The 48616-nt window shown below is 59.7% G+C and carries 44 protein-coding genes, 1 tRNA gene and 2 pseudogenes; 25 read left to right on the top strand and 22 right to left on the bottom strand.

Annotation, left to right across the window (positions count from 1 at the left end; translation table 11 throughout):
• Window positions 1-97 precede the first annotated feature (97 nt).
• Window positions 98-1396, bottom strand: a complete 1299-nt coding sequence (locus P0D73_RS31080) for a c-type cytochrome (RefSeq protein ID WP_132373192.1) — start codon at window positions 1394-1396, stop codon at window positions 98-100.
• Between the two features lie 21 nt (window positions 1397-1417).
• Window positions 1418-2149, bottom strand: coding sequence for a c-type cytochrome (locus P0D73_RS31075; RefSeq protein WP_408287730.1), 732 nt, complete (start codon window positions 2147-2149; stop codon window positions 1418-1420).
• Window positions 2150-2518: 369 nt separating this feature from the next.
• On the opposite strand from P0D73_RS31075, the gene copC reads away from it, so the two are divergent.
• Window positions 2519-2896: a copper homeostasis periplasmic binding protein CopC gene (gene copC / locus P0D73_RS31070; protein WP_408287829.1), complete on the top strand. Its 378-nt coding sequence runs from the start codon at window positions 2519-2521 to the stop codon at window positions 2894-2896.
• Window positions 2893-3822, top strand: a complete 930-nt coding sequence (locus P0D73_RS31065; RefSeq protein ID WP_408434379.1) for a CopD family protein — start codon at window positions 2893-2895, stop codon at window positions 3820-3822. Before copC ends, P0D73_RS31065 begins: the two co-directional genes overlap by 4 nt.
• A gap of 197 nt (window positions 3823-4019) precedes the next feature.
• Here P0D73_RS31065 and P0D73_RS31060 read toward each other — a convergent pair whose 3' ends face one another.
• The 4 genes from P0D73_RS31060 to dgoD form a co-directional block, all read right to left on the bottom strand.
• Window positions 4020-4250, bottom strand: a complete 231-nt coding sequence (locus P0D73_RS31060) for a YodC family protein (protein ID WP_408434376.1) — start codon at window positions 4248-4250, stop codon at window positions 4020-4022.
• 12 nt (window positions 4251-4262) lie between these two features.
• Window positions 4263-4565: a hypothetical protein gene (locus tag P0D73_RS31055; protein ID WP_408181813.1), complete on the bottom strand. Its 303-nt coding sequence runs from the start codon at window positions 4563-4565 to the stop codon at window positions 4263-4265.
• A 249-nt stretch (window positions 4566-4814) separates the two neighbouring features.
• Window positions 4815-6164 carry an MFS transporter gene (locus P0D73_RS31050; RefSeq protein ID WP_408434385.1) on the bottom strand — a complete coding sequence of 450 codons (1350 nt, stop codon included), beginning with the start codon at window positions 6162-6164 and terminating at the stop codon, window positions 4815-4817.
• Window positions 6165-6218: 54 nt separating this feature from the next.
• Window positions 6219-7367 (bottom strand): galactonate dehydratase, encoded by a 1149-nt coding sequence (gene dgoD / locus P0D73_RS31045; protein ID WP_116139217.1) that lies wholly within the window; start codon window positions 7365-7367, stop codon window positions 6219-6221.
• A gap of 284 nt (window positions 7368-7651) precedes the next feature.
• Here dgoD and P0D73_RS31040 point away from each other — a divergent pair, with 284 nt between their 5' ends.
• Window positions 7652-8329, top strand: a complete 678-nt coding sequence (locus P0D73_RS31040; protein ID WP_408434382.1) for a FadR/GntR family transcriptional regulator — start codon at window positions 7652-7654, stop codon at window positions 8327-8329.
• A 62-nt stretch (window positions 8330-8391) separates the two neighbouring features.
• Here the strand turns inward: P0D73_RS31040 and P0D73_RS31035 are convergent, their stop codons facing one another.
• Window positions 8392-9930, bottom strand: coding sequence for a DHA2 family efflux MFS transporter permease subunit (locus P0D73_RS31035; RefSeq protein WP_408317926.1), 1539 nt, complete (start codon window positions 9928-9930; stop codon window positions 8392-8394).
• 136 nt (window positions 9931-10066) lie between these two features.
• Between P0D73_RS31035 and P0D73_RS31030 the strand changes: the two genes are divergently transcribed.
• Window positions 10067-10510 carry a MarR family winged helix-turn-helix transcriptional regulator gene (locus P0D73_RS31030; protein ID WP_408434372.1) on the top strand — a complete coding sequence of 148 codons (444 nt, stop codon included), beginning with the start codon at window positions 10067-10069 and terminating at the stop codon, window positions 10508-10510.
• Between the two features lie 63 nt (window positions 10511-10573).
• Here the strand turns inward: P0D73_RS31030 and P0D73_RS31025 are convergent, their stop codons facing one another.
• The 5 genes from P0D73_RS31025 to P0D73_RS31005 form a co-directional block, all read right to left on the bottom strand.
• Window positions 10574-10924, bottom strand: a complete 351-nt coding sequence (locus P0D73_RS31025; RefSeq protein WP_132373208.1) for a hypothetical protein — start codon at window positions 10922-10924, stop codon at window positions 10574-10576.
• A 94-nt stretch (window positions 10925-11018) separates the two neighbouring features.
• Window positions 11019-11095 (bottom strand) — tRNA-Met (locus P0D73_RS31020).
• A gap of 89 nt (window positions 11096-11184) precedes the next feature.
• Entirely contained in the window at window positions 11185-12843 is a 1659-nt protein-coding gene (locus tag P0D73_RS31015) for an MFS transporter (protein WP_132373210.1), read from the bottom strand.
• Between the two features lie 217 nt (window positions 12844-13060).
• A complete protein-coding gene (locus P0D73_RS31010; protein ID WP_408181818.1) occupies window positions 13061-14608 on the bottom strand; it encodes a sensor histidine kinase in 1548 nt (515 codons plus the stop codon).
• 9 nt (window positions 14609-14617) lie between these two features.
• The gene (locus tag P0D73_RS31005) at window positions 14618-15394 is read right to left on the bottom strand and encodes a response regulator (protein ID WP_408181820.1); all 777 of its coding nucleotides are present in this window, start codon (window positions 15392-15394) and stop codon (window positions 14618-14620) included.
• Between the two features lie 245 nt (window positions 15395-15639).
• Between P0D73_RS31005 and recA the strand changes: the two genes are divergently transcribed.
• From recA to P0D73_RS30965, 8 genes are all read left to right on the top strand, one after another.
• The gene (recA, locus tag P0D73_RS31000; protein ID WP_132373216.1) at window positions 15640-16716 is read left to right on the top strand and encodes a recombinase RecA; all 1077 of its coding nucleotides are present in this window, start codon (window positions 15640-15642) and stop codon (window positions 16714-16716) included.
• A 7-nt stretch (window positions 16717-16723) separates the two neighbouring features.
• On the top strand, window positions 16724-17431 hold the full coding sequence (recX, locus tag P0D73_RS30995) for a recombination regulator RecX (protein ID WP_408181821.1): 708 nt from the start codon (window positions 16724-16726) through the stop codon (window positions 17429-17431).
• Between the two features lie 148 nt (window positions 17432-17579).
• A complete protein-coding gene (locus P0D73_RS30990; RefSeq protein ID WP_132373220.1) occupies window positions 17580-18320 on the top strand; it encodes a DUF2889 domain-containing protein in 741 nt (246 codons plus the stop codon).
• Window positions 18317-19486, top strand: coding sequence for an ADP-forming succinate--CoA ligase subunit beta (sucC, locus tag P0D73_RS30985; protein ID WP_020069250.1), 1170 nt, complete (start codon window positions 18317-18319; stop codon window positions 19484-19486). Before P0D73_RS30990 ends, sucC begins: the two co-directional genes overlap by 4 nt.
• A 126-nt stretch (window positions 19487-19612) precedes the next feature.
• Window positions 19613-20494, top strand: a complete 882-nt coding sequence (sucD, locus tag P0D73_RS30980; protein WP_085487621.1) for a succinate--CoA ligase subunit alpha — start codon at window positions 19613-19615, stop codon at window positions 20492-20494.
• A gap of 145 nt (window positions 20495-20639) precedes the next feature.
• Window positions 20640-21344 carry a TerC family protein gene (locus tag P0D73_RS30975; protein ID WP_132373222.1) on the top strand — a complete coding sequence of 235 codons (705 nt, stop codon included), beginning with the start codon at window positions 20640-20642 and terminating at the stop codon, window positions 21342-21344.
• 144 nt (window positions 21345-21488) lie between these two features.
• Window positions 21489-22112 (top strand): pilin, encoded by a 624-nt coding sequence (locus tag P0D73_RS30970; RefSeq protein ID WP_408181823.1) that lies wholly within the window; start codon window positions 21489-21491, stop codon window positions 22110-22112.
• Between the two features lie 159 nt (window positions 22113-22271).
• Window positions 22272-24056 carry a PglL family O-oligosaccharyltransferase gene (locus P0D73_RS30965; protein ID WP_408181824.1) on the top strand — a complete coding sequence of 595 codons (1785 nt, stop codon included), beginning with the start codon at window positions 22272-22274 and terminating at the stop codon, window positions 24054-24056.
• Window positions 24057-24114: 58 nt separating this feature from the next.
• Here the strand turns inward: P0D73_RS30965 and moaC (P0D73_RS30960) are convergent.
• A pseudogene (gene moaC, locus P0D73_RS30960) lies at window positions 24115-24213 on the bottom strand (cyclic pyranopterin monophosphate synthase MoaC); the annotation flags it as partial.
• Window positions 24214-24534: 321 nt separating this feature from the next.
• On the opposite strand from moaC (P0D73_RS30960), the gene P0D73_RS30955 reads away from it, so the two are divergent.
• Entirely contained in the window at window positions 24535-25446 is a 912-nt protein-coding gene (locus P0D73_RS30955) for an AbiTii domain-containing protein (RefSeq protein WP_408434366.1), read from the top strand.
• Between the two features lie 37 nt (window positions 25447-25483).
• Window positions 25484-27073: a caspase family protein gene (locus tag P0D73_RS30950; protein WP_408434363.1), complete on the top strand. Its 1590-nt coding sequence runs from the start codon at window positions 25484-25486 to the stop codon at window positions 27071-27073.
• A gap of 1965 nt (window positions 27074-29038) precedes the next feature.
• On the opposite strand, the gene P0D73_RS30945 is transcribed toward P0D73_RS30950, so the two are convergent.
• Window positions 29039-31912, bottom strand: coding sequence for a BT4734/BF3469 family protein (locus tag P0D73_RS30945; protein WP_408434360.1), 2874 nt, complete (start codon window positions 31910-31912; stop codon window positions 29039-29041).
• A 413-nt stretch (window positions 31913-32325) separates the two neighbouring features.
• Window positions 32326-33315: an HNH endonuclease gene (locus tag P0D73_RS30940; protein ID WP_408434357.1), complete on the bottom strand. Its 990-nt coding sequence runs from the start codon at window positions 33313-33315 to the stop codon at window positions 32326-32328.
• A gap of 130 nt (window positions 33316-33445) precedes the next feature.
• On the opposite strand from P0D73_RS30940, the gene P0D73_RS30935 reads away from it, so the two are divergent.
• The 4 genes from P0D73_RS30935 to P0D73_RS30920 all read left to right on the top strand — a co-directional run bounded on the left by P0D73_RS30935 (window position 33446) and on the right by P0D73_RS30920 (window position 36257).
• Window positions 33446-34081: a hypothetical protein gene (locus P0D73_RS30935; RefSeq protein WP_408434353.1), complete on the top strand. Its 636-nt coding sequence runs from the start codon at window positions 33446-33448 to the stop codon at window positions 34079-34081.
• A gap of 148 nt (window positions 34082-34229) precedes the next feature.
• Window positions 34230-34898, top strand: a complete 669-nt coding sequence (locus tag P0D73_RS30930; protein WP_408434350.1) for a recombinase family protein — start codon at window positions 34230-34232, stop codon at window positions 34896-34898.
• Window positions 34899-35048: 150 nt separating this feature from the next.
• Entirely contained in the window at window positions 35049-35657 is a 609-nt protein-coding gene (locus P0D73_RS30925; RefSeq protein WP_408434347.1) for a PH domain-containing protein, read from the top strand.
• Window positions 35658-35867: 210 nt separating this feature from the next.
• Window positions 35868-36257 carry an ADP-ribosylglycohydrolase family protein gene (locus P0D73_RS30920; protein WP_408434344.1) on the top strand — a complete coding sequence of 130 codons (390 nt, stop codon included), beginning with the start codon at window positions 35868-35870 and terminating at the stop codon, window positions 36255-36257.
• Here P0D73_RS30920 and P0D73_RS30915 read toward each other — a convergent pair.
• Window positions 36201-36458 (bottom strand): annotated as a pseudogene (locus P0D73_RS30915) (helix-turn-helix domain-containing protein); the annotation flags it as partial. The gene P0D73_RS30920 and the pseudogene P0D73_RS30915 sit on opposite strands and share 57 nt — an antisense overlap.
• Window positions 36459-36559: 101 nt before the next feature.
• Between P0D73_RS30915 and P0D73_RS30910 the strand changes: the two are divergent.
• The 6 genes from P0D73_RS30910 to P0D73_RS30885 all read left to right on the top strand — a co-directional run bounded on the left by P0D73_RS30910 (window position 36560) and on the right by P0D73_RS30885 (window position 41506).
• Complete coding sequence (locus P0D73_RS30910) at window positions 36560-37084, top strand: ADP-ribosylglycohydrolase family protein (protein ID WP_494478262.1); 525 nt, start codon at window positions 36560-36562, stop codon at window positions 37082-37084.
• A 203-nt stretch (window positions 37085-37287) separates the two neighbouring features.
• Window positions 37288-37605 (top strand): hypothetical protein, encoded by a 318-nt coding sequence (locus P0D73_RS30905; protein WP_408434338.1) that lies wholly within the window; start codon window positions 37288-37290, stop codon window positions 37603-37605.
• Between the two features lie 123 nt (window positions 37606-37728).
• Window positions 37729-38724 (top strand): restriction endonuclease, encoded by a 996-nt coding sequence (locus tag P0D73_RS30900; RefSeq protein ID WP_408434335.1) that lies wholly within the window; start codon window positions 37729-37731, stop codon window positions 38722-38724.
• Between the two features lie 72 nt (window positions 38725-38796).
• A complete protein-coding gene (locus P0D73_RS30895; protein WP_408434332.1) occupies window positions 38797-39963 on the top strand; it encodes an FRG domain-containing protein in 1167 nt (388 codons plus the stop codon).
• Between the two features lie 145 nt (window positions 39964-40108).
• Window positions 40109-40375: a hypothetical protein gene (locus P0D73_RS30890; protein WP_408434329.1), complete on the top strand. Its 267-nt coding sequence runs from the start codon at window positions 40109-40111 to the stop codon at window positions 40373-40375.
• 117 nt (window positions 40376-40492) lie between these two features.
• Window positions 40493-41506 carry a GIY-YIG nuclease family protein gene (locus tag P0D73_RS30885; protein WP_408434326.1) on the top strand — a complete coding sequence of 338 codons (1014 nt, stop codon included), beginning with the start codon at window positions 40493-40495 and terminating at the stop codon, window positions 41504-41506.
• A 19-nt stretch (window positions 41507-41525) separates the two neighbouring features.
• Here P0D73_RS30885 and P0D73_RS30880 read toward each other — a convergent pair whose 3' ends face one another.
• Both P0D73_RS30880 and moaC (P0D73_RS30875) read right to left on the bottom strand, forming a co-directional pair.
• On the bottom strand, window positions 41526-42509 hold the full coding sequence (locus tag P0D73_RS30880) for a tyrosine-type recombinase/integrase (RefSeq protein ID WP_408434323.1): 984 nt from the start codon (window positions 42507-42509) through the stop codon (window positions 41526-41528).
• A gap of 139 nt (window positions 42510-42648) precedes the next feature.
• Window positions 42649-43128 carry a cyclic pyranopterin monophosphate synthase MoaC gene (moaC, locus tag P0D73_RS30875; protein ID WP_408434320.1) on the bottom strand — a complete coding sequence of 160 codons (480 nt, stop codon included), beginning with the start codon at window positions 43126-43128 and terminating at the stop codon, window positions 42649-42651.
• A 258-nt stretch (window positions 43129-43386) separates the two neighbouring features.
• Between moaC (P0D73_RS30875) and P0D73_RS30870 the strand changes: the two genes are divergently transcribed.
• Complete coding sequence (locus P0D73_RS30870) at window positions 43387-45096, top strand: M48 family metalloprotease (RefSeq protein ID WP_408434317.1); 1710 nt, start codon at window positions 43387-43389, stop codon at window positions 45094-45096.
• A gap of 20 nt (window positions 45097-45116) precedes the next feature.
• Here P0D73_RS30870 and P0D73_RS30865 read toward each other — a convergent pair whose 3' ends face one another.
• The 4 genes from P0D73_RS30865 to waaF all read right to left on the bottom strand — a co-directional run bounded on the left by P0D73_RS30865 (window position 45117) and on the right by waaF (window position 48496).
• Window positions 45117-45698 (bottom strand): DUF2946 family protein, encoded by a 582-nt coding sequence (locus tag P0D73_RS30865; protein WP_408434314.1) that lies wholly within the window; start codon window positions 45696-45698, stop codon window positions 45117-45119.
• On the bottom strand, window positions 45691-46815 hold the full coding sequence (locus P0D73_RS30860; RefSeq protein WP_408287693.1) for a YheT family hydrolase: 1125 nt from the start codon (window positions 46813-46815) through the stop codon (window positions 45691-45693). Before P0D73_RS30860 ends, P0D73_RS30865 begins: the two co-directional genes overlap by 8 nt.
• 39 nt (window positions 46816-46854) lie before the next feature.
• The gene (locus P0D73_RS30855) at window positions 46855-47301 is read right to left on the bottom strand and encodes a nuclear transport factor 2 family protein (RefSeq protein ID WP_408181847.1); all 447 of its coding nucleotides are present in this window, start codon (window positions 47299-47301) and stop codon (window positions 46855-46857) included.
• Window positions 47302-47470: 169 nt separating this feature from the next.
• Window positions 47471-48496, bottom strand: coding sequence for a lipopolysaccharide heptosyltransferase II (gene waaF / locus P0D73_RS30850; protein WP_012434242.1), 1026 nt, complete (start codon window positions 48494-48496; stop codon window positions 47471-47473).
• Between the last annotated feature and the right edge of the window lie 120 nt (window positions 48497-48616).

The following is a 48616-nucleotide window of genomic DNA, read 5'->3' as shown; positions in this document are numbered from 1 at the left end:
GGTATTTTTGTATAAGAGACAGTTAAACCGGTCCTTAAAACGCCACGGGCGCGGCCGCTAATTTCGCTGGCCGCGCCCCGGATGCTACGAACGCTGCTTAGTCGAGCGGCGCCGAACGCAGATCGGACACTTGCTGCGGTGACACGGCCGTACCGTGGTTGCCCCACGACATACGGATGTACGTCACAACCGCCGCGACTTCCTGATTCGACAGCGCTTGCGCGAACGGCGGCATGCCGTACGGATGCGGGTTGCCATCCGTGCTCGGCGGGTAGCCGCCGTTCAGCACCATACGGATCGGGTTGACCGCCGACGGCATCTGAATCGACTGGTTGTTCGCGAGCGGTGGGAAGGACGGCGGCATGCCGAGGCCATTTTCCGCGTGACACTTCGCACAGTTGTCAGCGTAGATCTTCTGACCTTGCTTCAACAGTTCGCCGCCGAACTTTTCCGACGTTTCGAGCTGCAGCGGTTCAGGCGCTTCGCTCTTCTGCGGAATCGTCTTCAGGTACGTGGCCATCGCGTTGATGTCCGCGTCCGACATGTACTGCAGGCTGTTGTGGACCACTTCAGCCATCGGACCGAACACCGCGCCGCGGTTCGACACGCCGGTCTTCAGCAGATCGGCGATGTCTTTGGTTTCCCAGTCGCCGAGGCCGGCTTCCTTGTTCGACGTGAGCGACGGTGCGTACCAGTTCTGCAGCGGGATCAGGCCGCCGGCAAACGCCGCCGAGCTCACCGGGCCGCCCATGGCGTTGATCGACGTGTGGCACATGCCGCAGTGGCCGAGGCCTTCGATCAGGTACGCGCCACGGTTCCATTCGACCGACTTGGTCGGATCCGGCTTGTACTCGCCTTCACGGAAGAACAGCGTGCGCCAGCCGATCAGCATGTTGCGCTGATTGAACGGGAATTTCAGTTCATGCGGACGGCTCGCCACGTTGACCGGCGTGACCGAACGCAGGTACGCGTAGATCGCGTCCGAGTCGGCGCGCGTGACCTTCGTGTAGCTGGTGAACGGGAAGCCCGGATACAGCAGGCTGCCGTCTTTCGAGCGGCCGGTGTGCATGGCGCGGTAGAAGTCGTCCTGCGTCCACTTGCCGATACCGTACTGGTCGTCAGGCGTGATGTTCGGCGTGAACATCGTGCCGAACGGTGTGGCCATGGGCAGACCGCCGGCGAACTGCTTGCCGCCGCGCACCGTGTGGCAGGCGATACAGTCGCCGGCGCGGGCGAGATACTCGCCCTTCTTGATCAGCGCGGCCTGGTCGGCGGGCGTTGCCGCCATGGCCGTGCCGTTATGCAGATGGTCGCCGCCCGACCACAGGACGGGAACGAGTGCGGCGGCCGCAACGACGACGACTGCCGAGAGGGCGAACAAAGACTTGCGTTTCATTTGAGTGTCTCTCCCGGTGCCTTATTGCGGTTCGCTGCCGCAGGCAAGCGGAGTCTTCATCGAGCGGGCCGGAGCCGGCACGGGGTTTTGCGGAGCCTGTTGCGTGGAAAGCCATGAAGCGACGGCGTTCACGTCATCGTCGGTCAGGCGCGTGGCGATGGTGTGCATGCAATCAGGCGCGATGGCATGACGCGAGCCCGAGCGCCATGCGCCGAGCTGGGCGCTGATGTAGTCGGAGTGCAGACCGACCAGACCCGGGATAGCGGGTTCCATACCGGTCAAACTCTTGCCGTGGCAAGCCGCGCAAGCCGGAATCTGCTTCGAGGCGTCGCCGTTCAGCACGATCTGCTGGCCGCGCGCGAGCGTGCTCGACGACACCGTCGGCTTGGCCGGCGGCGGATACGGAGGACGCTGTTGCGAGAAGTACGTGGCGATCTGATGAAGGTAGTCGTCGGAGAGGTACGTGACGAGGTAGTTCATGGGCGGATATTTGCGGCGCCCTTCGCGGAAATTCTGCAGCTGGTTGTAGAGATAGTCGGCCGGCTTGCCCGCCAGGCGCGGGAAGTAGTCGTTGTCGGTACCTTGGCCATGCGAGCCGTGGCAGGCCGTGCAGCCTTGCACGCGCGCTTCCATCGTATCGGGGGCCTTCGGTTGAGTCTGCGCTTTCGCAGCGCTATAAACGCCCGCGGAGCCGATCAGCAGAAGGGCGAGCAACGGGCGGAAAATGCGTCTTGAAGACACGCGTAACTCCATCAAAATCGGGGACCTGACCGAACTTCGAGCGGCTCGGTGTGAAGGGCAGCCGGCGCTGCGGCGACGCAGCATTCTATCATCGAAGGGTGATGGTGACTATTTGGCACATTAGAGAAGGTTCCGGCTGTCACAGCCATGCGACAGTTTGACGCGGACAACAGCTTCGAGCGACTCGCCTGTTATCCCGAATTTGTCTGCGCGATCAACGGCGCAAGCCTCGGGCCCGGCCGATCTATCCATAAACCAGGTTGAACCGACGCCCGCGCGAACCATCGAAGCGTACACTTCCGGGCGCGCCGGGCTTTGTCCGGTCTCGTTGTGCCCGGTCCGACGCCCACCGTTTTCCTGATCATCCGCTATCGGCCCTACATGAAGCTACTTAATTTTTCCCGTCCGGCGTTGCGAGCCTCGATGCTCGGCGCCGCGGCGCTGCTTGCGACGTCCACGGTTTTCGCCCATGCGCATCTGACCTCGAGCGAGCCGGCGGCCAACGCCGAAGTCAGCGCGCCCACCGAAGTGACGATCCACTTCACCGAGCCGCTCGAGCCGGCTTTCAGCAGGATCGCGCTTGCCGACACGAGCGGCAAGGCGGCCGCGCCGGCCGAGTCGCAGGTCGATAAGGATGACGCCAAGGTCATGCATCTGCCGCTGCCGTCGTTGAATGCCGGCCGCTATGCGGTGCACTGGATCGCAGTAGCCACGGACGGCCACCGTACCCAAGGCGACTTTGCGTTTATCGTCAAATGAGCATCGACGGACTCTGGATCGGGCAGGTCGCCATGGCCGCGCTCATGAACGTCGCGTTTGCGTTTGCCGTCGGTTCGGCGTTGCTCGGCGCGTGGCTCGCGAAGGACGCCCAGCAGAAGATCTCGCCCGCGCGCCCCGCGTGGTTGCGCGCGCAACGCTCGATGCTGACGGCCACCGTCGTGCTGGTACTCGCGGATCTCGGCTGGCTGCTGTATCAGGCGGCGTCGATGAGCGGTGTCGCGTTGCCGGCCGCCATCGGCGTAGTGCCGACCGTGCTGACGCAAACCCATGTCGGTTACGGCTGGAGCCTTGCGTTTGCCGGCGCGCTGGTGCTGCTCGGCACGGCGATGGCCAGTCATACGGGCATGCTGCGCAACGCGCTGCTGTGGCTCGCGGTGATCGCGATCGCCGCGGGCAAGGCGTCGCTGGGTCACGCCGCCGATGCCGGGCCGGCCTCCGCCGCGATCGCCATGCAAACGCTGCATGTGCTCGTCACCAGCGTGTGGGGCGGGCTGGCAATGGCGGCGGGGCTCGCGGTCCTGCCGGCGCTCGGCACTTCGACCGCGCGCGGCATGTTGATCCGCACGGCGACTCAGGTCTCGAACGTGTCGGTGGTGGCGGTTGCGCTCGTGCTGCTCTCCGGCATCTTCAACGCGGTGCGGGGTTCGGGCGGCTCGTTCGAGGCGATCGAACTCAGCACGTGGGGTCATGTGCTGACGCTCAAGCTTGCGCTGGTCGCGCTCGCGCTCGTGCTCGGCGGACTCAACCGCTTTCTGGCGCTGCCGCGCCTGCGCCGCACGGCCTCGACGATGGATGCTCACACCTTCGTCAACGTGCTGTATCTCGAAGCGCTGGCGATGATCGGCGTGTTCGTCGCGGCGGCCGCGTTGTCGCATAGCGTACCGGCGTTCGCGGCGCTCGGTTGATGCCGTGGCGCGAGGTCATGCGCAAGGCGAGCAGCGCGATCGACGGCGACTGAACCGCAACCGCGTCCGCATGAGTTCAGCTCTGCAACGTGCCGCAACCGCCACGTCAACCACATAAAAAAGCGCCGCACAGCAAAAGCGTGCGGCGCAATACACACGGTCGCCTGGCGGTGGCCAGCAATCCGTTACTACTCTTTTCAGGCGGCGAGTGCGTGGCTCGCCCGCTCTAATGTCTCCTCCGGAAACATCTCCTGCTGCAACTCGCCGGCTTCGCTGAACCACTGGCAGATCAGCCAGTTGCCCGGCGCGAATAGCACCGGCCCGCTCCAGGTGACGGTCATCGGGCGGCCGCCTGACTTGAGTTTCAGGACGTCGCCCGCGCGAAACGCGGGTTGCGCCCGCCTCATGAGCCGCTCGGCCAGCCGCATGTGAGCCTCCGCTTATTCGAGGCCGAGCCGGTGTCCGAGGATCGGCGCACAAAAGAGCGCGATGGCGCAGCCGGCAGCTTTGCCTTCGAGTTCGGCGCCCGCGGCGCGCGCGCCGTACATATGCGTGAGGAGATCGAACAGTTGCGGCAGGCAGTACACCACCGCGGCGCCGATGAGGCATTTCTCGACGACCGAGATGCGCCAGCCGCGTTCGAATGCGAGCGCCGCGCCGAGGATGCGCAGCACGCCGAACACCACCAACGCACCAACGGCGGCTTGTTCGCGGAGCAGATAGTCTGGAAGGAATTCGCCCATATTTTCCCCGATGCATTTGTCGTTTGAATGCATTTCAGCAAGGAGCGGGCCATGAGTCTGTCTGATGCCGAACAAACGGCTTGAAAGCCTTTCTGGAGGAGGCTTTGCGAGGAATGCCACGAAGCAGGGAAAAGCCCGGAAAACGCCTGGTTCAGTCCTTTGGTCCGGGATGTTGCGTTACTGCGACGGCCCGCGCGCCACGTCACCGTGACGCGCGGGCCGCACCGCGAAGCGCGGGATAACGCCGCTTTAACGAATCCGTTCGATCTTGCCCACGAGGAACAGATACGACAGTGCGCCGACCACGCCGACGCAGCTCATGAACACCAGCGCGGGCCGGAAATCGTTGTTCCTGACGATCAAGCCGATCACCACCGGTACGCAGATCGACGACAGATTGCCCATCAGGTTGAACATGCCGCCGGTGAGGCCGAGCAGTTCCTTCTTCGCCATCGACGACACCAGCACCCATGTGATCGACGAAAAACCGCTGCCGAAGAACGCGATCGCCATGAAGAGGATCACCATCGCGGGCGACTCGACATAGTTTGCGCCGACGATCGCCGTGGACAGCAGCAGGCCCGTCACGATCGGCACCTTGCGCGCGAGCGTGGCCGACACGCCGCGCCGGATCATCCAGTCCGACAACAGGCCCGAACCCAGAATGCCCACAAAGGCAGCGAGAAACGGCACGGCCGTCATGAAGCCGGCTTTCAGAAAGTCCATGTGCCGGTACTTGACAAGGTAGGTGGGAAACCAGGTGAGGAAGAACCACAGCGTCGAGGTCACCGCGATCTGCCCGATATAGACGCCCCACAGCTTGCGATTGCCGAGCACCGCGCGCCAGTCGGCGGCGCTGTAGCGCGCGCGGGGACGACGTGTGTCGCCGAGTTCGACGAGTCCGCCGCCTGCACGGATCGTTTCGAGTTCGGCTTCGTTGACGTCCTTAGCCTCGGACGGTTCACGGTACAGCGCGTACCAAACCAGCGCCCACGCCACGCCGATCGCTCCGGTCAGAAAGAACACGCCTTGCCAACCGAAATGCTGTTGCGTGAGAACCAGCGCCGGCGTCAGAAACGCGAGCCCGACATACTGGCCGGACATATAGCTGGCAATCGCGCGAGCCCGTTCGCTATCCGGAAACCAGGTCGTGACGATACGGTTCAGCGTGGGATAGGCGGGCGCCTCCAGCGCCCCGAGCAGCACGCGCAGCGAAAGCAGCATCACGAACGCGCTGGCGAATCCTTGCAGAATGGTCGCCAGCGACCACAGTCCGATGATCAGCGCCAGCAGAAGCCGCGGCCGCGTGCGATCGACCAGCATGCCGCCGGGAATTTGCAGCAGTGCGTATGACCAGCCGAACGCGGAAAACACCAGTCCCATTTGGGTCGAATCGAGTTGCAGGTCCTGCGCGATCGCGGTGGCGGCGATCGACAGATTGCTGCGGTCCAGATACGTGATGACGACGGTGATGAACAGCATCGCAAGGAGGCGGTGGCGCTTGGCCGTCGCTTGCGTCTGGATGTGGGTTGTCTCCACTGAGGTTGTCCTCTTGCTGGTTTTTCTGCCGGCGCCACGGGCCGCGGAACACGCAAACATGAACGTCGACGCAAAAACAAAAACGCCGCCCATGGGCGGCGTTCCTTCACGCAATTACCATTCTGCGACGCTGCCGTCCTCGTGGCGCCACACCGGATTGCGCCAGCGATGGCCGACCTTCGCCATCTCCCGCACCTTCTCTTCATTGACCTCGATGCCGAGGCCCGGACCCTGCGGAATCGACACGAAGCCGTCTTCGTATTTGAAGACTTCCGGATTCCTGATGTAGTCGAGCAGGTCGTTGCCCTGGTTGTAGTGGATGCCGAGGCTCTGTTCCTGGATGAACGCGTTGTAGCTCACCGCGTCGATCTGCAGGCAGGTAGCCAGCGCGATCGGGCCGAGCGGGCAATGCAGCGCGAGCGCGACGTCGTAGGCTTCCGCCATCGACGCGATCTTGCGGCACTCGGTAATGCCGCCCGCGTGCGACGCGTCCGGCTGAATGATGTCGACGTAACCACCCGACAGAATGTGCTTGAAGTCCCAGCGCGAATACAGACGCTCGCCCAGCGCGATCGGCGTGTTGGTCTGGTTGACGATGTCGCGCAGCGCTTCGGCGTTCTCCGACAGCACTGGCTCTTCGATGAAGAGCAGCTTGTACGGGTCGAGTTCTTTCGCCAGCACCTTGGCCATCGGCTTGTGCACGCGGCCGTGGAAGTCCACGCCAATGCCGATGTTCGGTCCGACCGCCTCGCGCACGGCCGCGACGTTGTTGATAACGCCTTGCACTTTGTCGAAGGTGTCGATGATCTGCAGTTCTTCCGAGCCGTTCATCTTCACGGCCTTGAAGCCGCGCTCGACCACGGCGCGCGCGTTGTTGGCCACGTCACTCGGACGGTCGCCGCCGATCCACGAATACACCTTGATCTTGTCGCGCACCTGGCCGCCGAGCAGCGCATGAACCGGCACGCCATGATGCTTGCCCTTGATGTCCCACAGCGCCTGGTCAACACCGGCGATCGCGCTCATGGTGATCGGGCCGCCGCGATAGAAGCCCGACCGATACATGACTTGCCAATGGTCTTCGATCAGAAGCGGGTCTTTGCCGATCAGATAGTCGGACAGCTCCTCCACCGCGGCCGCCACCGTGTGCGCACGGCCTTCGACCACCGGCTCGCCCCAGCCGACGATGCCTTCGTCGGTTTCGATTTTCAGGAAGCACCAGCGCGGCGGAACGATGAAGGTTTCGAGCTTCGTGATTTTCATGGTGTACGTCTCCTTTGTCGGCCGGAGTTAGCGCTTTAGCGCTTACTCCGGCCCCATGCAAAGCATCGGCCTTGGGCGTCTGCGAAATATTCCGGGGATTCACATGCTACAACAAAGCGCGTTTAAGTACTATTAATAGTACTATTGGCCATATAGTGGCAAGACCGGCGTCTCGGCATGGCGTTGTCGAAGCAGTGATCTCAAGGTTGAGATACCGGATAATCGCGCTCGTTCCGGCCTCGGTTCCAATATCGATAGCGCCGCAAGGCCGCTAGGAGAAAGCTATTCAGCACGATCTGCATGGGCGTGTCGCCCATCTGCTGGCGACCGCGATTCTGCGCGGCGACTATGCGCCCGATTCCATCCTGCCGCGCGAAGCGGAGTTGATGGAGACGTTCGGCGTGAGCCGCACGGTGTTGCGCGAGGCTTTGCGTACGCTGACTTCGAAAGGCTTGATCGAATCGCGTCCGCGCGTGGGCACGCGCGTGCGTCCGAAACGCGCGTGGAATCTGCTCGATGTCGACGTGCTCGACTGGTACTCGCGGGTCGCCGAGCCAATGACGTTCGCGCTCAAGCTGCAGGAAATGCGCGAGATGATCGAGCCGTACGCCGCGAGTCTGGCGGCTGCCTCGCACACGGACGAGACCTTCTACGCACTCGCCGCGGCCCATGCGGCGATGGTGGCGGCGCGCAATGTCGACGAATGGGTGCGTGCCGATCTGCAGTTTCATTTGAGCGTGCTGACCGCGTGCAGCAATGAATTGCTGATTCCGCTCGGCACGCTGATCGAGCGCACGCTCGAAGCGCAACTGCGTTTGAACGCGAAACGCGCGGACGTGTTCAATGCGTCGCTGGCCGAGCATACGGCGGTGTTCGAAGCGATTCGCGATCGCGACGCGGCTGCGGCGCGTGCGGCGATGGCGGGGCTGTTGGGTGTGACGCGCGGGCGGATCGAGGCTTAGGCGTGGGCGTCGCGGCGGCGCTCGGCGACGATCCGGTTCAGCGCCGCGTCGGCCGCCGCGCTTCAATCCATCGCGGCGTGCGCCACCGATGTATCCGCCGCCTTGTGTGCAGGGCGGATCAACAGCAGTAGCGGAATAACCAGCAGCGTCGCCATGAACATCAGCTTGAAGTCGTTCAGATAGGCGATCATCGACGCCTGCTGAGTGATCGACACATTCAATGCGGCCATGTCGTAGTTCGATCCGCTATTGAGCATCGGCTGGATAGCGGGATTGAAGGGCGTGATATTCGCCGCGAGGTCCGCATGCGAGACTTGCGTGTTGCGCGTCATCAGCGTCTGCACGATCGAAATCCCGATACTGCTGCCGATATTGCGCATCAGGCTGTATGTCGCGGTGCCGTCCGCGCGCAGTTCCGGCGTGAGCGTCGAGAAGGTCAGCGCGCTCAGCGGCACGAACACGAGACCGAGTCCGAAGCCCTGAATCACCCCAGGCCAGACGATGTCCGATGCCGACAGCACGATCGTGTAATGCATCATCTGCCACAGCGCGAACGCCGAGATCAGGAAGCCCGCGAGCAGCAGGAGCCGCGCGTCGATCCGCCTCAGCAGGCGCCCGGCGATCAGCATCGCGACCATCGTGCCCGCGCCGCTCGGCGCGGTGACGAGGCCGGTGGTCGCGACCGGATAATTCATCAGGTTTTGCAGCATGGGCGGAAGCAACGCGCGCGTCGCATACATCACCGCGCCGATCACGAAGATGAAAAACGTCCCCGTGGCGAAGTTCGGGTCCTTCAGCAACTCGTATTTGAAGAACGATTTCTTGCCGACGGTGGCCGTGTGCACGAGGAAAAACGCGAAGCTGATGGCCGCAAGCAGCGCCTCGATGACGATTTCGTTCGAGCCGAACCAGTCGAGTTGCTCGCCGCGATCGAGCATGGCCTGCAATGCGCCGATGGCGAGACCAAGCGTGGCGAAGCCGAACGCGTCGAACTTCGCGTCATGTTTCGGCTCGCGCGAAGGCAGGAAGGTCGCCACGCCGAACAGCGCGAACGCGCCGATCGGCACGTTGATGAAAAACACCCAGCGCCAGTTGTAGCTGTCGGTGAGCCAGCCGCCGAGCGTCGGCCCGAGAATCGGCCCGACCATCACGCCCATGCCCCATACCGCCATGGCCTGGCCCTGCTTCTCGCGCGGGTTGATGTCGAGCAGGATGGATTGCGACAGCGGCACCAGCGACGCGCCGAAAATCCCTTGCAGCAAACGCGACGCGACGATTTGCGTGAGCGTCTCCGACAAACCGCACAGCGCCGACGACACCGTGAAGCCACCGATCGCGAAGATCAGCAGGCGCTTGACGCTCAGCCGGTCGGACAGCCAGCCGGTGAGCGGCGTGGCGATCGCGGCGGCGACGATGTACGAGGTCAGCACCCACGTGATCTCATCCTGCGACGCGGACAGCGTGCCCTGCATATGCGGCAGGGCCACGTTGGCGATCGTGCTGTCGAGCGTCTGGATCAACGTCGCCAGCATGATCGAGATGGTGATCATCGGGCGGTTGAGCGGCGCGGCGGCGCTGGCCGCCGGGTTGTCGGAAGACATGAATGAGCGGGGTCGTCGATATAGTAAGCATGCTTAGTATATCGGTTGCGCGCGTGTCTGCCATCGGGAATTATGCGGAGCGTGAATTGCGCCCGTTTCAACCCTGAAAAACGAAAGCCTTTCGTATAATCCGCGCATGAAAACCCAACTCGATGAGCGCTTCGGCTTTCTGATTTCCGACGTCGGCCGCCTGACGGGCAAGCGTTTCGACGACCTCGCGAAGTCTTCAGTCGATCTGACGCGCGCGCAGTGCCGCGTGCTGGCCTACCTCGCGCATTACGGCGACACCAATCAGGCGCGGCTCGCGGACCTGCTCGAAGTCGCGCCGATTTCGGCGGGTCGTCTGCTCGACCGGATGGAAGAGGGCGGCTGGATCGAGCGGACTGCCAATCCGCAGGACCGCCGCGAACGCCAGGTGCACATGACGCCGAAGGCCGAGCGCACGCTCGGCAAGGCGCGCAAAGTCGGCGACGAAGTCGCGCTCGAAGCGCTGAACGGCTTTACTGAAGAGGAAGAGAAGCAGTTGATCGCGTTGTTGCAACGCGTACGGGGCAATCTGAGCCGGCTGGTGGATCGGTGATAGCCGGCGCGCGATTGGGTTAAGTGGGGCGTTGACGGCGCGCTTCCGCACGCCGCGTGGCGACTACTTCGACTCGGGCGTCCCCGACGCTCCCGACGGCGGCACCAACTCGAAACATGCAGGCGGCGCGACGGATGTTCTCGTTTTCGCGTCGGGCTGCTGCGGGTCGATACATTTGAAGGCGCTCTGATCGCGCTGGACGAAAATCGTGTCGGCCGGGCCCGCGCTGCCATGGGCGCCATTCACGACGGCGACGATTTTGTAGCCGTCCTGCAAGAGCGTGGACAGCGTGGTCGCGCTCGCGCGCCACTGGCTGTCGGGCGGTGTCTGGGCCTGAGCGGCGAGTGCGGCGGTGCCGCTGAGAAACGCGATGGAAGCGGTGGCCACGGCAAGCGTGGCGGTGCGGAACGTCATCAAGAAACCTCCTTGAAGTTGCTGTAGTTGCAGTTCGGAAAGCCAAAACAAAAAAGCCGCTGAACCTTGCGGATCAGCGGCTTTTTCTTGCAACTGGTGGCGAATCAGGGACTCGAACCCCGGACCTGCGGATTATGATTCCGTCGCTCTAACCAACTGAGCTAATTCGCCGAAAGAAGCGAGATTATGCGGATGGCGCCGGAGGCTGTCAACCCCCGGCGCACAACTTTTTCAAGAAGCTGTTCCGGTCATCAGACGTTTCAGTCCTTCGCGTAGATGTCCGAGTCCTTGGTTTCCCGGACGAACAGCATGCCGATCACGAAGGTAATGAGCGCGATCACGATCGGATACCACAGTCCCGAAAAGATATTGCCCTTCGCCGCCACGATCGCGAACGCGGTGGCCGGCAGGAACCCGCCGAACCAGCCATTGCCGATGTGATACGGCAGCGACATCGAGGTGTAGCGGATGCGCGTCGGGAACATCTCCACCAGCATCGCCGCGATCGGTCCGTAGACCATCGTCACGTAGATCATCATGATCGTCAGGATCACCACGGTCATTGGCCAGTTGATCTGCGAGGGATCGGCCTTCGGCGAATAGCCCGCGGTCTTCAGCGTCGTCGCGAGGGTCTTGTCGAACGCTTTGCCTTGATCCTTGGCGTCGGCGGCCTTGCCGTCATACGTGTTGATCACCGTATCGCCGACCTTGATCTCCGCCAGCGTGCCCGCCGGCGCGGCGACGTTCTCGTAGTTCAAGCCGGCCTTCGAGAGCGCGCTCTTGGCGATGTCGCAGGAACTCGTGAACTTCGAGGTGCCGACCGGGTTGAACTGGAACGAGCACTCGTCCGGGTTCGCGATCACGACGATCGGTGCCTTCGCGGTCGCGGTTTCCAGCGCCGGGTTGGTGTAGTGCGCCAGCGCCTTGAACAGCGGGAAGTACGTGCACGCGGCGATCAGCAGGCCGGCCATGATGATCGGCTTGCGGCCGATACGATCCGACAGCGAGCCGAAGAACAGGAAGAACGGCGTGCCGATCAGGAGCGCGATCGCGATCATGATATTGGCGCTGCTGCCGTCCACCTTCAGCGTCTGCGTCAGGAAGAACAGCGTGTAGAACTGGCCCGTGTACCAGACCACGGCCTGGCCGGCGGTGAGGCCGATCAGCGCGAGAATCACGATCTTCAGGTTCTTCCACTGGCCGAAGGCTTCGGTCAGCGGCGCCTTGGAGGTCTTGCCTTCGGCCTTGATGCGCTCGAACACCGGCGATTCATGCAGTTGCAGACGAATCCACACCGACACGCCCAGCAGGATGATCGAGGCGATGAACGGAATGCGCCAGCCCCAGGCGCCGAACGCGTCTTCACCCATTGCCGTACGCACGCCGAGAATCACCAGCAGCGACAGGAACAGGCCGAGCGTGGCGGTCGTCTGAATCCAGGCCGTGTAGAAGCCGCGGCGTCCGGGCGGCGCATGTTCGGCCACGTAGGTGGCGGCGCCGCCGTACTCGCCGCCGAGCGCGAGGCCTTGCAGCATGCGCATCGCGATGAAGATCACCGGCGAAGCAAAGCCGATCGCCGCGTAGCCCGGCAGAAAACCGACGAGGAACGTCGACAGGCCCATGATCACGATCGTCACGAGGAACGTGTACTTGCGCCCGACCATATCGCCGAGGCGCCCGAACACGATCGCGCCGAACGGCCGGACCGCGAAGCCGGCTGCGAAGCTGAGCAGCGTGAAGATGAACGCGGCTGTCGGATTGACGCCGGAGAAGAAGCTCTTACTAATGAAGGCCGCCAGCGAGCCGGCCAGATAGAAGTCGTACCACTCGAAAACCGTACCCAGCGACGATGCGAAGATCACCCGCTTCTCTTCGCGCGTCATCGGCACGTGCGAGATTTGCCCGCCAACGGTAGCCATATGTCGTCTCCAATATTGATATGCACGCGGTTCGCCGGTAACGGCGTTCCCGTGGAACCGATTATTGGAGTGGAAACTTACGGCGTACTGACGTGGCGGGGTGAAATTGCAGCCTGGCGTGTGTTGTGGGTTTTTGTCCAACACGCGGCGATCTGGCGTCAAGCCCGGCTAATTTGCTCTCAAGTTATCTCAATATCGAAATGGCAAATTTGCGTGTTCAAGTTGCGTTAGGGTAAGTCCCGGCCCGTTCGTGCACATGCAAGCTGACGCGTACGAGCGTGCCGGCAAGCCGCGGCGAGGTTTGGTAGACGTTGTCGTCGATCGTCAGCTCGCCGCCGTGCATGGTCGCGATCTCGCGGACGATCGCGAGTCCGAGGCCGCTGCCGTCGCCTTCACGGCCGAGAATCCGGTAGAAGCGCTCGATCACCCGCGAACGCTCGGCGACTGGAATGCCGAGCCCGGTATCCTCGACTTCCAGATAAACGAGCCGCGCCGGCGCGTCATGCCTGACCCTGACGGTGATGCGCCCGCCCGGCGGCGTATAGCGGATGGCGTTGTCGATCAGATTCGACAGCATTTCGCGCAACATGACCGGATTGCCGTCCACTTCGACGGGTTCTTCGGGCGCTTCGTAGCCCAGATCCATCTGCTTGGCGAGCGCGGCCTGAACCCAGTCGCGTACGGCGTGGCGCGCGACTTCCGTCACCTCGACCGGCGTGAAAATCTGCCCCGACATGCGATTCTCAGCGCGCGCCAGCGCCAGCAGTTGCGTGACGAGCCGCGCGGCCTGCTCCGAGCTGGTGGCGATCTGCTCCAGCGAGCGATGCACTTCCGCGGAGGCGTCCTGGCGCAGCGCCAGTTCGGCCTGGGTGCGCAGGCCGGCCAGCGGCGTTTTCATCTGATGCGCGGCATCGGCGATAAAACGCTTTTGCAGCTCCATGTTCTGTTCGAGGCGCGTCAGCAGATCGTTGAACGAGGTGACGAGCGGCTCGATTTCCGGCGGCGCGCGGCGTGCCTCGAGCGGCGACAGGTCGTCCGGGCGGCGCGCGCGGATATGCGCCTGCAGCGCGTGCAGTGGCGCGAGGCCGCGCGAGAGCCCGAACCACACCAGCAGGATCGCGAGCGGCAGGATCACGAACTGCGGCAGGATCACGCCTTTGATGATGTCGTTGGCGAGCTGGCTGCGCTTGTCGAGCGTTTCGGCGACCTGCACCAGCACAGGCTGCGCGCCGGGCGTCTGCGGAAACTCGACGGTCGTATAGGCGACGCGGATATCGTTGCCGCGCAGCACGTCGTCACGAAATTCGACGAGCCCCGGCTGCGGCCGGTCTTCCTCATGCGGCAGCGGCATGTCGCGCTCGCCGCCCACCAGTTCGCCGCGCGTGCCGAGCACCTGATAGAACACGCTGTCCACATTGTCCGCGCGCAGAAAGTCGCGCGTGGAGTCGGGCAGCGTCAGTTCCGCCACGCCATTGACCGGATGAATCTGGCGCGCGAGCACGTACGCGTCGGTTTCCAGCGCGCGGTCGAACGGGCCGTTTGCAATCGACTTGGCGACCAGATACGTGACAGCGAGGCTCATCGGCCAAAGCAGCAGCAGCGGCGCCAGCATCCAGTCGAGGATCTCGCCGAATAGCGAGCGCGGGCGCGCCTCGGCGGCAGCTTCGGTTTCGTCGGGCGGGGCGAACGGATTGGCGTAGCGCTCGTCGCGCGCCTCGTCGAGGTCCGCCGCGTGCGCCGTAGCGCGGTCTGCGCGCGCGGACATGGGCGTCCTCTATTTGTAGTGATGGCTCGCCGGCATCGCGCCGGACGGCGGCGAGGAGGGCGGCTCGGGCTCGGCGGGCGGGGGCGTCGTCATGGCGTTCGCGCTCGTGCTCGCCGGCGACGCCGCTTTCTCGAGGCAGTAGCCAAGACCGCGCACGGTGATGATGCGCACGCCGCTCGGTTCGATTTTCTTGCGCAGGCGGTGCACGTAGACCTCGATTGCGTTGTTGCTGACTTCTTCACCCCATTCGCACAGGTGGTCGACGAGTTGTTCCTTGGAGACAAGGCGGCCGATCCGTTGCAGCAGCACTTCGAGCAAACCCAGTTCGCGCGCCGACAGATCGATCACCTGCTCGTTGACATAGGCGATCCGGCCGACCTGGTCGAACGACAGCGAACCATGCCGTACGACCGTCGGGCCGCCGCCCGCGCCGCGCCGCGTCAGGGCGCGCACGCGTGCTTCGAGTTCGTTCAGCGCGAAGGGCTTGGCCATGTAATCGTCGGCGCCGAGATCGAGACCCTTGACACGTTCGTCGACGCTGTCTGCGGCGGTCAGGATCAGCACCGGCAGGTTGGAATTGCGCGCGCGCAGGCGGCGCAGCACCTCGAGGCCGGACATGCGCGGCAGGCCCAGATCGAGAATCAGCAGGTCGAAAGTTTGCATCGACAGCGCGGTGTCAGCCTCGACGCCGGTCTTCACATGATCGACGGCATAGGCCGATTGGCGGAGTGATCGAACCAGACCGTCCGCGAGTATGCTGTCGTCTTCGGCAATCAGAATTCGCATGGTGCGCAAGCCTGGCCTTGCCGGCGCCGCGGGGTGTCCCCCGGCGCACAGCGGTCTCCGAAAATTATTGTGGGTAGTTGGGCAGCGCGACAGTAAAAATGCGCGTTCGCATGAGAATCGTGCTTGCCAAAACTACTGTTTTTTTATACAGTGTCTGGGTTTCGTGTGCTGTCCTTCACGAGTAGGTTGAAACTCGGGGCTGCACATCCGCCTCAGACGCCGTTCATCATAGCAAAGGACGATTCATGGAAGAAAGCAAGAAAGGCTCGGCTGGACTGACTGCTGAAAAGAGCAAGGCACTCGCTGCCGCACTCGCGCAGATCGAAAAGCAGTTCGGCAAAGGGTCGGTCATGCGGCTCGGCGCAGGTGAGGCGGTCGAAGATATCCAGGTGGTCTCAACCGGATCGCTCGGCCTCGACATCGCGTTGGGCGTCGGCGGTTTGCCGCGTGGCCGGGTGGTCGAAATTTATGGCCCGGAGTCGTCCGGTAAAACCACGCTGACGTTGCAGGTCGTCGCCGAAATGCAGAAGCTCGGTGGCACGGCGGCGTTTATCGACGCGGAACACGCGCTGGACATCCAGTACGCGGGCAAGCTCGGCGTGAACGTGAACGACCTGCTGGTTTCGCAGCCGGACACCGGCGAACAGGCGCTCGAAATCGCCGACGCGCTGGTGCGTTCGGGCTCGATCGACATGATCGTGATCGACTCGGTCGCGGCACTCGTGCCGAAGGCTGAAATCGAAGGCGAAATGGGCGACTCGCTGCCGGGTCTGCAAGCGCGTCTTATGTCGCAGGCGCTGCGCAAGCTCACCGGCACGATCAAGCGCACGAACTGCCTCGTGATCTTCATCAACCAGATCCGTATGAAGATCGGCGTGATGTTCGGCAACCCGGAAACCACCACGGGCGGTAACGCGCTGAAGTTCTACGCGTCGGTGCGTCTGGACATTCGCCGTATCGGTTCGATCAAGAAGAACGACGAAGTGATCGGCAACGAAACGCGCGTGAAGGTGGTGAAGAACAAGGTTGCTCCACCATTCCGCGAGGCGATTTTCGACATCCTGTACGGCGAAGGTATTTCGCGTCAGGGCGAAGTCATTGACCTGGGCGTGCAGGCCAAGATCGTCGACAAGGCCGGCGCGTGGTACAGCTACAGCGGCGAACGTATCGGTCAGGGCAAGGACAACGCGCGTGAATTCCTGCGCGAAAATCCGGATATCGCTCGCGAGATCGAAAACCGTATCCGTGAGTCGCTGGGCGTGAATGCCATGGCGGAAGCCGTGACCGGCGCAGGCGCTGAAGTCGCGGACGAAGAAGAGTAACCATCACGTGATACGCAAGGGCCGGCCGTTGTCCGATTCCGGACGCCACGCGGACGGCCCGCGTGATGAAGACGACGAGTCGTTCGATCCATTCGAATCGTTCGACGCACATGACCGCGCTGCGGGCCGCAATCCGCAGCGCGCGCAGTTTGAATCCTCCCCGCCCGTAGGCTCGGATCCCTCCGAAACCACCTACACTCGCTCGCGTCGCGTCCCAGGCGAAGCGAAACCCGGGCAAGACGAAGCCAAAAAATCCCAACGTCCGGCACGGTCGTTAAAAGGCCGCGCGCTCGGCTATCTGTCCCGCCGTGAATACAGCCGTACCGAACTGGCGCGCAAGCTGAAGCCGTTCGTCGAGGAAACCGACTCGCTCGACACCTTGCTCGACGCACTCGAAGCCGAAAACTGGCTGTCCGATTCGCGTTTCGCCGAAAGTCTGATTCATCGGCGCTCGTCGCGATTGGGCGCGAGCCGGATCGTCGGCGAATTGAAGCAGCATTCGGTCGACCAGACGCTCGTCGAAGAAGCCAGCGCGCAATTGCGCGAAACGGAACTGGCTCGTGCGCTCGCCGTCTGGCAAAAGAAATTCGGCCGGCTTCCCGAAACGCCCGCCGAACGGGCGAAGCAGACGCGCTTTCTGGCCTCGCGCGGATTTTCGGGGGCCACGATCGGCAAAATCCTTAAGGGAATCGACGAAGACTGGGCCGGCGAGTAAGCGCGGCGGCTTTATTGGCGCGCAAGCCCTTTAAGACAGCGACTTCCGCGCTCAGCCGCCTGCGGCGCGGCCGTGCGCAATCGGACCTGTCCCAAATACCCAGTATGCTAAAATTCGTGGGTTTTCCAATCCGGCCTTTCCTTCCCGCATGCCGCTCTCCCCGCCAGTGTCCCGTCAGTTGCGCCATCGTCGCGCAATCAGAGCGGAAGCCTATGAGCGAGCCGATGGCCTGTGGGATGTGGAAGCGTGCTTGACCGACGAAAAACCGCGCGATGTGGTGCTTGCGTCGGGCGTCCGGCCCAATGGTCAGCCGATCCATGAACTCTGGCTTCGCATCACCATCGATCGCAAGCTCAATGTCGTCGACGCCGAGGCGTCGTCCGACTGGGTGCCCTATCCTGGTTTGTGCCAAGTCAGCAATCCCGCCTACCGTGCCCTCATCGGGCTCAATCTCCGCCAAAACTTCCGTCGCGAGTCTGCCCGTTTGCTGGGCGGCACGGCGGGTTGCACGCATCTCACCGAGCTGTGCGCGATCCTGCCGACCGCCGCGATTCAGGCATTCGCCGGCGAAGTGTGGAACACCGGTGACGGCGCGTCGGGCGCGAACGCAGGTTCAGGAGACGGATCGTCTAACAGCACAGGTGAGCATTCCAACGATAAACCGCCATTCCAGCTGGGACGCTGCCACGCGCTGCGTTTCGACGGCGAGGCGGTGCAGCAGTTTTATCCGCGCTGGTATGGCCGCGCTCCGTATACAGCGGATCGCGCGGCATCGTCAGGCGACGGGGCAGTCCGCCAGACAGGCGAGGGCGGCAACGCGTCCGGCATGAACGACGGCAGCGGAAACGAAGTTCAATCCAACTCTCAGACTGAAGGGAATCACGCATGAAGATTCACGAGTACCAGGGTAAGGAAATCCTGCGGAAATTCGGCGTCGCGGTACCGCGCGGCAAGCCGGTCTTCTCGGTGGATGATGCGGTCAAGGCCGCGGAAGAGCTCGGCGGCCCGGTATGGGTCGTGAAGGCTCAGATCCACGCGGGTGGCCGTGGCAAGGGCGGCGGCGTGAAGGTTGCCAAGTCGCTGGAACAGGTTCGTGAGTACTCGAACCAGATCCTCGGCATGCAGCTCGTCACGCACCAGACCGGCCCGGAAGGCCAGAAGGTGAATCGTCTGCTGATCGAAGAAGGCGCTGACATCAAGAAGGAACTGTATGTCGGCCTCGTGATCGATCGCGTGTCGCAGAAGATCGTCGTGATGGCATCGAGCGAAGGCGGCATGGACGTCGAAGAAGTCGCGGAAAAGACGCCCGAGCTGATCCACAAGGTTGCAGTCGACCCGTCGACCGGCCTGAAGGACGCCGAAGCTGACGACCTCGCGAAGAAAATCGGCGTGCCCGACGCATCGATCCCGCAAGCGCGCGCGATCCTGCAAGGCCTGTACAAGGCATTCTGGGAAACCGACGCATCGCTGGCCGAAATCAACCCGCTGATCCTGACCGGCGACGGCAAGGTCATCGCGCTGGACGCCAAGTTCAACTTCGATTCGAACGCACTGTTCCGTCACCCGGAAATCGTCGCGTATCGCGATCTGGACGAAGAAGATCCGGCTGAAGTCGAAGCCTCGAAGTTCGACCTCGCGTACATCTCGCTCGACGGCAACATCGGCTGCCTCGTGAACGGCGCTGGCCTCGCAATGGCAACGATGGACACCATCAAGCTGTTCGGCGGCGAACCGGCGAACTTCCTGGACGTGGGCGGTGGCGCCACGACCGAGAAGGTCACGGAAGCGTTCAAGATCATGCTGAAGAACCCGAACTTGACCGCGATTCTGGTCAACATTTTCGGTGGCATCATGCGCTGCGACGTGATCGCGGAAGGCGTGATCGCGGCGTCGAAGGCCGTCTCGCTGAAGGTGCCGCTCGTGGTCCGCATGAAGGGCACGAACGAAGACCTCGGCAAGAAGATGCTCGCTGAATCCGGCCTGCCGATCATCGCGGCGGACAGCATGGAAGAAGCGGCTCAGAAGGTCGTCGCGGCTGCTTCGGGCAAGGCGTAAGCCGAGTCCGCGGGGCTTTTGCCAGAATTAACCAGGATTACGAATGGCGGCGCGTGAGCGACGCGGGCGGAGAACATCCCGCCGCGCGGCGCAACAGCGCGACGCCAAACGAACAGAGGTCAATACATGTCGATTCTGATTAACAAAGACACCAAGGTCATCACGCAGGGCATCACCGGCAAGACCGGTCAGTTCCACACGCGTGCTTGCCGTGAATATGCAAACGGCCGTGAAGCGTACGTTGCAGGCGTGAACCCGAAGCGGGCCGGCGAAGATTTCGAAGGCATTCCTATCTACGCTAGCGTCGCTGAAGCCAAGGCTGAAACGGGCGCGACCGTGTCGGTGATTTACGTTCCGCCGGCAGGCGCTGCTGCTGCGATCTGGGAAGCGGTCGAAGCCGATCTGGACCTGGCGATCTGTATCACGGAAGGCATTCCTGTCCGTGACATGATCGAGCTCAAGGCTCGTATGCGTGCCGAAAACCGCAAGACGCTGCTGCTCGGACCGAACTGCCCGGGCACGATCACGCCGGACGAACTGAAGATCGGCATCATGCCGGGTCACATCCACCGCAAGGGCCGCATCGGCGTCGTGTCGCGTTCGGGCACGCTGACGTACGAAGCAGTCGGCCAATTGACGGCGATCGGCCTCGGCCAGTCGTCGGCAGTCGGTATCGGCGGCGACCCGATCAACGGTCTGAAGCACATCGACGTGATGAAGATGTTCAACGACGATCCGGAAACGGACGCCGTCATCATGATCGGCGAGATCGGTGGTCCGGACGAAGCGAACGCTGCTGAGTGGATCAAGGGCAACATGAAGAAGCCGGTGGTCGGCTTCATCGCTGGCGTCACGGCGCCTCCGGGCAAGCGCATGGGCCACGCCGGCGCGCTGATCTCGGGCGGTGCTGACACCGCTGAAGCGAAGCTGGAAATCATGGACGCTTGCGGCATCAAGGTCACGAAGAACCCGTCGGAAATGGCGCGTCTTCTGAAGGCAATGCTGTAAATCGAAATTCGCGCGCTGTCACGGCGCGTTTTTTGATACGCTTACGAAGCCCTTTCGTGAGCGTGCGGTTCTAAAAGCGGGGGAGTGTAGACTCCTCCGCTTTTTTTATTGGCCGCGCGTCGGATTTCTTCTTATTCTTTCAATCATGCTCGAGTTCTTCGCCACGCTCCATTGGGGCGCCGTCATTCAGATTATTGTCATCGACATTCTGCTGGGTGGCGACAATGCCGTCGTGATCGCGCTGGCCTGCCGCAATTTGCCGCCGTCCCAACGCACGAAGGGCGTGCTGTGGGGGACGGTGGGCGCCATCGTGCTGCGCGTGGCGTTGATTGCGTTCGCGGTCGCGCTGCTCGATGTGCCGTTGCTGAAATTCGCAGGCGGCCTGCTGCTGCTGTGGATCGGCGTGCGTCTGATGGCGCCGGCGCACGACCCGCATGAGAACATCAAGCCGGCCGACAAGCTGATGTCGGCGATCAAGACCATCATCGTCGCGGACGCGGTGATGAGCCTCGACAACGTGATCGCGATCGCGGGCGCGGCTGAGGCCGCCGATCCCGAGCACCGGCTCGCGCTGGTGATTTTCGGCCTCTTGGTGAGCATTCCGCTGATCGTGTGGGGCAGCCAGTTGGTTCTCAAGTTGCTCGACCGCTTTCCGATCGTCATTACGCTCGGCGCCGCGCTGCTGGGCTGGATCGCGGGCGGCCTGATCATCAACGACCCGGCCGGCGACCGTTGGCCGATCCTCGATTCGCCGTGGGCCGAATACGGCATGAGCATCGCGGGCGCGTTGTTCGTGGTGGTACTCGGTTACCTGCTCAAGCGCCGCAACGCCCATCGCGCGGCGGCTTGAGACAGGAGCCGCCGCCGGCTTGAATCGAACCGCGCTGCAGCGTTAGCCGTTCGGCTGACTGTCTGACGCGAACGCCGCTGGCTACGATTGAAACGCCTGTTCCCGATCCGTGGGGCAGGCGTTTTTCGTTTCAGGAGCCTGCCGATGATCGTCACTTTGCCTTATTCCCCTTACTCCCAATCCTCACTGTCCACGCGCTCAAGAGTGTGCCGAGCGGGCTGGTCCGCGCGGTTCGCGCGCGCCTGCCGACGCCTTGGCTTCGGTTTCACGCTGATTGAACTGATGATCGTGCTGGCGATCGTCGGCGTGATCGCCGCGTATGCGATTCCCGCGTATCAGGACTATCTGGCTCGCAGCCGCGTCGGCGAAGGGCTGTCGCTGGCGGCGTCCGCGCGGCTGGCCGTGTCCGAAAACGCCGCGAGCGGAAACGCGTTCAGCGGCGGTTATGCGTCGCCGCCCGCCACCCGCAACGTCGAGTCCATTCGGGTCGACGACGACACCGGCCAGATCACCGTCGCCTTCTCGACGCGCGTCGCGCCCGCGGGTTCGAACACGCTCACGCTCGTGCCATCGGTGCCTGACAACGTGGATGCGCCGACTGCGCGCATCGCGTTGAGCAAGGGCGGGGTGCAGGCGGGCGCGCTTACGTGGGAATGTTTCGCGGGCGGCAAGGCGGCGTCCTCGCTGCCGGCGCCAGGCGCCGGGCCGGCACCCGCCGATGCGCCCACGTTGCCGTCGAATCTCGCCCCACCGGAGTGCCGTTCATGAACGACTGCGACATGAGCGCGCGATGAGCGCGAGAGTGGGGTGGCGTCGCAGCCATCCGCACGTAAAAGGCTGATTTTCGGGATATTTCAGCCCGGCCGGCGCACAGCGGGAGAATTTTTTTGTATAGTGCGCCGGTTGCTGACGCCCACCGGTTCCTCGATGCCCACCCCTTTCGCGCGCTATCTGTCTTTCATTCTGTTGGCCCTCGCGTTGGTGCTGCCTTATGCAGTTGTCAACCATACGTATCCGATTCCGACCTTTTACGCTGAATTCACCGCGCTCGCGCTGTATCTGCTGACCGGCGCGGGCGTCGTGCTGCTGGTGGCGAGCGCCAAGCCGCGTGTGACGTTCGCGTCGCCGGTGGTCGCGCTGGTGCCGTTGCTGTTCGGGCTGCTGCTGGTGGCGCAGTCGGTGGTGTTGCCGGTGTCGCAGCCGTCGATGAACTGGCTCGGCGGCGGCTATCTGCTGGCGGCCTTCATGGCGACGCACGCCGGTTACGGCTTCACGCGCGCCAAACTCAACGAGACCGCGTTGCGCTGGGCGGCCGGGGCGTTGATCGTCGGCGGGCTGTTCGCGGTGTTCTGCCAGATCATCCAGTTGTTTCACCTCGAAGTGCGCGTGTCGCCGCTCGTGGTTGCCTATAACGTGACCGTCGAGCGCCGGCCGTTTGGCAATATGGCGCAGGCCAATCACCTCGCCACCTATATCGCGTTTGCGATGGCGGGGGCGTTGTTCCTCGTGCAGACGCGGCGGATTGCCGTCAGCATCTGGTTCCTCGTGTCGACGATTTTCGCGGTCGGCCTCGCGCTGACCGTGTCGCGTGGTCCGTGGCTGCAGATGGGCGTGATCGTCGTGGCGGGCTTCTGGATGGCGTTCGCGCAGACCCGCAATCAGTTGCAGCTACGCCGCAGCAATCGCGAATGGATCATTCCGATCGCGCTCGCCGTGCTGTTTTTCGTGATCAATGCGCTGATCCGCTGGGCCAACGTTCACTATCACCTGGAGCTCGGACAGTCCGCCGCGGAACGCTTTCAGGATGCAGGCCAGATCGCGCCGCGCCTCGCGCTGTGGAAGTACGGCTGGACGATGTTCAAGACGCATCCGTTGCTGGGCGTCGGTTGGGGCGAATTTCCGAGCTATCAGTACGAGTTCGCGAAGACGCTCGGCGGCGTCGAGATCGCCAACAATTCGCACGACATCTTTATCGACCTGCTGGCGAAGACCGGCTTGATCGGCCTCGCGATCGTGCTGTTCGGGCTGATTACGTGGCTCATACGCGTGGTGCGCGCGCCGCAAAGCTCGGCGCGCGTGTTCGGCATTGCGTTGATCGGCGTGCTGGTCATGCACGCGCTCGTCGAATATCCGCAGCAGTACATGTTCTTCCTGTTGCCGGCGATGTTCGTGTTCGGCCTGCTGGAAACGCGGCCGCTGCGCCTCGTGCCGGCACGCCTGTCGTTCGGCGCGTTTGCCGTGGTGGTGTTCGGCGGTCTGGCCGCGCTGTATCCGGTCTATCGCGACTACGCGCGCGCCGAGGTGCTGTACTACGGCCAGCGTCCTGCCGAACAGTATCGTGCGGACCCGTCGTTCCTGTTCCAGGCGTGGGGCGAGTACGGTCTCGCGACGCTCTTGCCGATGAATTCGATGGATCTGCAACACAAGCTCGCCATGCACAAACAGGCGATGGCGCTGCTGCCGGGCGAAACCGTGTTGCGTCGGTATGCGGTGCTGCAGGCGTTGAGCGGCGATCAGGCAGCGGCACTCGATACTGTCGAACGCCTGAAAATCTTCGCCACGGAACTGAAGGACTGGCCGTCGCAACTGAGCTATCTGTACGAGCTTTGCGACGAGCAGAAAACACTGACCGGTTTCAAGGCGGAACTGGTCAAGCGCTACGGCATGCCGTCGGATGACGTCAATGAGGACGACGACAGCGACGAGGAGTGAGCCGCCGCGTTTGCTTCAAAGCGTTAAAGATGGAGCGGGGCGATGACGCAAACGGTCATCAATCCGCCACCCAGTCCCCCGACTTCCCGCCGTGCTTCTCCAGCACCTTCACATCGGTGATCGTCATGCCGCGATCCACCGCCTTGCACATTCTGGATGCCGTTCGGCGTCCTGTGTGTCGGTCTTATAAATCAATGACTTATCCTGCGACATCCATTCGATCTTGACCAATCCAATTGGTTAAGTGGAGCGGCGTCGGAGCACAATTGGAACAGTCCAATGTGCGGTCCTAACGCCCGCCAAAAGTTTACGCGATTCAGCCACGCGTGAACATGCCTCGAGTGACATCCTGCACCAAGATTGCTCCGATCTCACTACCGGTGTGTCACGGAACCACCGGCACGAATTCAGGCGGCAATACTCTCTTTCCTCGTATCTTTCCGGTAATATTTCCTATCTCGTCACGGCAGCACGGTAAATGCGATTACTCGAAGAGATCGTCAACCTTCTGAGCGACAAAGATGGTTCATTGACGGATGCGCTTCTTAAAACGAAAGTGCTGATGCATCGGATCGGCCACAAGGAGCTGGCTGGTTGGGTGAATGACGAACTCAATGGCTACCCGAAGGATCTGTCGGTGCCGGACTATCGAGTCATCCCAATACGCCTTCATGGTGACGTTTCTAACATTGCTTGGCGGCACCCAGCGACACAGTTGCCGACGGCACATCTTGATAAAGAAATGCGGGAGAAATTCCGTATCGAGAAATTACGTCAATCAGTTCAGGTGTTGGAGCAACTGTCCAAAGGAGCAGACTCCTTGATGAGACCCGTCCAGCCGGAGTTCTATGCACTTCTCGCAAAGGGCGGAATTGACCCAAGTTTTCATATCGACAGGGCGTGGGTACAGTTTGAACCTACGCAAATCGTAAATGTTCTCATCGAAGTTCGGTCACGGTTGCTGGACTTCGCGCTCAATCTGCAAGGGGAGCTTGGCGACGTGACAGACGACAAGATGAAGGAAGCCGCGAAGGGTATCGATGCGCCGGGGATGCTTGCATCTGCCGTTTTCGGTGATAACGCAACGTTCGTTTTCGGGAACAACAATGCGACCACGATCACGAACACCGTGAACAAGGGCGACTTCGCTTCGTTGGAGAAAGCCTTCAGGGATAGGGGTGTCAGTGAAGCAGACGTGGCAGAACTGAAAGCTGCTGTAGATGAAGACGATCCGATTGTCGTTGCCGAGACGAGACAATTCGGCCCGAAGATCAAAGCGTGGATGACCACGATGACCGCGAAGGCAATTAACGGCGTTTGGGGCGTCGGAATCGGTGCTGCTGGCAACTTGCTGGCCGATACCATAGGCAGGTATTACGGCATAAAGTGAGCGCTGCCGTGTGAGACGAAGTGCTGGAACATGGCAAGTGATAGCACATCAGGTTTATGAGGCAATTGCAACGCGGATCGTGCCTTTGACATGGCAACCGACGGTCTACAAACCGATATTAAGAAAAATGGCGAAGAATCTTGCAATACTCGTTGGTGTGACAGATTATGTTGACGGCGAAAGTGCATTGCCAGCATGCGTAAATGACGTAGCTGCTATGCATGAGCTTTTGAACGGTGCGGGTAAATTCGATGAAATCTTTGTTGTGCCATCCGGCGAAGACGGTCAACATACGAAATCCCGCATTGCAGACTACATCATCCGACACAGCGCGGATGATGTAGATGAACTCTTCTTCTATTTCACGGGACATGGTGATTTTGTCGAAGACGAGTTTCGTTTTTTGCTTCGAGACTACTCGCCAGCTAGGCCTGCGCAGACCTCACTCACGAATAACGAATTAGATAACCTGCTACGGAAATTGGGGCCGAAAGTCGTTGTGAAGGTGATTGATGCTTGTTATTCTGGAATGCCATATATCAAAGACGGCGCTGGTTTTTCAGAATATATGAAATCCTCGACGCAAAATATTTTTGAAACTTGCTATTTTCTGTGTAGTTCTCAAAGCGATCAGCGGTCGTGGGCGACAAGTAATTTGAGTTACTTCACCCGATCTTTCGTTGAGGCTATCGCTTCTTCTTCGCTGGATTCCGTTCGGTATAAGGACGTAATTGATTATATTTCAGATGCTTTTCAAAGAGATTCGAAGCAAAAGCCGCTATTTGTAACTCAGGGTAGTTTCACAGAGGTTTTCGGTGAATTTTCGCCCGAAGTTCGGGAACGATTGGCGCGACGCGTTGCAAAGAAAGACGACGATGAGAAATCCATTCCCATTGCGGAGCGGCGCAGCTTCGTTGATACGGTTAGTGCTTTAGCCAGAGATTATGTAACGGTAAATCAAGCAATCCAGCACGTATCGGATTTCAAGAAAAACGTTGAAAGTCGTAATATTCTCGGTGAACTCACGCCACTATTCGAAGTGGTGAAAGAGTTTCGTGATAATTATTCTGTGCCAAACGCGGCAGTTCTCGGGAAATGGGCGAACGAGGATGCTCGTGGATTTTTTGTGGCCCCCACCTACAACAGAGAAGCATACGAGGCACCAGCAGACAATCCGTTTGGGTCAATAGCGCGGATGATGAATAGTGGAATGCCTGAGAAAACTGTGACGAAATACCGTGATGTGATCGACGGTGTGACGACGCAGGTTAAGGGTATGCCATTTTCTTCGGCTTTTATCGAATTTAATCCTTGGCAGCCGAATCTGAAGAAGTACGCTGCATGGATAGCTTGTTTTCTTTCAAAAACTGAAATTCAGATTTCGTTCTGTTTTACGGAATACAAAGAGGTGGCATGGGGTGAACATAAATCATCTACGGTAACCGATTGGACGTCCTATTCTACGAAATTTTCTGAATTTGACGGCGGGGCCAAATTCTTGGAAGTTTTAGCAGAAAAACTGCACGTATGGATGAAAGATAGAATTGCGAAATCTCTTAACATCGCAAATGACTCTACGAGCGACGCTGAAACTCCGAATGCTTTACCTGCTCCAAGCAAGGCTTGATTCGACCCGCCGATGATTTGTTGCAGCGAACCATGACTGTACGATGGCCCGCGTCGGGCCACCGCAACGCGTCCGGGAAGCTTTGATCTCCCGGCGTGTGCTTGACAGCCTGTCCGTTTGGACGGGCTATTTTTTCATCTGTGCTTCGCGTTGGTGCCTTGCAGCATGATTCGCCAGCAGGGTTTTTCCCGGTGTATGGAATCGGCGTTTGTGTCGTTAGTATGCGGCGGCGGCTGGCCGTCTTTGTATGTCATATAAAAGACCAACGCGGGGTGGGGTATGAGAAAACTAGTTGCCGTAATTCTCGCGGCAGCAGTGCTTGCAGGTTGCACAACTGAAGCGCAACAAGAAGCACAGGAAGACCGGAAAACGTTCTTGGAATGCAAGAAAGCGAACCCGACGAGTTGGGGCGATAAGTGCAATGCCGAAATGAGTATGTATTACACGACCGCAAGCGCTGCGCAAGCCGATTCCGCTCATCGCGCACAGACTGCCAACGCCATAGCGTCCGGCCTTCTAGCGGGCGCGGCAGCAGTTGCAGCGGGCGCCGCAGCAGCGGAAGCAAGCCGACCAGTCTATGTTCAGCCGGTCTACGTTCAACCTGTCGTTGTTTGTCGCTGGAACTGTTGGTAACGCCTTGCCATGAACGCGCCCTGCGATGAACATTTGTCTCGTCGAACAAGGCTGCTTTTAGACATCGTGTTCACGACATCAAACTTTCATGCGCGGTCGTGCAACGATGGCCGATGGCTTGCGATGGTCGCTGACTACTAGTGGTTGGAAGCGCTGTCGATGATGTTTGGTTGCCAGTAGCACCAGGTGACGCCAATGGAACGCACTGCGCAGTAAGGAACCGCGACAGAGTAATGTCAGACGGCTACCATATCTCTTAGACGGTAGGGACCAGCGATCTACCATCGATTCATGGTAGCGTCTCGCATTGGCAATGGTCGCACGCTGTGCGATTGGTAGATATGGTCCTGTCGCCATTGCTGCGCCGCCTGCATACGTGACTGTAGGTTTACTGGTGCACTGTCGCCAATGATTGTGACCGTAGCTGTTGCCGCTACCAATGGTCCGATACCACGGTACCACTGGTGAGATGTCACTCGGACCGTTCTGATCTACAGTCAGTCTGACTGTAGAGGACTACCAGGTGATGGTGGCCTATCGTTCACCAGTACGGTATCAGTCTGTTGACACTATCGATTAATGACCGTATCAATGGTGCACCGACTGACGGCACGTTGTTGCGGTGTTCCGGCGTGCTACCAATGGTGGACCGACCAGTGACTGATGGTTGCCGGACTGCACGGAGCACATGCACGCAGTTATCCGATGGTACTAAGGCTGCGCCACTGGGCTTTCACCGACTGTGGCAATGTACCAATGCTAGTGACAGTGTACGGCGGCGCTGTTGCACAGTCTCGCTCCACTATTGGCGGGCGGGCGCATTGGTGCAGTGACCAGTGAGCGCTAGTTTCTCGGCTACACTGACCATTGACACACTGTTTATGATGGTAGCGACGGTGCGTCCAGTTGACTGAGGACCACCGTGTGGCACTGTGACGATGTTGCTTCCACTGGACTGTCACCCACCGTGGCACTGTATCAATGGTAGTAACACTACACGGCGGCATTGTCGCACAGTCCAGTTCCACTGCTGACGGCGGGCTTAATGGTGCCGCTGACCAGTAAGCGCCGGTTTCTTGGCTACACGGACCATCAGTACACTGTCGCTCGATAGTACTGATGGTGAGGGCCAGTCCGACACCATAGTGTTCGGTGAATGGTTACGCGGTGACGGCGGTGATGGTGACGGGGCTAATGATAGTTGATGACTGGACTGGACTGCGACTGTAACGAGGGAATGCAGCCCGTGACTGCAACCAGTGAATGCAACCGGGGATATGTGTAGTCAAGACGATGCTGCAACACGACTACCAATGGCGAATAGTTGTGAGTTTAACAATCGCTCACTAATCGCTCACCTTTCTCGGCCAGCGCCTGATGTAGCTTTTCAGATTCTTCTGGAACAAAGTAATTCCGTGGTCCCGTCGTTCCGTTGCTGTATCGAACTGTTACTCTCAGGCTCTTAAAACCGGACGCCGATAACTCGTTGCGAATTATTTCTCTTTGTCTCTTTACTTGACTCTTGGTGAGATTCAGTTGTTCGGTGAGTTCACCTTCAATGTCTTGCAGATACCCACGTCGTTTTAGATTGTCAATAATCTCAGCTGAAATCAAGGTGGACTTTGGCTTGGTCTGAGTTTCTGTCCTTGAACCAAAGTAGTCCTCGAAATTGAAGAATTCTGAAATCTCTGTATCGGTCGTAAGGTTTTCGTTTGAAAACACGTAAATATCCTTTTTTGAACCGTGAACCAGTCGTCCCCGCCCCAGCGCTTGCAGCGTTTCAGCAAGGCTGAAATGATCGTGTATGGCCTGATGAAAGTCATTCTCAGCGACGTATGTGTTGAGCGCAACCGTTCGCCCGTCCTTCATCCTGACTGGTAAATCACCATATTGCGAAACGGATGTCATGTCTTCACCAAAAATCGCACGGACGTAATTTCTGCTTGCGCTTGGCGGTAGACGGAATCGACCCACAATCAGAAGGCAATCCACATCCTCAAATTCATTTACACCGCGCAGGTTCTTAAAGTATCCCACGCGATTCACGCCAAGCGCATTCCCAAGCGTCTTGTATAACATCGGGTCCGATTCCGTATTTTGATAGGTAATCAATCCGACATTCTTGTACATGCCTACAATAGATTTTAGTCCGCTGACGATCTTTTCAATATTGGTCGCACTCTTTAGAAAATTTCGACTGAGAGTCTTATCGGAAAGCTGAAACAAACGAATGTCGTCCTTTTGCTTGACGGAAATCCGATGGAACGGAACATGGGGCAACAGCTTCTTCACTACAGTTTCGCTTGCGGTTGCATCAAGAAACAGTGTTGGAACGTCCGCATAGCGTTTTGCAGATAATCGCAACGGAAGAAAATGAAGGCAGCCTTCCTCGACCCATATACCATTAAGACTGTCAGCCTCTTCGTAACGACAATACGTCGCCAGCCGATCCAAGATGGGTGAATATGATTCAAGTCGCCTATTTCTCTCAACCGCTTTCACATAGTCAGTCGCGTTGGTGAATGGTGGTAATGAAATGCGGAAATTCCTGTCACTATCAGTTAGCACTTGCTCACGGTGCATCCAGATGGCATCTTTTAGTGAAGTGCCTTCCATCACGCTTTCGATTACACGGCCCAAGGATGGGAATTTAGTGTTGGCGAATTCGCCAATCGCTTTACCCACCTGAACGAAGTCTTCATCGATGATGATGAGATCGGGCTTCCAAGCATTGTGTCCACGACGCGGTTCGTATCTGCCATCAACACGGCGTCTACCGCTGAACCATGCTGACTGCTCATTTCTCCATTCGTCGTGAGTCATTATGCGAATATTCGACAGCGGATCGTCGAATTGCTGCGTATAGGAACAATCGCCGCGCATGCCGCAGTGATTGGAGCAGAACTCCCACGGCATATTTACGTGTTTGTCCTTAAATACCTTCAGTTGTTCAGGATTCTGACAAGCGCGGTCGCGCCCCTCTATTGAGACCACAAATTTAATCCGGACCTTGCCTTTCAAATTGTTTGCATTTTCCCTGCGTTGCTGTCGAAGTCGCTTGAATCTCTCAACAACCTCTTTTCCGAGTTTATGCGTAGGAACTAGAACCAACAGCTTGGTGTCATCGGGAACGTATTCGATGATGGTTTGGAGGATCGACTCAGTCTTCCCCGCACCCGTTGAGACATTCACGAACTGCGATTGCTTGGTATCGACGAAATGCCGAACGATAGAGCGCAGTTTTTCCGTCGCTTCTTCGGGTGTCGCGAGTGGATAGAGGACAATGTCACAAGGTTCAGGTTTTACGGACCATCTCTGTTTTCCGGTGGGTGGCGTGTAGCCGTGCGCACGTGCCACAGCCCACAGTAGCGCCACGGAACCGAACCGGGCACCTTTCAGTTGGTCGCGTAGCTGCCGGTCCAGCTTCCGGGGATCATCGGTCTGCCAGTGCGCTTTCAATACCGGAATGCCAGCTTCGCCCATCATTGCAAGCACGCACAGGTTGACTGGCAGCCGCCCGTCATAGCTCAACCTCGATGGAATTGCGGCAAGCGCAAGCTCGATCTGGGCGAAGTCCCCGCCTTCCGTCCGGGTATAGACGACTGGCCGGTACTCGCAACGAGTGTTCAGGCGAATGAGATCGCAGTCAGGTCGATAGAGTGCGTTGGGGTCGTGGGAAAAATAGCACGACTGCCGGACATGTTCGGTTGCCTTATCTGCGACGAATGGGATCGAACAACTGCTAACGACTTCTTGAAGGCAAAGCCTGTATGCCGCTTTGAATCGTTGAATCATGGCATCCGTATTCTCATCTTTCAGCTTGGCGAAGTCCGTGCGGATTCCGAATTTCAAGCCGCGATCTGGCGAGAAGAAGGCGTACAAGCATGCGGGGTGCATGCAAACATCCCGCTTCAGGATGGCGAAATCGAGGTCCCCGTTGTTGCTTACGTCAACATCGAACTGGATGATCCCAGTGGCACCGTGTACTTTTGCGTCCTCGCCGAAGGTTGCCGATGGATAGAAGACGGGCAAGCGCTTTTGTTTGATGTCTTGCTTCGCGGATTTGGTTTGCGCACGCCTGACCCCTTCAATCGTATCCTGATGGGCGGTGCTTCGGATGATTGACACGATTTCTTCGAGACTGACGCGCTCGGTTGCTGGCCGACGGATCGAATCGGCAGCGCATAGATAAATACTGGTGGTCACTTAACTTTGTGATGGTAGATAGCCCCTCTTGGATGCCAGTCCTAGAAGGGCTTTTTTGTTTCTAACGCGGTGTGCCGTCGCCGACTGCTGCTGAATGCTGCTCCGTAGCGGGCGGCGCGAACCTGTGCGGCTTGTAAGGAGAAAAAAACCTTAACTGGTCTATTTATTATATAGAAACGACGTACCGCTTTTGTGAGGTCCATGACAGATGAGGGCGAAGTCACTTCGCGAAGCGACGCGACCGTAGGGCGCAACGCATGATGTTCAAGTGGTTGCAGATGGGTGTGGAGGAAGCGAACCTGTGCGGTTCCAGTTCGGAAAGCACGATGTTTCGGCCTTCACCGAACCGGATCATGCGAACTACTCAATCTGGGATTAGCACCGGTACCAAGTCAGACTGGCTAGATGCATCTTCATGGGGTCTGCCTCAGTTGAAAAGACTCCCATCGGTCGAACAGTGCGGCCAGATCGGGGCCAGACGTGCCGTTCAGGAAAAGGGGCGTGCCGTCGAATGCTTCGTAGCCCGCTGCACACACGTCGGGATGCAACTTGACGGTCAGGGTTGACGGATCGATTGCCAACAGATCGAGATCGAACAGGGTGTGCAGGTCACTTCTAAGTAGCAGTCCGTTGTGCGCTCCGTTGTCATTCGTCTCGGCGTATGGCCGGATGTGAGCGGCTTCCATCAGTCCCGGAAAAGCACAACGACTTATCTGACAGGCGGCACCGTACCGGGCAATAAGCCGATTTCGAAACTTCGCCTGCCCGCGTCTCTGATTCAATTCTCGAAGCACTCGTCTCCGCGCTTCGATGACTGAGTGCGGAGGATCGTCGTTCGTAGCGGTGCTCACGGTATCGATGTCGATGCCGATGACGAACTTTTTCACTAACGAGTTGCAATCGGGGTCATCTCGTAACCATGGTTCGATCCGCGCCAAGTCGATTTCTTTAATCGACATCTGGTCGTTGGGTCGAACTACCGCGGCAGCCAACCGATCCAGCGTCAGACCGGGCGGCGCTGACCGGAACGATTCACCATAGTGCGCCGCGAAAGTATCGACCGTTACCGTCTCGCGTACTGGTTCTGAGAACTCGTGCCGGTTTCTGCAGACCCACGGCGGTTCGATTGTAGTCCGTCGCTTGATGTCGCTGACCCCACAGATTGGACAACGTTGCCGTTCCTTCTCACCCTTCCCAAGTTCAATGCCAGTGATCTGCGCGGCACCAAGTACGCCTGTTGATGACCGAATGACGACCACGTCGTTCTTTGAAACCTGCTGATAATTTGCGACGAAGCTGTCGTATCGATACACCTGCGACGGATCGTCTTGGTAGCCGGTGTTGCCGCCATATTGTCTGGCGCCATCAACGGCGAGTAGGGACCATGCGCGTGGGTTGCTCATTGACTTTTTGCTTTTATTGACCGAAGAAAGATGGCACGTTCGTGGTGGCGTTAGGGTTGCGCCATGCAGCTATCGTAATATGCGGGGCATCCGAATGGGGACCAGTACCCGCTAACAAGTGAAGCCTGATATGCCGAACCTGAACATTTCATCAGAAACAGCAGACACACTCTTCAACGCCTTCAATATTGCATTGATAGTTGGGGCGATCATCGTAGCCGTCGCCACGATTGGCACGATCTGGACCGGCAAGATCAGAGATCGCTATTCGGACCTGCGAATTAGTAACAACGAAACGGAAATCGCTCGTGCGGGGGCCGATGCCGCGCATGCGAACCAAGCGGCTGCCGTGGCGAACAAGGCCGCCGCTGACGCCTCCCTGCACGCGGCGCAAGTGGAAAAGCAAAATACTGAACTCCGTGTGAAATTCTCGAATCGCCGAATCACGGCTGAGCAGCACGCGGCATTGGTTGCGATCCTGTCCAAGCACCCCAATACGTTCAATATAGAGGTAATGGGTGATCCCGAGTCCGGAATGTACGCGGCTGACATTTTGAAGACGTTCACGGATGCAGGCTGGGTGGTGGACAAGAAGGAGTTCCCGTTGGGCGTCATATGGACCGGCCTGAACGTCTTTCAAAGTGATGATCCCGCAGCCGTCGAAATAGCGAAGGCTTTGCGCGACGCGGGAATTCCATTCAGCATCGGAAACGAACACAGGGACAAAGCAACCATCATGGTGGGCGGGAAGCCTCCGGTGTTCTGAAATGTGCTTGGGGTAGAGGAGCACTGTGCGAGGCGTCCGAAATCGAGCACTTGCGTACACCTCTCTGCGACCTGTCCGAAAAATAGCTTGTAAACGTTGCGTACCCCCGGTACGATTCGTACCTCCTTTACGGACATATGAGGTGCGGATGACTCGACTATTTTGCTATTGCCGTGTTTCGACCGTCGATCAGACGACGGCCAATCAGGTACAAGAAATCGAAGCAGCCGGGTTCACGGTAGCAAAGCAGCGAATCGTCACGGAAACCATCTCGGGATCAGTTCCGGCGATGGAGCGAAAAGGCTTTGCGAAGCTGGTGGACCGTCTGGAAGAATCCGATGTGCTGGTCGTCACGCGTTTGGACCGGCTTGGCAGAAACGCTATGGATGTCCGGGCCACGGTCGAGCGACTGGATGCCACAGGGGTGCGCGTTCACTGTCTGGCGCTTGGCGGCGTGGACCTCACAAGTGCTGCGGGGAAGATGACGATGGGCGTCATCAACGCTGTCGCTGAATTTGAACGTGACCTCTTGATCGAACGGACCCAATCGGGTCTTCGACGCGCCAAGGCTGAAGGCAAGGTCTTTGGGCGTCCGTCTGCGCTCACAGAAGCACAACGCGGACTGGTGGCGGAAAAGCTGGCTGAGGGCGTGTCCGTCGCCCAGACTGCAAGAGACATGAAGACCAGTCGGCAAACCATAATGCGCGTGCGGCAGTCGATGGCATCACCGCACCCTGACCTGACCGGTATTGGACCAGATGGCGTGCCGTGCGCCTTGATCGACTGGTCGGATCGTCGCAAGTCGCGCCGTACATGAACGCCAGCCGTCAGACGATGATGCGGGTCCGGCGATCCGTTGCCTAACCCTGCTTCGTTCATCAATGCGGCCACGATACACTTGTGCACGCGTCCGATGTCCATGCATAACGGGATGCGAAACCAACAACTAGACCTACGGGGAATATAAATGAGCGAACAACAGACCAACCCGCGTGAAGCGGGACTCGAAAAAGCATATGCGCCGCTGGACTCAATGCTTGTGACCGGCGAGAAAATTCAATCGACGGCGGTACAACGCAGGCTTTTCGCCTTGCTGCACCGTCGTTCACTTGTCGCAGCTACAACGGGCCGTTTGATCGGTGTTAGCCGTGGCTTGATTGGCGGCTTTACGCCGGTGGACATCCGGTGGCAAGACATCAAGTCCGCACACGTTAAGGCGGGCATCTTTGGTAGCACCTTGCGAGTGACTGCCTTAACTATGCCGGACCTTGCGATCAACGGCGCAGTCCGCCCGTTCGAATTCGTCGGTCTTCGGAAAGCAGAGGCTCAAGCCGTTTACCGCATTTGCCAAGCGCAAGAACAAGCTTGGCGCGAAAAACGACGCCTTCGTGAACTGGAAGAGCTACGGGCGAAATCCGGTGGCTTTCAGGGTTCACTTGGTGCAGATGGTGCGTCTTCGACAGCCAACGAGGACCCAACCGAACGGCTAAAAAAAGCGAAGGGCATGCTCGACGCTGGATTGATAAGTGACTCCGAATTCGAGACGATCAAGGCTCGGGTAATCAGCCAGTTTTGATGGGTTCCATGCAGTTCGGCGCGATGCCCCGTGTTGGTCGTTGTTGAGGCAATAACTAGCCTACTGAAATTGCCGTTCTGACGTTGTGCGGCGTGTGTTTTGGCCGTTGCATGTCTGGACGGCCTTTTTATTTGCGCTGCCAGTTTGCAGCATCGTCACAATGTGAGGCTGCTGCGGTCAACATTTAAACCGCGACTTGAGGGTCAAGATATGAAACAAGGAACAGGCTTTTCTCGGTTGCGTGGGTGCACCGATGCCCGAATTGGGGGGCTGGTCGGCATACTTGTTGGCGATTCACTTGGCGTGGGATTTGAATTCACACCACCGGAACGAATTCCGGCGCGACATCTGATCGAGATGACCCCGCCTGTTGGCTTCCATCGCGCACATGCTGGCGTGCCGCCCGGAACTTTGTCCGACGATGGGGCACAAGCGCTGTGTTTGCTTGCCAGTCTCCAAGACGATGGTCGTCTAGTCCTCACCGATTTCGCCAGTCGGCTGCTGCGATGGTTGGATGATGGTTACATGGCTGTAGACGGCCACGTGAATCTGCTTGAGGGTTCTACGCTGTTTGCGGGGCCGCGTCGCCTCGGTCTTTAGCCAGCCAGCAAGCTTCGCAGCAAACCCGTCGAGCTTGCTGGGGCTGTGGCGTTCGGGATAGGCGGGCAGTACGGTGCCGGCCCGTATGTAGCGTCTGACCGTGTTTCTGGACACGCCCAGCCGTTTGGCAATCTCGCGCAACGACACATGATCGCGAAAGTGCCAGCGTCGGATGATGCTCAATATAGCCACGTCGATCACTCCGTTCCCCCGCCCGTTGCCGAGCAGGTCAGTGTTCTACGTGGGTCAATATTCGATGCAAATTACTACGCAGGGTGGGTCAGGATTCCGTGCAAATCAACATGCTGCCGCTGGCGTTGTGGCAAATCGGCACGGACGAAGCGCTAGTCAGAGATGCTCATCTGCAATCGCTGCCGACTCATGCGCACCCGCGTTCGCTGGTCGCGTGTGCGTTTTACTGTCTCACGGCACGCGGGTACTTGCGAAATCTAGCCGATCCTTGGTCGTGGGCCGATCAGCGTTTGGAAGTGATTTACGGTGAGTGGCCCGATCAGCGTGAGCGGAAGGTGTTTCTGGCCGAACTGGACGTGCTGCGAAGCTTCCCGAAGACCGACCAGCCGAGTGGGAGCGGCTATGTTGCAGATTGCCTATGGACTGCTCGGAAAGCACTTGAAGCGGAATCCTTCGAGGACGTTGCTCGGACTGCTATCAGCTTCGGTCACGACACGGATACGAGTTGCGCGGTGGCTTGCGGGTTGGCTGGTGTGCGGTTCGGGATTAGTGGAATTCCGGCGCGATGGTTGGAAACGTTGCGCGGCTTCGAGATCGTCGAACCGCTGATTGGTCAATTGATGACGATCTCATAGTCGTCAGTCTGCACGGTGTTTCCGCTCTACAACCTGCAAAACAACCGGGAGAAGCTATTTGACGAAAACCTTCACTGAATCTGACATCACCATCGAAACTCTCGACGCTCACATCCGCGATAGCGGCTTGATGCCCTACATGGTCCAGTCCGACTGCATCAGTTTTTGAACCGAGAACGGCATCGGTTATCGCATCTCCCTCAATGCGGATCGGCAGTTCATCCGGTTCAGCACCCATCGACCAGAAGCACGCGCTGGCGAAGCGGTTGAATGAAGAAGTGTTCTTACCTGTGTTCACTGTGGACCCAGACGAAGACCTGACCGTGGTCTACGTTCTTCCATACACACACGGCTTGATCGCGGGGAACTTCGTTGCGGTGGTCAATCGATTCGGATCAGTGCTGGAATTCATCGTACAGACCTACAACGACGACGGGCTGATCGACTTTGGTGCGCCGAACGCGGTGCCCGCCGTGGCTGACACTACATTAGGGCAGACCAGCGGCGAACTGTTGCACTGACTGACCAATATCTCGATTGAAACCGCCAATTCAACGGCGGTTTTTGTATTATTGAGGCCCTGAAAATTGAAGATGCACGTCGTGCGAGTCATCGGATGACGTTCGATAAGCGACGGGGAATGTATGAGCAGAATGTGGATGATTCGGGCAGATGGCGGCAGCCTTTACGAGGAATTTCGTGAGAGAGGTATTGCGGCCATCGGCTGGACGCAGCTTGCGCCTCATGCCAAGGTCGGCATGACACGGAAAGAACTGATCGACCTGTACCGATCTATCGAACCAGCCGCCAAGGAGAAGACGGCTATCTCGGGAGCGTCGCAGGTATGGCGCTTCTTGAACGAAATCAAGATAGACGACTGGGTCGTCACGTATTCGCCCGCGAACCGTACTTACCTGATTGGCAGGGTAACAGGCGAATGTGAGTATCGGGCCGACCTGACGGATGCGGAGATGGCACTTGCGCGGACTGTCGCATGGAAAGAGAAGGAAGTCGAACGTGATTCTCTGACCGATGCTACCAAATCAAGTCTCGGCTCGACACTTACTGTGTTCGTGGTAGCGGGATTTGCCATGCAGGAACTGCTCGGAGAAGCTACCGGCAAACCCATGCAGCCAGCCCCGGAATTGCTGGAAGATCAGGTCGAAGCCGATCCATTGTCGGGGATGGAGGCACTCGCTCTTGAGCAGATCAAGGACATCGTTAGCAAGTTGGACTGGGCTGAGATGCAGGAACTCATTGCTGGAATCCTTCGTGCGATGGGATATAAGACGCAGGTTTCGCCCGCTGGTAGTGATCGCGGCAAGGACATCATCGCGTCTCCCGATGGATTCGGGTTTGAACACCCACGGATCATCGTCGAGGTGAAGCACCGGAAAGGTCAGATGGGGACCAGCCAAATTCGAAGCTTTCTGGGGGGGCGCCACCCGGATGATCGTGGACTGTACGTAAGCACTGGTGGTTTCAGCAAGGAAGCGTATTACGAAGCTGACCGTGCTTCCGTGCCGCTGACGCTTTGGACATCCGACCACATTGTCCGTGCGTTGGTTGACCACTACGAAGCGACGGACGCTGAGACGAAGCGTCTGGTACCGTTAAAACGAACTTATTTGCCTGCGTGAAGCTGAACCGTGAGCCCGATTGTCAGCGATTAACGTCGCGCATTCCGATCCCATACATCGCCACCTATGCCAATGCAAAAGCAACTATTCGGAACGATGGAGACGCGTCCCGGTAAAGCAAATGTGATGATGTGCTTTGACGAGGACCGGCCAGACGAAATCATGCTTCATTGGTGGGGCGTCGCCGGGCAGCCGACAGTGGCTGCGCTAGGTGTTCGCATCTCACAAGACGGCAACGTTTCAGAATATCAGGCCACCCGATTTTTCTCGCATGATGAACGCGGCCAGGTGGTGGAGCCGCAAGTCGATGAAAACACTCGACGACTGCTGCTATCGACTCGCGCAAGTCTTGAGGCGACCCGCACAGGACTGAGGGGTACTTGGCTAGATGCAGACGGACCCGGTGGAAAGATTTCGTTGAAGCCGCTTCCATCGAGCGGCGGGATTGCCGACATCCGTCAGTGCGGTTCGTGGGACGAATTCAAGCAGTGGGCGGGCGAGGTGCGGGCGCAAGGCGGTGTCGCATTTCGCGGGCATGGATCGAACCAGTTCAGATTAGAAACAAGTCTGTACCGGTCGGGTAGAACGCGGTTGAACAGGTATTGTGCCGAGACGTTGCCAATCTTCCACTCGCATGTGGAAGCTGTAACCAACCGCCGCATCAACCTTGGGGACTCGGTTGACTATTCGGTGTTACTCGGCTTGGCGCAGCATCATGGTTTGCCGACGCCGCTGCTCGACTGGACTGGGTCGCCGTACATCGCGGCATTTTTCGGTTTTGCCGATGCATTAGAAAATCGGTCGTTGCGGTCGAGAGACAACCGCGTGCGTGTCTATGCGTTGACCCGCGAATTTGTTGAGCGGTTTTCACCGCCAATCGTGACCATTCCATTCCTTGAACCATACATGTTGTTCCTGTCTGTTTCAGCCAGAGACAATCCCCGCCTGTACGCCCAACAAGGACGCTTCCTTGTTTCCAACGTCGGAAACATTGAGCAGTTCATCTGCAATATTGAACGGCATCAGAATGTGCGGTATCTCATGGCCGCAGAGGTTCCAGCAGCATTTGCGTCCGAAGCGCTGGGTGATCTCGCGTTCATGGGGGTAACAGCGGCCACACTATTCCCCGGATTAGACGGAGTCTGTCGGATGTTGCGGCATGCAATGACGTTTGAAACCACTTCGCTGCCAACACCGGGGAAGCCGAGTGATGGAAGTGAATCAGCCGATTCTGCGTAAATCATCTTCCAAGAAACCAAGGCGGCAAGGTCCATAGTGTTTTCGATAGGTGAGTAAAGCGAACAGAGGGATATAGAATTGCAAGGTTCCGGCAAGATAATGAAAGAAAGCTGGCAACGATTCTATAGACCATCCGGGGATCATCATGAAAACCAAATTGATTGCTGTCTGCTTGTGCCTGATTTCAACCGTTGCATTTGCGCGAGGTGGCGGTCTTGGCGGCGGACACAGCAGCTACCATTCGAGCAGCAGCGGCGAACACTACGTCAGCGGATACACGCGTAGCAATGGCACCTATGTTGCGGAACATCAGCAAACCAACCCGAACGGGACAAAGTATGACAACTGGTCGTCGAAAGGGAACGTGAACCCCTATACCGGCAAAGAAGGGACCGTCGATCCGTCGAAGTAAGCTTGTCACGACAGCTGGGTAGCCTTGATAGGTCGCGTAGTGGCTTATCGACTCGAATGGCATAGCTGAATTCACCGGATTGCGTTTTGGCGCGAAACTCTCGGACGAGAAAACAGTATGGATGCAGGGTATGTGTACGTGCTTGCAAACAGCGCAATGCCGGGACTTGTGAAGGTTGGCCGAACAGCGCGAAGCACTGCCGAACGCGCTGCGGAATTGTCTCGCGCAACTGGTGTGCCGACACCGTTCATCGTTGTTTTCGAACAGTTGTTTGAAGATTGCGTTGCAGCAGAGGACTTCGTCCACACATATTTGCAATCCAAGGGCTTTCGTCCATCCGCTGACCGAGAGTTCTTTAACGCGCCGGTCGCTGACGTGGTTCGCGCCGTGATGTCCGCCATCGGTGCAGTCGAAAGCGTTTCGGCGCATGACAAAGTGAAGACGCCAAACGCAATGGACAGCATCTGTCCCGAGCCCGACATCAAGGCCCTAATAGGTGCAATGCAGTACTGGCTTCCTGTGCTGGACCGTGCGACTGATCTGTATTTTGGAAGGCCCAGCCTTCTGCAAGATTATCGAGCAGCTTTCGTCTCATTTAGCGAAGCCGCGAAACTCGGCAGCCTTGATGCATATGTGTATATTGGGAAAATGTACCGGGATGGAAAGGGAACTGCTAAAAACGTTACGTTAGCAATCGAGACGTTCAAAGAAGGTGCCCGCAAGGGAAGTGTCGCGTGCTGCTTCTACCTTGGAATGTTGTATGAAGAAGTCGAAGCTTTTGATAACGCAAACAAATGTTTCGCGGCCACTACAGAAGCACTCCTGCGATATGGTGCCGACGAGATCACCCTTACTACCAATGATCTCGCCGATTTCTTCAGGGTTTGCGCATGGCGGACTCGCCGAGAAATCGCATTCCGAAAATGGTTACAACCAGCGTTCGAGGACCTAATACGGCATAACCTACGAAGCGTCTTGGATGCGGCTCATGCTGAGAATATGAACGTGCTGAAAAAACCTGAGTACGCAGATATGGCAGCGCATTGGGATGAAACCCTTGATCGGATTCGCGCAATCGGTAGAGGAGAAGCCAATTCCGACCGCAGGGTCCTTGACGAGCGGTGCAAGTAGATTTGTTTGTCGATGCATCCTACCCAAGTTTCCGCGCCAGGTCGGTCGCAGAAGGATGGTAGTACCGCTTCAACATCGCCAAGCTGCGATGTCCCGAGACGGCGGCCAATTCGATGACGTTTGGCAGCTTCTGGGCTAGGCGTGTAATTGCAGTATGTCGCAGGTCGTGCCAGTGAAGGTCCTTGATGCCAGCACGTTTGCATGCCTTCCTGAACGCCGCGTGCAGCGTGTTGCCCTTGACCGGGATGACCCTTCCGTCAACGGAGCGTGGAAGGGCAGCCAAGGTAGCAACCGCTTTCTTGGACAGTGGGACAGTCCGTGCCATCCCGTTCTTGGTCATGGGTAGATGAGCGGTCTGGTCTCCAAGGTTGACATTCACCCACCGCATATCGATGAGTTCGCCACGCCGCATGCCCGTTTCTAGACTTAAGATGGTTGCGGGAAGCAGCCAAACGTTTATGCGACCAGCAGGGACAAGTTCTGCAAGAAGCCGTGCTTCTTCGTTGGCAGACAACACCCGATCACGGCCTTGTGGTGATGGTGGCTTACGAATCAACGCGACGGGGTTCGTGATGTTGATGTCCCACTCTCGACGCGCATGGTTGATGATCGCCGATAGATAGGCCAGTTCTCGAATCACCGTTGCTGGCTTCACTTGTTTGAGCCGTTCGTCGCGATAGGCCGCGACAGCCTTCGGGGTCAACGCGGCCATGCTGAGTTTCGCAAGTCGGGTGCGGCAAGTGGCCCGAAGCCGTGATATTTCGTCCGACCCGCTTCTCAGTGTTGGCATCACATCTGTGATGTAACGCTCGATCAAGTCTTCGAGCGTATTTGCTTCAGCCTCACTGCGACTCAGGAAGCTTCCCCGATCCATGTCGGCTTCGACGGATCGCGCCCACTGCTCAGCATCTTGGCGGGTGTTGAAAGTTTTGACTTCGACGGGAAATCCTCGACGGCGGATTCGTGCTTGCCATCTGTCTTTTCTACGCTGAATTGCGGCCATCCCTGTCCTCTTGTGGAGCAGGATTGGAGCAAGATCGATTTAAGCGTCCTTGTGTAAGCCAGCCGAGTTGGCAACGATCACCAAGGTTTGGCGGACAATGTCTTGAGCGCAGGTGAAAAAGATTATTAAAAACAACGTTTTAACTCTCCGCCACCCAATCCCCCGATTTCCCGCCGTGCTTCTCCAGCACCTTCACATCGGTGATCGTCATCCCGCGATCCACCGCCTTGCACATGTCGTACACAGTCAGTAACCCGACCTGCACGGCGGTCAGCGCTTCCATCTCCACGCCCGTTCGTCCCAGCGTTTCAACCTGAACCGTGCAATGCACGCCCGGCAGCGTGTCATCGAGTTCGAAATCCACCTTGACGCGCGTCAGCGCCAGCGGATGACACAACGGAATCAGATCGGCGGTGCGCTTCGAACCTTGAATCGCGGCGATCCGCGCGATGCCGATCACGTCGCCTTTCTTGGCGTTGCCGTCGCGAATCAGCGCGAACGTCTCCGGCAGCATGCGAATCGAGCCGCGCGCAATTGCAATGCGCTTGGTCTCCTGCTTGCCGCCGACGTCCACCATATGCGCCTGGCCGGCGGCGTCGAAATGAGTGAGTTCAGGCATGGTTGGGCTCCTTCAGAGGGCGCCTATCATAGCAGTGCGGTAAAGCCGCACGGCGGCGGCACTGCGTTTGCGCGGGCCAAAACGTCATCAGTCATCACCCGCCGTCGGCGCAAGCGGCGCGGGAATCATCGGAGACACCGAATCGCAATGACGCGAATCACATGAATTCCCGCGACGACTGATTACAATTGCCCTATGCCCGCTATCTTAGTCCGAGCGGCGGGCGTCGCTTTCCGACTTCGTCATATCGGCCTCGCGATGCGTCCGAAACGGTTCCTTGCTGCGTTGTTGTCTGTCGCGCTGGCAGCGCCGCCGGGCGCGTTCGCGCAATCGCACGGCGTATCGAGCATGGCGCTCAACACGTTGCCCGCCGAACCACCGCTGGTCAGCGGCCCGGCCGATGCCTACGCCGATCCGCTTGTCCCGCCCGATATCGCGCAAGGCGTGTTCGGCGTGTACGGCGGCGCGCAGAGCCGCTTCTCCGGCAATACCGGTGTGAACACCAATTGGCGTGCACCGATCGTCACGCAGCAATTACCCGATCTGGGCAGCGGCGGCTCGGGCTCGCTCACGCCGCAGGCCGAGCGCAAACTCGGCGAACGCGTGATGCGCGAGTTGCGCCGCGACCCCGACTATCTCGACGACTGGCTGGTGCGCGACTATCTGAACTCGGTTGCCGCGAAACTTGCCGCGGCGGCGAGCGCGCTGTACATCGGCGGATATCGTCCGGACTTCGATCTATTTGCCGTGCGCGACCCGCAGATCAACGCCTTCTCGCTGCCTGGCGGTTTTATCGGCGTGAACACCGGCCTGATCGTGGCCACGCAGACCGAGTCCGAGTTGGCATCGGTGCTGGGTCACGAAATGGGACACGTCCTGCAACGGCACATCTCGCGCATGATCACGACCGGCGAACGCAGCACCTATGCGGCGCTCGCCGGCCTGTTGTTCGGTGTGCTCGCCGGCGTTCTCGCGCACAGCGGCGACCTGGGCAGCGCAATTGCGATCGGCGGCCAAGCGTACGCGGTTGACAACCAGTTGCGTTTCTCACGTTCCGCCGAGCACGAGGCGGACCGCGTCGGCTTTCTGCTGCTTGCCGGCGCCGGCTACGATCCTTACGCAATGACGACCTTCTTCGGCCGCCTCGATCGTGCCGCGATGAGCGACACGGGCATCCCGGCGTACGCGCGCACCCATCCGCTGACGGGCGAACGGATTGCCGACATGGAGGACCGTGCGCGCCGCGCGCCTTACCGGCAACCGCATCAATCGGCCGAATATGGTTTTGTGCGAGCGCGCGCGCGCCTGCTGCAGGACCGTTCGCGTAGCGAGTACGGCGACGAGATTTCGCGCTTGCGCTCAGAGATCGAGGACCGCACGGCGGTCAACGTCGCGGCGAACTGGTACGGCATCGCGTATGGGCAGATGCTGCTTGAGCGTTACGACGACGCGGCAGCGTCGCTGGCGTCGTCCCGCGCCGCGTTCGCGACGGGCGAGCAGGCCGAGGGCGGCTCGGCGCGCAGTTCGCCGAGCCTCGACGTGTTGTCCGCCGACATCGCGCGGCGCGCCGGCCGCGACGACGAGGCCGCGCGTCTGGCCGAGTTGGCGCAGAAGCGCTGGCCGCAATCGAACGCCGCAATCGACATGCATATCCGCACCTTGCTGACCTTGCGCCGCTTTGCCAATGCTCAGTCGCTTGCGCAAAAGGAGACTCGCGCCCAGCCCGATCAGCCTGCCTGGTGGCTGTATCTCGCCCAGGCTAGCGCGGGCACGGGCGATGCGTTGACACAGCATCGTGCGATGGCCGAGAAATTCGCGCTCGAGGGAGCGTGGCCTTCGGCGATCCGGCAATTGAAGGACGCGCGAGATCTGAAGACGATCGGCTACTACGACCTCGCGACCGTCGACGCGAGGCTGCATGAGATGGAGAGCCGCTATAAGGAGGAGCGGCTGGACGAGAAGAGTTAGCCCAGCGCGCAGGCTAGTGCTTAAGCGCCAGCGGCTGCGGGACTCGGCACAAATTTAAACCGCGCAGCAACATCGCCTCGCCGCACAGCCTGCAGCGGCAACACAACCTGGTTGTTCCAGCGAAACTCTCCGCTCATGGAGTCGTCCGCCAGCGTTGCATGGTCGGAAAACACCTCGAGATCGTGGTCGTGCAAGACGGCGATTCTCGGCGGCGTCGCGCTATCGGTAAACAGAATCCCGCCTTCTTCATCGATCAATACGGCTGCGGGCTCGAACGCGCCGCCCGCTTGATCCTGCAAGGCGAGCGCGCCGCCAGCATCGGCATCGGCCGACAACCTCACCACCCACGGCGTATAGCCCAACTCGACATACACGCGCTGCGGGCCGTTCTGAAAAAACCACTGGCCGCGCTCGTCGGCGTCGTAATTCCGGTTGATGAACCCGAGCAACGCTTCGTGGCGGATCGGCACACCGGGCGAACCGCTCGCCTGCGCGGCCTCGTCGCGCATGCGCCAGTTGCCGCGCCTGTCCAGCATCAGCCACCCTGTGCAACTCGGTACATTCGGCCACTTGGCCAAAGCCTGCTTGACGATGTCATCCATGATCGACGTGTCGCTCCAGATAGCCGAACACGCGCCGCGAAAGCCAGTCGATGCGGCCCGGAAACGGCCCGGTCATAAAGCCGGCGTGGCCGCCGTGCTTGGGTTGGTCGAGTTCCACGGCCGCCGACACTTCATGCCGCGACGGCAACGCCTCAGCCGGCAGGAACGGATCGTTGCGCGCGTTCAGCACCAGCGTCGGCACCTGAATGTGCGGCAGCAGTGGACGCGTGGTCGCCGTGCTCCAGTAGTCGTCGGTATCGCGAAAGCCGTGCAGCGGCGCGGTCACCACGTTGTCGAACTCGTACATGGTGCGGCTCGCCAGCATCGCGTCACGGTCGAACAGGCCGGGAAACTGCACCAGCTTCTGTTCGGCCTTCTGCTTGAGCGTCTTCAGGAAACTGCGCGTGTAGATGAGGCCGAAGCCCTGCGACAACGCGCGGCCGCCGGCATGCACGTCGATGGGCGTCGAAATCGCCGCGGCGGCCGAGATCACCGACGCCGCGTCCTCGCGGCGTTCACCCAGCCAGCGCAGCAGCACATTGCCGCCGAGCGACACGCCGGCCGCCACGATCGACCCGCGATGCGCGGCGCGCAAACGCCGCAACACCCAGTCGACTTCGTTGCTATCGGCGAGATGGTAGAAGCGCGGCAGCCGGTTCAACGGTCCGCTGCAACTACGAAAGTGCGGCACGACGCCGTGCCAGCCGTACTCGCGCGCGGCCGCCATCAACGAGGCGGCGTAGTGCGAGCCCGAGCTGCCTTCGAGGCCGTGAAACAGCACGAAGAGCGGGGCGGTATCGGCGGGCACGTGAGGTGAAGCGCCGGGCGTGAGCGCGGATCCGGGCTGGCCGTCATGCTGCACCCAGTCGAGATCGATGAAATCGCCATCGGGCGTGTCCCAGCGCTCGCGTCGAAACGAGACCGCGGGGCGGCGCGCGAACAGCGACGGGACGATAGTCTGCGCATGCCGGTTCGGCAGCCAGAGCGGCGCACGGTAGAGCAACTCGACAGTGGCCTCGACAGTCGCCTCGACGGCGGCCGCGGCGCGTGCCGCGCCCGAAGGAGCGGATTGATCGTGCGTCGTGCCCAAAAGGGACTTCCTGCGGGGCGTGCTCATGCCTGCTTCAAAACAAATAAGTGAAACGCGCGGCGCGCGTCAGTGCAGCGACCCCTGGCCGTGCCGCATCTTCGTGGCGAACTGGCTGGCGGCCTCGTTAGGCATCGGACTCGCGTGAATGTGCGCGATGCGCCATTCGCCGCGTTCGTGGACCATCACATAAGTCGTGAACACCATGGCAGGCGTGGCCTTCGGGTCAGCCGGCCGGTGCGCTTCGGCGATCGCATAGACCACGGTGCCGAGGCTGTCGTAGACGCGGATATCGAGCGGTTCGATGAAAACCGGCGCGGTTTCGAGCTGGATCTGCAAGCCGGCGCGAATGCTGTCGAGGCCGTGCAGGTGGGAGCCGTCGGCGCAGATACAGCTCACGAACTCTTCATCGATCCACAGACCCATCAAGCTGTCGATATTGACCTCGGCGACGGCCTGGTAATAGGCGTTCAGGGTATCGGCGGCGGCTTCGAAGATATGGGCAAAACGTGGCATGGCTCGTCAGTCTCTTGTGCGCGGCGCGCGGTTGCGGGACAGCGGTCAGCGGGACAGTCCGGGGCACCGGACAATCGCACCCGAGCGCCAGAATGCCCGCGCCGCAAGGCGCGAACATGACGCGACGCGCTCAGGGGCGTGCGGTGTTGCGTGCAAGTGTCAGCGGCTGTTAGCGTTGCGCGAGCAACATGCCGCGCAAATCGCCGAATACCTGCTCGGCGCTCAACTGCTTCAGGCAGTTCAGATGGCCGAGCGGACACTCGCGCTCAAAACAGGGGCTGCATTCGAGATGAAGCCATTGTACCTTCGCAAGCTCGGACAAGGGCGGCGTGTGGCGCGGATCGGTCGAACCGTACACGGCTACCAGCGGCCGGCGCAGCGCGGCGGCCACGTGCATCAGACCGGAATCGTTGGTCACGACCGCGTTGGCGCGCGAGATCAGCGCGCACGCCTCGCCCAGCGCGGTCTGGCCGCACAGGTTGCGCACGTTCGGCGCTCGTTCGGCGATGGCCTGCGCGAGCGGTGCGTCTTTCGGCGAACCGAGCGCGACGATCTGCGTGTACGGGAACGACTGGCCGACCATTTGCGCGAGCGACGCGAAGTGCTCGGGCGGCCAGCGCTTGGCCGGGCCGTATTCGGCGCCGGGACAGAACACCAGCAGCGGCACGCGCGTGTCGAGATTGAAGCGCGCGGAGACGCGCGACGCTTCGTTCAGGTCCGCGTCGAGGCGCGGCATCGGCAGGTCGTCGGGCAACTTGGCGCCGGGCGCGTAGGCGAGGGCGGCGTATTGGCCAACCATCGGCGGGCGCTCGTCCTTGCGCGGATTCGCGTGACGCACGTTCAACAGACCGTAGCGGCTTTCGCCGGTATAGCCGATGCGCAACGGAATGCCCGCCATCCACGGAATCAGCGCCGACTTGAGCGAGTTCGGCAGCACGTAGGCGGCGTCGTAGCCCACGTCGCGCAAGTCGCTCGCCAACTGCCAGCGGCGCAGCATTTGCAACTTGCCGTGCGCGAGATCCGTGGCGTAGACGTCGCGGATTTCCGGCATGCGTTCGAGCACGGGCGCGACCCACGAGGGCGCGACCGCGTCGATGACGATGCGCGGATGCAATTTCACGAGGCGCGCAAACAGCGGCTGCGCCATCAATGCGTCACCGATCCAGTTCGGTGCGATAACCAACGCGCGACGCATCAGAGTGAGTGTCCGGTGTCGAAACGAAACCCCGCGCAAGCCTTGCGCGTGGCATTCGGATAAGTAAAAGGGGAAAAGCCGCACGCCGCGTGACGCGCTTCCGGGATGGCCGGAGACGCC

Origin of the sequence: Paraburkholderia sp. RL18-101-BIB-B (assembly GCF_046026985.1) — a bacterium.
In the GTDB taxonomy this organism is placed as follows: domain Bacteria; phylum Pseudomonadota; class Gammaproteobacteria; order Burkholderiales; family Burkholderiaceae; genus Paraburkholderia.
The sequence above is the reverse complement of the archived record's forward strand: the minus strand, read 5'-3'. Positions and strand labels throughout refer to the sequence as shown.

Excerpts from the sequence above, each read along its gene's own strand:
- P0D73_RS30905 (WP_408434338.1), top strand. The coding sequence starts at position 37,288 with ATGCGGATCGGCAGTTCATCCGGTTCAGCACCCATCGACCAGAAGCAC.
- sucD (WP_085487621.1), top strand. The coding sequence starts at position 19,613 with ATGTCGATTCTGATTAACAAAGACACCAAGGTCATCACGCAGGGCATC.
- P0D73_RS30910 (WP_494478262.1), top strand. The coding sequence starts at position 36,560 with ATGCTGCCGCTGGCGTTGTGGCAAATCGGCACGGACGAAGCGCTAGTC.
- P0D73_RS30895 (WP_408434332.1), top strand. The coding sequence starts at position 38,797 with ATGCAAAAGCAACTATTCGGAACGATGGAGACGCGTCCCGGTAAAGCA.
- P0D73_RS30975 (WP_132373222.1), top strand. The coding sequence starts at position 20,640 with ATGCTCGAGTTCTTCGCCACGCTCCATTGGGGCGCCGTCATTCAGATT.
- P0D73_RS30990 (WP_132373220.1), top strand. The coding sequence starts at position 17,580 with ATGCCGCTCTCCCCGCCAGTGTCCCGTCAGTTGCGCCATCGTCGCGCA.
- P0D73_RS30970 (WP_408181823.1), top strand. The coding sequence starts at position 21,489 with ATGATCGTCACTTTGCCTTATTCCCCTTACTCCCAATCCTCACTGTCC.
- P0D73_RS31055 (WP_408181813.1), bottom strand. The coding sequence starts at position 4,565 with ATGGGCGAATTCCTTCCAGACTATCTGCTCCGCGAACAAGCCGCCGTT.
- P0D73_RS30900 (WP_408434335.1), top strand. The coding sequence starts at position 37,729 with ATGAGCAGAATGTGGATGATTCGGGCAGATGGCGGCAGCCTTTACGAG.
- P0D73_RS30865 (WP_408434314.1), bottom strand. The coding sequence starts at position 45,698 with ATGGATGACATCGTCAAGCAGGCTTTGGCCAAGTGGCCGAATGTACCG.
- P0D73_RS30925 (WP_408434347.1), top strand. The coding sequence starts at position 35,049 with ATGAGCGAACAACAGACCAACCCGCGTGAAGCGGGACTCGAAAAAGCA.
- P0D73_RS30965 (WP_408181824.1), top strand. The coding sequence starts at position 22,272 with ATGCCCACCCCTTTCGCGCGCTATCTGTCTTTCATTCTGTTGGCCCTC.
- P0D73_RS31075 (WP_408287730.1), bottom strand. The coding sequence starts at position 2,149 with ATGGAGTTACGCGTGTCTTCAAGACGCATTTTCCGCCCGTTGCTCGCC.
- P0D73_RS31050 (WP_408434385.1), bottom strand. The coding sequence starts at position 6,164 with ATGTTTGCGTGTTCCGCGGCCCGTGGCGCCGGCAGAAAAACCAGCAAG.
- P0D73_RS30940 (WP_408434357.1), bottom strand. The coding sequence starts at position 33,315 with ATGAGCAACCCACGCGCATGGTCCCTACTCGCCGTTGATGGCGCCAGA.
- dgoD (WP_116139217.1), bottom strand. The coding sequence starts at position 7,367 with ATGAAAATCACGAAGCTCGAAACCTTCATCGTTCCGCCGCGCTGGTGC.
- P0D73_RS30955 (WP_408434366.1), top strand. The coding sequence starts at position 24,535 with ATGCGATTACTCGAAGAGATCGTCAACCTTCTGAGCGACAAAGATGGT.
- P0D73_RS31010 (WP_408181818.1), bottom strand. The coding sequence starts at position 14,608 with ATGTCCGCGCGCGCAGACCGCGCTACGGCGCACGCGGCGGACCTCGAC.
- P0D73_RS31080 (WP_132373192.1), bottom strand. The coding sequence starts at position 1,396 with ATGAAACGCAAGTCTTTGTTCGCCCTCTCGGCAGTCGTCGTCGTTGCG.
- waaF (WP_012434242.1), bottom strand. The coding sequence starts at position 48,496 with ATGCGTCGCGCGTTGGTTATCGCACCGAACTGGATCGGTGACGCATTG.
- P0D73_RS30860 (WP_408287693.1), bottom strand. The coding sequence starts at position 46,815 with ATGAGCACGCCCCGCAGGAAGTCCCTTTTGGGCACGACGCACGATCAA.
- P0D73_RS31005 (WP_408181820.1), bottom strand. The coding sequence starts at position 15,394 with ATGCGAATTCTGATTGCCGAAGACGACAGCATACTCGCGGACGGTCTG.
- P0D73_RS31025 (WP_132373208.1), bottom strand. The coding sequence starts at position 10,924 with ATGACGTTCCGCACCGCCACGCTTGCCGTGGCCACCGCTTCCATCGCG.
- P0D73_RS30935 (WP_408434353.1), top strand. The coding sequence starts at position 33,446 with ATGCCGAACCTGAACATTTCATCAGAAACAGCAGACACACTCTTCAAC.
- moaC (WP_408434320.1), bottom strand. The coding sequence starts at position 43,128 with ATGCCTGAACTCACTCATTTCGACGCCGCCGGCCAGGCGCATATGGTG.
- P0D73_RS30890 (WP_408434329.1), top strand. The coding sequence starts at position 40,109 with ATGAAAACCAAATTGATTGCTGTCTGCTTGTGCCTGATTTCAACCGTT.
- P0D73_RS31035 (WP_408317926.1), bottom strand. The coding sequence starts at position 9,930 with ATGTCTTCCGACAACCCGGCGGCCAGCGCCGCCGCGCCGCTCAACCGC.
- P0D73_RS31065 (WP_408434379.1), top strand. The coding sequence starts at position 2,893 with ATGAGCATCGACGGACTCTGGATCGGGCAGGTCGCCATGGCCGCGCTC.
- P0D73_RS30880 (WP_408434323.1), bottom strand. The coding sequence starts at position 42,509 with ATGGCCGCAATTCAGCGTAGAAAAGACAGATGGCAAGCACGAATCCGC.
- P0D73_RS30930 (WP_408434350.1), top strand. The coding sequence starts at position 34,230 with ATGACTCGACTATTTTGCTATTGCCGTGTTTCGACCGTCGATCAGACG.
- P0D73_RS30870 (WP_408434317.1), top strand. The coding sequence starts at position 43,387 with ATGCGTCCGAAACGGTTCCTTGCTGCGTTGTTGTCTGTCGCGCTGGCA.
- P0D73_RS30855 (WP_408181847.1), bottom strand. The coding sequence starts at position 47,301 with ATGCCACGTTTTGCCCATATCTTCGAAGCCGCCGCCGATACCCTGAAC.
- P0D73_RS31060 (WP_408434376.1), bottom strand. The coding sequence starts at position 4,250 with ATGCGGCTGGCCGAGCGGCTCATGAGGCGGGCGCAACCCGCGTTTCGC.
- copC (WP_408287829.1), top strand. The coding sequence starts at position 2,519 with ATGAAGCTACTTAATTTTTCCCGTCCGGCGTTGCGAGCCTCGATGCTC.
- P0D73_RS31030 (WP_408434372.1), top strand. The coding sequence starts at position 10,067 with ATGAAAACCCAACTCGATGAGCGCTTCGGCTTTCTGATTTCCGACGTC.
- P0D73_RS30920 (WP_408434344.1), top strand. The coding sequence starts at position 35,868 with ATGAAACAAGGAACAGGCTTTTCTCGGTTGCGTGGGTGCACCGATGCC.
- recA (WP_132373216.1), top strand. The coding sequence starts at position 15,640 with ATGGAAGAAAGCAAGAAAGGCTCGGCTGGACTGACTGCTGAAAAGAGC.
- P0D73_RS31015 (WP_132373210.1), bottom strand. The coding sequence starts at position 12,843 with ATGGCTACCGTTGGCGGGCAAATCTCGCACGTGCCGATGACGCGCGAA.
- sucC (WP_020069250.1), top strand. The coding sequence starts at position 18,317 with ATGAAGATTCACGAGTACCAGGGTAAGGAAATCCTGCGGAAATTCGGC.
- P0D73_RS30885 (WP_408434326.1), top strand. The coding sequence starts at position 40,493 with ATGGATGCAGGGTATGTGTACGTGCTTGCAAACAGCGCAATGCCGGGA.